Source organism: Ralstonia pickettii, from assembly GCF_000607165.1.
GTDB classification, from domain to species: Bacteria; Pseudomonadota; Gammaproteobacteria; order Burkholderiales; family Burkholderiaceae; genus Ralstonia; species Ralstonia holmesii.
On record NZ_JFZG01000025.1, the window covers coordinates 56,810 to 114,480 of the forward strand.

The 57,671-nt window shown below is 61.9% G+C and carries 47 protein-coding genes, 1 pseudogene and 1 riboswitch (2 of these 49 running past the window's edge); of the genes and pseudogenes, 28 read left to right on the forward strand and 20 right to left on the reverse strand.

The window, feature by feature from the left end; genetic code table 11:
* From BG83_RS0122410 to BG83_RS0122445, 7 genes are all read right to left on the reverse strand, one after another.
* Positions 1-962: the 5' portion of a thymidine phosphorylase family protein gene (locus BG83_RS0122410; RefSeq protein WP_037032340.1), read on the reverse strand. The gene continues 550 nt to the left of window position 1, outside the view; only the first 962 of its 1,512 coding nucleotides appear in the window; its start codon is at positions 960-962; the stop codon falls past the left edge of the window.
* A complete protein-coding gene (locus BG83_RS0122415) occupies positions 959-2,323 on the reverse strand; it encodes an MBL fold metallo-hydrolase (RefSeq protein ID WP_024978837.1) in 1,365 nt (454 codons plus the stop codon). Before BG83_RS0122415 ends, BG83_RS0122410 begins: the two co-directional genes overlap by 4 nt.
* Positions 2,324-2,336: 13 nt before the next feature.
* Entirely contained in the window at positions 2,337-3,005 is a 669-nt protein-coding gene (locus BG83_RS0122420; protein WP_024978838.1) for a methyltransferase family protein, read from the reverse strand.
* 21 nt (positions 3,006-3,026) lie between these two features.
* Positions 3,027-3,326, reverse strand: coding sequence for a DUF2933 domain-containing protein (locus tag BG83_RS0122425; protein WP_024978839.1), 300 nt, complete (start codon positions 3,324-3,326; stop codon positions 3,027-3,029).
* Between the two features lie 272 nt (positions 3,327-3,598).
* Complete coding sequence (locus BG83_RS0122435; RefSeq protein WP_024978841.1) at positions 3,599-5,194, reverse strand: oleate hydratase; 1,596 nt, start codon at positions 5,192-5,194, stop codon at positions 3,599-3,601.
* Positions 5,195-5,671: 477 nt separating this feature from the next.
* Complete coding sequence (locus BG83_RS0122440) at positions 5,672-7,069, reverse strand: heavy metal sensor histidine kinase (RefSeq protein ID WP_024978842.1); 1,398 nt, start codon at positions 7,067-7,069, stop codon at positions 5,672-5,674.
* Entirely contained in the window at positions 7,069-7,755 is a 687-nt protein-coding gene (locus BG83_RS0122445) for a heavy metal response regulator transcription factor (protein ID WP_024978843.1), read from the reverse strand. The genes BG83_RS0122440 and BG83_RS0122445 overlap by 1 nt, the downstream gene beginning before the upstream one ends.
* Before the next feature lie 174 nt (positions 7,756-7,929).
* Here BG83_RS0122445 and BG83_RS0122450 point away from each other — a divergent pair, with 174 nt between their 5' ends.
* From BG83_RS0122450 to BG83_RS29435, 6 genes are all read left to right on the forward strand, one after another.
* The gene (locus BG83_RS0122450; RefSeq protein ID WP_024978844.1) at positions 7,930-9,762 is read left to right on the forward strand and encodes a copper resistance system multicopper oxidase; all 1,833 of its coding nucleotides are present in this window, start codon (positions 7,930-7,932) and stop codon (positions 9,760-9,762) included.
* Positions 9,762-10,739, forward strand: coding sequence for a copper resistance protein B (locus BG83_RS0122455; protein WP_024978845.1), 978 nt, complete (start codon positions 9,762-9,764; stop codon positions 10,737-10,739). The genes BG83_RS0122450 and BG83_RS0122455 overlap by 1 nt, the downstream gene beginning before the upstream one ends.
* A 38-nt stretch (positions 10,740-10,777) precedes the next feature.
* A complete protein-coding gene (gene copC, locus BG83_RS0122460) occupies positions 10,778-11,164 on the forward strand; it encodes a copper homeostasis periplasmic binding protein CopC (protein ID WP_024978846.1) in 387 nt (128 codons plus the stop codon).
* Positions 11,165-11,168: 4 nt separating this feature from the next.
* A complete protein-coding gene (gene copD, locus BG83_RS0122465) occupies positions 11,169-12,098 on the forward strand; it encodes a copper homeostasis membrane protein CopD (protein WP_024978847.1) in 930 nt (309 codons plus the stop codon).
* A 22-nt stretch (positions 12,099-12,120) separates the two neighbouring features.
* The gene (locus tag BG83_RS0122470; RefSeq protein ID WP_024978848.1) at positions 12,121-12,609 is read left to right on the forward strand and encodes a DUF411 domain-containing protein; all 489 of its coding nucleotides are present in this window, start codon (positions 12,121-12,123) and stop codon (positions 12,607-12,609) included.
* An 87-nt stretch (positions 12,610-12,696) separates the two neighbouring features.
* Entirely contained in the window at positions 12,697-12,882 is a 186-nt protein-coding gene (locus BG83_RS29435; protein WP_152543743.1) for a hypothetical protein, read from the forward strand.
* Positions 12,883-13,437: 555 nt separating this feature from the next.
* On the opposite strand, the gene BG83_RS0122480 is transcribed toward BG83_RS29435, so the two are convergent.
* The 5 genes from BG83_RS0122480 to BG83_RS0122500 all read right to left on the reverse strand — a co-directional run bounded on the left by BG83_RS0122480 (position 13,438) and on the right by BG83_RS0122500 (position 17,963).
* A complete protein-coding gene (locus BG83_RS0122480) occupies positions 13,438-13,914 on the reverse strand; it encodes a hypothetical protein (RefSeq protein ID WP_024978849.1) in 477 nt (158 codons plus the stop codon).
* Between the two features lie 18 nt (positions 13,915-13,932).
* A complete protein-coding gene (locus BG83_RS0122485; protein ID WP_235193246.1) occupies positions 13,933-14,628 on the reverse strand; it encodes an FAD:protein FMN transferase in 696 nt (231 codons plus the stop codon).
* A gap of 83 nt (positions 14,629-14,711) precedes the next feature.
* Positions 14,712-15,272: an FMN-binding protein gene (locus BG83_RS0122490; protein WP_024978851.1), complete on the reverse strand. Its 561-nt coding sequence runs from the start codon at positions 15,270-15,272 to the stop codon at positions 14,712-14,714.
* 35 nt (positions 15,273-15,307) lie between these two features.
* On the reverse strand, positions 15,308-16,684 hold the full coding sequence (locus BG83_RS0122495; RefSeq protein ID WP_024978852.1) for a porin: 1,377 nt from the start codon (positions 16,682-16,684) through the stop codon (positions 15,308-15,310).
* 37 nt (positions 16,685-16,721) lie between these two features.
* Positions 16,722-17,963, reverse strand: coding sequence for a cytochrome-c peroxidase (locus tag BG83_RS0122500; protein ID WP_024978853.1), 1,242 nt, complete (start codon positions 17,961-17,963; stop codon positions 16,722-16,724).
* Between the two features lie 815 nt (positions 17,964-18,778).
* On the opposite strand from BG83_RS0122500, the gene BG83_RS0122505 reads away from it, so the two are divergent.
* Positions 18,779-20,479 carry a phage integrase family protein gene (locus tag BG83_RS0122505; protein WP_024978854.1) on the forward strand — a complete coding sequence of 567 codons (1,701 nt, stop codon included), beginning with the start codon at positions 18,779-18,781 and terminating at the stop codon, positions 20,477-20,479.
* A gap of 34 nt (positions 20,480-20,513) precedes the next feature.
* Here the strand turns inward: BG83_RS0122505 and BG83_RS0122510 are convergent, their stop codons facing one another.
* Entirely contained in the window at positions 20,514-21,362 is an 849-nt protein-coding gene (locus BG83_RS0122510) for a hypothetical protein (protein ID WP_024978855.1), read from the reverse strand.
* Entirely contained in the window at positions 21,359-22,864 is a 1,506-nt protein-coding gene (locus BG83_RS0122515) for an AAA family ATPase (protein WP_200869061.1), read from the reverse strand. The genes BG83_RS0122510 and BG83_RS0122515 overlap by 4 nt, the downstream gene beginning before the upstream one ends.
* Positions 22,865-23,440: 576 nt before the next feature.
* On the opposite strand from BG83_RS0122515, the gene BG83_RS0122520 reads away from it, so the two are divergent.
* The 21 genes and pseudogenes from BG83_RS0122520 to bluB all read left to right on the forward strand — a co-directional run bounded on the left by BG83_RS0122520 (position 23,441) and on the right by bluB (position 51,886).
* Entirely contained in the window at positions 23,441-27,343 is a 3,903-nt protein-coding gene (locus tag BG83_RS0122520) for an ATP-binding protein (RefSeq protein ID WP_024978857.1), read from the forward strand.
* A gap of 266 nt (positions 27,344-27,609) precedes the next feature.
* Positions 27,610-29,622, forward strand: coding sequence for an ATP-binding protein (locus BG83_RS28965; RefSeq protein WP_080693731.1), 2,013 nt, complete (start codon positions 27,610-27,612; stop codon positions 29,620-29,622).
* 57 nt (positions 29,623-29,679) lie between these two features.
* Positions 29,680-30,621, forward strand: a pseudogene (locus BG83_RS28000) (IS481 family transposase).
* Between the two features lie 114 nt (positions 30,622-30,735).
* A complete protein-coding gene (locus BG83_RS0122540; protein WP_024978859.1) occupies positions 30,736-31,203 on the forward strand; it encodes a hypothetical protein in 468 nt (155 codons plus the stop codon).
* 741 nt (positions 31,204-31,944) lie between these two features.
* A complete protein-coding gene (locus BG83_RS28005) occupies positions 31,945-32,235 on the forward strand; it encodes a helix-turn-helix domain-containing protein (protein WP_051541577.1) in 291 nt (96 codons plus the stop codon).
* A gap of 172 nt (positions 32,236-32,407) precedes the next feature.
* A riboswitch (cobalamin riboswitch) is annotated at positions 32,408-32,587 on the forward strand.
* Between the two features lie 95 nt (positions 32,588-32,682).
* Positions 32,683-33,747 carry a HoxN/HupN/NixA family nickel/cobalt transporter gene (locus BG83_RS0122550; protein WP_024978860.1) on the forward strand — a complete coding sequence of 355 codons (1,065 nt, stop codon included), beginning with the start codon at positions 32,683-32,685 and terminating at the stop codon, positions 33,745-33,747.
* Positions 33,744-34,073, forward strand: coding sequence for a (2Fe-2S) ferredoxin domain-containing protein (locus BG83_RS0122555; RefSeq protein WP_024978861.1), 330 nt, complete (start codon positions 33,744-33,746; stop codon positions 34,071-34,073). Before BG83_RS0122550 ends, BG83_RS0122555 begins: the two co-directional genes overlap by 4 nt.
* Positions 34,070-38,179 (forward strand): cobaltochelatase subunit CobN, encoded by a 4,110-nt coding sequence (locus tag BG83_RS0122560; protein ID WP_024978862.1) that lies wholly within the window; start codon positions 34,070-34,072, stop codon positions 38,177-38,179. Before BG83_RS0122555 ends, BG83_RS0122560 begins: the two co-directional genes overlap by 4 nt.
* Complete coding sequence (locus BG83_RS0122565; RefSeq protein ID WP_024978863.1) at positions 38,176-40,119, forward strand: putative cobaltochelatase; 1,944 nt, start codon at positions 38,176-38,178, stop codon at positions 40,117-40,119. Before BG83_RS0122560 ends, BG83_RS0122565 begins: the two co-directional genes overlap by 4 nt.
* The gene (cobA, locus tag BG83_RS0122570; protein WP_024978864.1) at positions 40,116-40,877 is read left to right on the forward strand and encodes a uroporphyrinogen-III C-methyltransferase; all 762 of its coding nucleotides are present in this window, start codon (positions 40,116-40,118) and stop codon (positions 40,875-40,877) included. The genes BG83_RS0122565 and cobA overlap by 4 nt, the downstream gene beginning before the upstream one ends.
* Positions 40,874-41,581, forward strand: coding sequence for a cobalt-precorrin-7 (C(5))-methyltransferase (locus tag BG83_RS0122575; protein ID WP_024978865.1), 708 nt, complete (start codon positions 40,874-40,876; stop codon positions 41,579-41,581). The genes cobA and BG83_RS0122575 overlap by 4 nt, the downstream gene beginning before the upstream one ends.
* A complete protein-coding gene (locus tag BG83_RS0122580) occupies positions 41,578-43,164 on the forward strand; it encodes a precorrin-8X methylmutase (RefSeq protein WP_024978866.1) in 1,587 nt (528 codons plus the stop codon). The genes BG83_RS0122575 and BG83_RS0122580 overlap by 4 nt, the downstream gene beginning before the upstream one ends.
* Positions 43,161-44,312, forward strand: a complete 1,152-nt coding sequence (cbiD, locus tag BG83_RS0122585) for a cobalt-precorrin-5B (C(1))-methyltransferase CbiD (protein ID WP_024978867.1) — start codon at positions 43,161-43,163, stop codon at positions 44,310-44,312. Before BG83_RS0122580 ends, cbiD begins: the two co-directional genes overlap by 4 nt.
* Positions 44,309-45,040 (forward strand): precorrin-2 C(20)-methyltransferase, encoded by a 732-nt coding sequence (gene cobI, locus BG83_RS0122590; protein WP_024978868.1) that lies wholly within the window; start codon positions 44,309-44,311, stop codon positions 45,038-45,040. Before cbiD ends, cobI begins: the two co-directional genes overlap by 4 nt.
* On the forward strand, positions 45,037-45,864 hold the full coding sequence (gene cobM, locus BG83_RS0122595; protein WP_024978869.1) for a precorrin-4 C(11)-methyltransferase: 828 nt from the start codon (positions 45,037-45,039) through the stop codon (positions 45,862-45,864). The genes cobI and cobM overlap by 4 nt, the downstream gene beginning before the upstream one ends.
* Positions 45,861-46,622 (forward strand): cobalamin biosynthesis protein, encoded by a 762-nt coding sequence (locus BG83_RS0122600; protein ID WP_024978870.1) that lies wholly within the window; start codon positions 45,861-45,863, stop codon positions 46,620-46,622. The genes cobM and BG83_RS0122600 overlap by 4 nt, the downstream gene beginning before the upstream one ends.
* A gap of 7 nt (positions 46,623-46,629) precedes the next feature.
* Positions 46,630-48,171 carry a precorrin-3B C(17)-methyltransferase gene (gene cobJ, locus BG83_RS0122605; protein ID WP_024978871.1) on the forward strand — a complete coding sequence of 514 codons (1,542 nt, stop codon included), beginning with the start codon at positions 46,630-46,632 and terminating at the stop codon, positions 48,169-48,171.
* A complete protein-coding gene (locus tag BG83_RS0122610) occupies positions 48,168-49,298 on the forward strand; it encodes a CobW family GTP-binding protein (RefSeq protein ID WP_024978872.1) in 1,131 nt (376 codons plus the stop codon). The genes cobJ and BG83_RS0122610 overlap by 4 nt, the downstream gene beginning before the upstream one ends.
* A 27-nt stretch (positions 49,299-49,325) precedes the next feature.
* Entirely contained in the window at positions 49,326-49,928 is a 603-nt protein-coding gene (gene cobO / locus BG83_RS0122615; protein ID WP_024978873.1) for a cob(I)yrinic acid a,c-diamide adenosyltransferase, read from the forward strand.
* A gap of 9 nt (positions 49,929-49,937) precedes the next feature.
* Positions 49,938-51,242, forward strand: a complete 1,305-nt coding sequence (locus tag BG83_RS0122620; protein WP_024978874.1) for a cobyrinate a,c-diamide synthase — start codon at positions 49,938-49,940, stop codon at positions 51,240-51,242.
* The gene (gene bluB, locus BG83_RS0122625; protein ID WP_024978875.1) at positions 51,239-51,886 is read left to right on the forward strand and encodes a 5,6-dimethylbenzimidazole synthase; all 648 of its coding nucleotides are present in this window, start codon (positions 51,239-51,241) and stop codon (positions 51,884-51,886) included. Before BG83_RS0122620 ends, bluB begins: the two co-directional genes overlap by 4 nt.
* A 613-nt stretch (positions 51,887-52,499) precedes the next feature.
* Here the strand turns inward: bluB and BG83_RS0122630 are convergent.
* The 6 genes from BG83_RS0122630 to BG83_RS0122650 all read right to left on the reverse strand — a co-directional run.
* Complete coding sequence (locus tag BG83_RS0122630; protein WP_024978876.1) at positions 52,500-53,669, reverse strand: efflux RND transporter periplasmic adaptor subunit; 1,170 nt, start codon at positions 53,667-53,669, stop codon at positions 52,500-52,502.
* Positions 53,666-56,035: an ABC transporter permease gene (locus BG83_RS0122635; protein WP_024978877.1), complete on the reverse strand. Its 2,370-nt coding sequence runs from the start codon at positions 56,033-56,035 to the stop codon at positions 53,666-53,668. The genes BG83_RS0122630 and BG83_RS0122635 overlap by 4 nt, the downstream gene beginning before the upstream one ends.
* Positions 56,029-56,733 (reverse strand): ABC transporter ATP-binding protein, encoded by a 705-nt coding sequence (locus BG83_RS0122640; RefSeq protein ID WP_024978878.1) that lies wholly within the window; start codon positions 56,731-56,733, stop codon positions 56,029-56,031. The genes BG83_RS0122635 and BG83_RS0122640 overlap by 7 nt, the downstream gene beginning before the upstream one ends.
* 14 nt (positions 56,734-56,747) lie before the next feature.
* Positions 56,748-57,038 carry a hypothetical protein gene (locus BG83_RS0122645; protein ID WP_024978879.1) on the reverse strand — a complete coding sequence of 97 codons (291 nt, stop codon included), beginning with the start codon at positions 57,036-57,038 and terminating at the stop codon, positions 56,748-56,750.
* Positions 57,039-57,199: 161 nt separating this feature from the next.
* On the reverse strand, positions 57,200-57,367 hold the full coding sequence (locus tag BG83_RS29575) for a hypothetical protein (RefSeq protein ID WP_160169399.1): 168 nt from the start codon (positions 57,365-57,367) through the stop codon (positions 57,200-57,202).
* Positions 57,364-57,671 carry the final stretch of a hypothetical protein gene (locus BG83_RS0122650; RefSeq protein ID WP_024978880.1) on the reverse strand. It continues 337 nt past the right edge of the window, so 308 of the gene's 645 nt are visible here — the last part of the coding sequence; the start codon falls outside the window, past its right edge; its stop codon occupies positions 57,364-57,366. Before BG83_RS0122650 ends, BG83_RS29575 begins: the two co-directional genes overlap by 4 nt.

Below are 57,671 nucleotides of genomic sequence, written 5' to 3' on the forward strand. Positions count from 1 at the left end.
CCGCACGCCTGCGCGACCTGCTCCAGCAGCAATTTCAGGCACTGGTAGTCCGCGTCGCTGCGCACCTTGGCCGTCGGGCCAACCGGCACGTCGATGACCGCGTGGGTGGCGCCGGCCGCGATCTTCTTCGACAGTACCGACGCGACGAGCTGTGCATCGCTGTCCAGATCGAGCGGTCGCTCGACCCGGATTAGGATGTCGTCAGCCGGACTGAGCGCCAAGGCGCCACCCCACACGACGCATCCGCCTTCGCGCTCGACGACGCGGCGCATGCGCGCGACGTCCAGTGCTACAGGTGTCATCGTCTCCATCACGTCGGCGGTGCCGGCAGGCGAGGTGATCGCCCGCGACGAGGTCTTGGGCATCGTGAGCCCGGCCGCCGCGACGATCGCGACAACGATGGGCGTCGTGCGATTGCCCGGCAACCCACCAACACAGTGCTTGTCGGCAATCGGCGAGCGCCCCCAGTCAATGTGCTCGCCGGCGGCGACCATCGCCCGTGTCAGGTCGATGGTTTCTTGCAGGCTCATCCGGCCGCCGGCGCACGCGCTCAGGAACGCTGCGATGTGGGTGTCCGGGTAGCGGCCGGCGGCTACGTCCTCGACAATCGAGTCCAGCGCGGGTCCGTCGAGTTGGTGCCCATAGACCTTCGCGCGTACGTGGCTCATCGAATCCAGTACCGGCGCGTGCAAGACTTCAACGCGGTCACCCGGCACGGGCGCAAGCGCGCGCCAAGCGCTCTTGGACAGACCCGCCTCGCCCAGCACAAGCAGCGGCGGGTCGACAACGTTCAGCGTTGCGATGATTGAGCGGCCGTTAACCCGCAGCAGGACGCGCGCCTGCGCTTCGAAGCCTTCGGAGCGGCAGACATGGCAGTCGCGGTGCATATAGACAACATATTCCTGCTGCGTCTCAATGCCCATGGGTCGTACTGTGAGGGAGGTGTCGAGGTGCGCCCTCATGTGGTGATCTCCACGTGCTGGCCCAGCATGGGTACGCTGGCGGACCACCTCAATTCCCGCTCGATGCGCTGACGCATCGCGTCGGCCGGTCCAGGTTCTCCGTGAGTCACAAACACCGAGCGTGGTGCAACCGGTGCGCTGCGCAGCCACTCGATGATCTGCCGTGCATCGGCGTGCGCCGACATGCCTTGCAGCGAGATGACTTCGGCCCGCACGGCGACGTCTTCCCCGTGAATGCGCAGGCTGCGCTCCCCGGCCTGCAGACGGGCACCGCGTGTGCCGCCAGCCTGGTACCCGACGAGGATGATCGCGTTGCGCCTGTCCGGCGCCAGATTCTTCAGGTGGTGCAGCACCCGCCCGCCAGTGGCCATGCCGCTTGCGGAGATGATGACCGCTGGGAACGTCAGGCGGGCCAGCGCGCGCGACTCCTCAGGAGTACGGACCATGCGCGCGGCCTTGTACATGCCCATGCAGTCTTCGAGCGACAGCTTGTGCTCCGCGTGGTGGCGATGGTAGATCTCAGTGGCGTCGACCGCCATTGGACTGTCGAGAAACACGGGCAGGTCCGGGATCGCACCTTGCCGCTTGAGCCGGTGGATCAGGTACAAGAGTAGCTGCGCCCGGCCGACCGCGAAGGCAGGAATGACGACCATGCCACCGCGTGCCGCCGTCCGCGTGATCGCCTCGCCGAGCGCGGCTTCGGCCTGCGCTTCGGGTTCGTGCAGGCGGTCGCCGTAGGTCGATTCGACAACGATGTGATCGGCCTTGTGGATCGGGGTAGCTGGGCGCATCACCAAGTCATCCGAGCGCCCGATGTCGCCCGAGAAGAGCACGGTGGTGCTGCCTGCGGTGAGCTCGACCGATGCAGCGCCCAGGATGTGACCGGCGGGCCGCAGGTTCACCGACAGGCCCTCAGCGATCTCCACGCTGTCATCGAAGCGCACCGGCTTCAGATGTTCCAGCGCCTGGCGTGCGTCGTCCTCTGTGTACAGCGGCAGCGCTGGAGCATGCTTGGACGTGTGATGCCGGTTAGCGTAGGCCGCGTCCTCCTCCTGAATGCGGCCGCTGTCTGGTAGCAGCAACTGGCACAGCTCGATTGAGGAGCGCGTTGCCAGAATCGGCCCACGGAATCCCTCTCTGACCAGCAGCGGTAGCGCACCCGAATGATCCAGGTGCGCATGCGTGAGCACCACCGCGTCGATGCCGGCAGGATCGAATGGCAGCGGCTCCCAGTTCATCAGCCGCAATTGCTTGTATCCCTGGAAGAGGCCGCAATCCACCAGCAGACGCTTCCCCTGGTGTTCCACCAGGTACTTCGAACCGGTCACCGTGCCGGCCGCACCGAGGAAACTGAGCTTCATCGGCCTCACCTTGTCATGCGTGATATTGGCGGTCGGTCTGGGTGCCGCCGAAGTGCGGAATGAAGCGCGGCGTGCGGGCCGCGTAGGCCTTCCATTCGTCACCGAAATCACGCTCCGCCCACTTCTCCTCGTTGATCGACAGGCGCACGTACATGAATACCAGGATCGGGAACATGACCACCGTGAGGATCGTTGGCCACTGCAGCAGGAAACCGAACATGATCAGTACGAAGCCCACATACTGCGGGTGCCGGATGCGCGCGTAGGCGCCGGCCGTGGCCAGCGTGTGGCGGCGCTGGCAGTGGTACAGCACGCGCCAAGCCGCGGAGAGCAGCCAGAATCCGCCCCCGATGAACAGGGCGCTTAGCAGGTGGAACGGCCCGAAGTGCGGGTTGGCGCGCCAGCCGAACATCAGCTCCAGTAAGTGTCCAGCGTCGTGCGACATGAAGTTCACGCCCGGGAACTTCGAGCTCAGCCAACCCGACAGCAGGTAGATCGTCAGCGGAAACCCGTACATCTCAGTGAACAGCGCCACCAGGAAGGCCGAGAAGGCGCCGAACGAGCGCCAGTCGCGCGAGCTTTGCGGCTTGGCAAAACTGAATGCAAAGATGATGAAGACCAGGGAATTGATGACCACCAGCGACCACAGGCCGTAGGCAGGGGTGGATGTGGACTGATCCATGGAGTGCTCCTCGGGAAGTCCTTAGTGGTGATGATGCGAGACGTTCTGGGTCGGCGACTGAGGGGCCTTCACCGTGGATGAGGCGCGGCCCTCCTCGGAATCGTGCGCATCCTCCTCGTGTCCGACGTGGTTCCCGTGTCCGTGGAACAGATGTAGCAATGGGCACGCGAGCAGTAGCAGGAAGGGCAGCCACCCGAACAGGTGCGCTCGGTGCTCGGTGAACAGGAAGAACAGCGCGATCAGGGCAAAGCCCACAAAAACCGGGCCGGAACCGACGCGACCGGCCTGCCTGCGCCGCGTGGCGATATGACCGTTGGTCATGAGGACTCCTTTGGCAAGTTGGGATGATGGGCGAAGCGGCTCTGCTCGCCATGTCTCAAGATTGGCACCGGCAAGCAGGGGAGAGCGATGAGCAGTGGCAGCAACTGCGGCAAGCGCGCCGGCTGCACTCGGGTTGTCCAGCGATGAAGGGGGCGGCGGTGGAGGGGCATGGCATCCGCTTGCGCAATTCGATTGTGATGAATTCAGCCTAGGCCCGGGCACCGACGCCTAATTGATGTGGGTCAAGCGCTGACGCTGCGTTGCCCCGTATTTCAAGTCATCAGGGTTTTCAGGCCCGCCAGCGCGGCTACCGGATCAGCGACGCCGTGATAGATCGCCGGAATCTGCTTCTCCAGGCCGAGCAGTCCGTAGACGGCGTGCATTGCGCCGCGCACCGAATACTCCACGGTGAACACCACGTCCTGCGGAATCTCAACGTACTGTCCCAGCAAGGCGAAATTAGTCGCGCCATGCGGGATGACCAGCGGCCGATCGGACGGCTCGCGGCGCTCGAACTCGCTCGTGATGTACGGCATCATCACCGGGATCACGGTGGTCGTTTTCCGCACCTCGTCTAGGATGTCCTCGAAGCGCAGGTGGTGCATCAACTCGGTCAGGATCTCTTGGCCGGTCGCCTGCGCCATGGTCTTGTCGATGTAGTCGCCCTTGTTGTCCACGAAGAGGCCATAGCCCCAGAGTGTGTAGACGTCCTCGGGCTGTCCGATGAAGTGCGGTGCGTGGGGCACGACGATCGACATCAGCCAGCTCGAATCCTTGAAAGTCATCAGCCCGCCCGTGCCGGGGGCGTTGCCGGTGAAATCCTCGATTCGCCGCACCAGCAAAGGGCTGCGCATCGTCAGCGTGAACGACTCCCACTTACTTTCGTCCACGTTGCCGCAGAATGCGTTGGGCCGGCCGAGACCCGGTACCTTGCGCGCCATCGCCTCCCACAAGGTCCAGGCACCGTCTCGCTTGTCGCGAATGAGCTTGGGCGCGTTGTGGTCGTCGCCGTAGGTCGCATCGGCGGTCATGGAGCCGATCGTGAAAAGGGTGAGATCGTCATCGCCTACGCTGTAGGTCTCAGGCAGCCCGTCACGCACCGCGTGCAGCCGCTCCACGCGCCGGTTGTCGCCGCTCTGAATGAAGTCGACGTCGACGATTCTGGTGCCGTACTCGAACACGACACCGTGCTGCTTGAGCCACTGCTCCATCGGCCGAACGATGGCGTCGTACTGGTTCAGCGGCGTGCGCCGCACGCCGGCAAGTGTGTGGATACGCGGAAATTCCTGGAGGAAGCGCAGCATATAGCGCTTGAGTTCGATCGCGCTGTGCCAGTTCTGAAACGCAAAAGTTGTACGCCACATCGCCCAGAAGTTGGTCTCGAAGAAGTGCGGTGAGAAGCAGTCCTCGATACGCAGGGTATGCAGCAGTCGCTCGGGCGTGACGAGCAGGCGCATGATTTCCAGGCGGTCCTGCAGGTCGAAGCCCAGGTTGCTGGCGTCGAGGATGCGCCGCTCTCTATCGATTAGCCTGGCACGTGCGTCCGAGCGCCACTCGGCGTTGAATGCCCAGGCTTGTTGCTTGACGCTGGTTTGCGGATCATCAAGCGTCGGAATGCTGTCCAGCACGTCCCAAAGACAGACGTACGTCTCCTCGGTAAACATGCGTCCACCGCGGGTCACATAACCCTTGTCAGGGTCGCCTGACCCATCGAGCGCTCCGCCTGCAACCCGCTGCTCTTCAACGATGCGGATGTTCGAGCCTTTGAAGCCGCCGTCACGGATCAGCAGCACGGCCGCCGACAGTGACCCGATGCCGCCGCCGACCAGGTAGGCCTTCCGGCTTTCATTATTCGCTGCTTGGCTCATGGACTTGTCACGTGATTAGTGTTGGTGTTTGACGGAATGCGCATACGACGTATCGCGGCACCAGCCAAGCCCTACGCGTTCAAAGCCGCGATGCTGGCGTGTCGGTCTTGCGCGGAAGCTTCTTCAATGTTGACGACAGCGACGGTGGCCGTTCATCAGACCCATTCTAGGTACGCTCCAGGCCGGCCTTTTGCGCTAGCTCAAGGGGCTGGCCTATGTAATCGACATGTAATGAGGGCGCGAGGAAATCGCGATGGCATTCGCCATGCACGGGACACTGGCGCTTTGGACAGCGGACAGCTCGGGGAGGCGTAATCGTGGGACCGAGATCCAAGCAGAAGCTACAGGAGGCTGCAATTGCGCCTGACTCGGGCCTCGTTTTGGATGGCGCGCAGTACAAGTGGCTGCGCTGTTTGCCCGAAAGGCGTACACCTTGGGTACGCTAGTGTGAATGCGCGCTCGTCGGCCGGCGTTCGATCAAGCCAGGGCTTCAGCGTTTTCGGCGGGGTGGGGCAATCGGATGGAGAAACGAGTGCGTCCGTCGACGCGGGCCACGGCAATGGTGCCGCCGTGTGCCACAACAATCGCCTTGGTGATGGCCAGTCCGAGGCCGGAGCTTTCAGACTCAGGTCGTGCGCGCGACTTATCCGCCCGGAAGAAGCGCTCAAAGATGAGCGGTAGGAGATGCGGGGCAATCTCGTTACCGTCGTTGTCTACCGAGATCACGACGCCTTCGCGCTCAGCGCTGACCGAGACGGTCACGTGGCCGCGTCGCGGTGTATAGCGAATCGCGTTGGATAGCAAATTGCTCAACGCGCGGCGCAGCATAAGACGGTCACCCATGACGTGGCCATCCCCACGTAATTCGAGCTGAACGCCCTTGTCTTCGGCGAGCGCGTCATAGAACTCAAACAACGCGCGGATCTCGTCGGCGACGCGAATGTTCTCAGCGCTCGGCAAGGTCAGGCTGTGCTCCATCTTGGCGAGATACAGCATGTCGGACACCATGCGTGCCAGGCGTTGGAGTTCTTCGGCATTGGACGTCAGCACATCCCGGTACTTGGTGCCTTCGCGGGGCTGCGAGAGCACAACTTCCGTCTGTGTGAGCAGGTTGGTGATGGGCGTGCGCAGTTCGTGTGCAATGTCGGTCGAGAAGTCCGAAAGCCGGCGGAAGTCGTTCTGTAGCCGCTCCAGCATGGCGTTCAGGGTGGCGGCCAGATCGGCCACTTCTTCTGGAACGGTTTCAACCGGCATGCGCTCGTCAAGCTTGTCGGCCGTCACTATGCGCGCTCGCGAAGCCATCGTGCGCAGTGGCGCCAGTCCTCGGCGTGCAGCCCACCATCCGAACAAGCCAGAGGCCAGTACTGCTACCGCGATGTAGAAGGTCAACGTACCGCGGAACGTATGGAGAAAATGGGCATGGATGTCGGTGTTGATGCCCAACAGGATGTCCAGGACGCCCGATGAACCATCATGCAGCGGGATGACCGCGTGCATGCCCCGATACTGCTGGCCGCCTTGCTCCCAGACTAGGGCGTCGGCGTTACGACGTCGCTGCGCCAAAGCTTGCGCCGCAGCCTGGAAATCAAAGTCCTGAGTCTCATACAGGATGTGTCGATCCGGACCTTGGATGCGGGCAACGAGATCGGTGCGATGTTGCAGCGCTTCACGGATGCGTTCTGGCACCTGCGGGGCCGGGCTCGACTCGACGATCTTCTGGATGACGCTGACGTTCTCACGCAGCGCGGTGTAGTCCTCAACCGCGAAGTGCTGATCCATCGCCAGCGCAATCACAATGCCCAGTCCCAGCAGGACGGCGGCTGAGCACAGCGAGAAGTACGCGGTCAGCCGTGTAGTCAGCGAGAATTGCCCCATCAAGCCGCTTCCTCGGGGTCTTCGAGCACATAGCCCATGCCGCGCACCGTGTGGATCAGCTTGGGCTCGAAGTCGTCGTCGATCTTCGCGCGCAGGCGCCGAATGGCGACGTCGATCACGTTGGTATCGCTATCGAAGTTCATGTCCCAGACTTGGGAGGCGATCAGCGAGCGCGGCAGAACCTCGCCACTGCGGCGCGCGAGCAGCTCAAGCAGGGAGAACTCCTTGCTTGTGAGCGGAATTTTTTGTCCACCTCGTGACGCACGGCGACGGGCCAGATCCAAGACGAGATCGGCCACCTGGATGCGATCGGCCGCGACGGCGCCGGTTCCGCGGCGCAACAGCGTGCGTACCCGAGCCAACAGCTCGGCAAACGCGAATGGCTTGACGAGATAGTCATCGGCGCCCATCTCCAGCCCCTTGACGCGATCCGCGACGCTATCGCGCGCTGTCAGAAACAGCACCGGCACTGTCTGTTCTGATGCCCGCAAGGACTGGACGATCTGCCAGCCATCGACATCGGGCAGCATCACGTCGAGCACCAGGAGGTCGTAGTCGCCGGTCATGGCCAGGTGCAGGCCGTCGATGCCGCTGCGGGCCAGATCCACCACGAAGCCGGCTTCCGTGAGGCCTTGTTGAAGGTATTCCCCCGTTTTGGGTTCGTCCTCGACGACTAATAGCTTCATAGCGCGCCCAAATCACTTTTTGTTGCGGATACGTGGGCTGTAGAGTACCGCGCTGCAGGCAAGATCACACGAACATGACCGATTTGTAATGTTTCGGTCAGGTGCGGGTAGCCTAGTGCTGGGTAGTCTGCACGCAGCTTTCAGCGTCGAACATTACGTAAGGAACATTCGATCATGCGCAGCAATCGTGCATCCGGCCTCCTACTACCGAACCTGCCACGTCGCCGGTTTGTGCAAGGTTTGGCCGCCGGCGGAGTGATTGCCGGTCTGGGGCTGGGTGGCTTCACTTCATCGCTGGCGGCACAGGCCTCGTCCACCGCGTTGGGTACCGCTCCGGTGCTGCGCGGCACCGAATTCGACCTGGTGATCGACGAGACGCCGGTCAACTACACCGGCAAGCCAGCAATGGCGACCACGATCAATGGCATGCTGCCTGGCCCCACGCTACGCTGGCGCGAGGGCGACACTGTCACCCTGCGTGTTACCAATCGCCTGCGGGCGCCGACATCGATCCACTGGCACGGCATCATCCTGCCGTTCGAGATGGACGGCGTGCCCGGTATCAGTTTCCATGGCATCCCGCCCGGTGAGACCTTCACGTATCGGTTCAAGGTCCAGCAAAGCGGCAGTTACTGGTATCACTCGCACTCGGGCTTCCAGGAGATGACCGGCGTGTACGGCGGCCTCATCATCGACGCTGCCGATGGAGACCCAATCCGCGCCGATCGCGACCATACCGTCCTGCTGTCGGACTGGACCGACGAAGACCCCATGCGGGTCCTCTCCAAGCTCAAAACGCAGAGCGATTACTACAACTACCATCGGCCCACGGTGGTGGACTTCTTCCGTGACGTCTCCAACGACGGCTGGAAGGCGGCCATGGACAAGCGCTCCATGTGGAACCAGATGCGCATGAGCCCGACGGATCTGGCAGACCTCTCCGCTGCTACGCTCACGTATCTGACCAATGGCGTTACCCCTGCCGGTAACTGGACGGGGTTGTTCTCGCCGGGCGAGACGGTGCGGTTGCGCTTTATCAACGGGTCAGGCAACACCTTCTACGACGTCCGCATTCCCGGGTTGAAGCTCAAGGTTGTGCAGGTCGACGGACAAAACATCGAACCGGTCACGGTGGACGAGTTTCGCTTCGGCCCCGGCGAAACGTGCGATGTGCTCGTGTCACCTAAGGACGACGCCTACACCATCTTCTCGCAGTCGATGGACCGGTCCGGATACGCACGCGGCACGCTGGCAGTTCGCCAAGGTTTGCAGGCGGCAGTTCCCGCGCTCGACAAGGTCGAGTGGCTGTCCATGGCGGACATGATGGGAGACATGGGCGGCATGGGCGGCATGGACCATGGCGGCATGCAGATGATGGGCGACAGCGGCGGCATGACCATGATGGACTCCGGTGAGATGACCATGATGGACCATGGTCAGCACGCGGAGGCTGCTGGCGCAGCGGACAGCTTGAAGGTGCCAAGCAAGAAAGCCCGGCACGCACGTACGGAATACGGCCCGAGTACGGACATGCGTGTTGACACGGCCCGTACCAATCTTGATGACCCGGGGATTGGGCTGCGCAACAACGGGCGACGCGTTCTCGTGCTCGCCGACATGCACACCATCGGCGGCCCCATGGACAAGCGCGGCCCGCAACGCGAAGTGGAACTGCACCTCACGGGCAACATGGAACGCTACACGTGGTCATTTGACGGCGTGGAGTTCGGCAAGTCGACGCCGGTGCATTTCCGCTACGGCGAACGGCTGCGTGTCATCCTTCACAACGACACGATGATGACGCACCCGATGCACCTGCACGGCATGTGGAGTGAGTTGGAAGCGCCAGACGGCACGTTCCAGGCGCGTCGACACACAATCCCGGTCCAGCCTGCCCAACGGATCAGCTTTCTTGTCACGGCGGATGCACTCGGCCGCTGGGCGTGGCACTGCCATTTGATGCTGCACATGGATGCGGGCATGTTCCGCGAAGTGGTGGTGGCCTGATGCTCGACTTTCACAACAGACCGATCATGCGCAAGCACGCAAAGGCACTATTGACGGTAGCGCTGGCCATCGCCGGTATCGGTGCCGCGTCGGCCCAGGACATCCAACTGATGAATGGGGAGACCGCGCCAGCATCGCAATCCGAACATCAGGGCATGGACCACGGCTCGATGCAGGGGATGGATCACGGTTCCGCGCAAGGCATGGACCATGGCAGTATGAAGATGCAAGGCGGCTCGGCACCGGCGGACGCCCGCGACCCTGACGCCTATTCGGGCGGCTACCAACTGGGCAGCGGCAAGTACGCGCTGGGTGACCCCCGCCACGCCATGATGATGGCGGACGAACACAACTTCGGATCGGTGCTGGTGGACCGGTTGGAGTGGGTGCACGGCAGCGATGCCAATGCAACGGCCTACGAGCTGCAGGCCCGTTTCGGCAGCGTGTATAACAAGGCTGTCCTCAAAGCTGAGGGCGACGTCTCGAAAGGACGCTTCGAGGAAGCACGCACCGAGCTTCTTTGGAGCCATGCCGTGGCAACATTCTGGGATACCCAACTCGGGATTCGGAATGACACAGGCTTCGGCCGCCCTGCGCGCAACTGGGCGGCATTCGGGGTGCAAGGCTTGGCCCCGTACTGGTTTGATGTCGAAGCGACGGCCTATGTCGGAAACAGCGGCCGCACGGCATTGCGCCTGTCCGGTGATTACGAACTGCTGCTGACGCAGCGGCTGATTCTGCAGCCGCGCATCGAAGCCAACTTCTACGGCAAGCGGGACCCAGATCTCGCCATTGGTAGCGGGCTGTCCAACGCGACGGTCGGCGTGCGCCTGCGCTATGAGTTCAGCCGTCAGTTTGCCCCCTATATCGGTATTGAGCGCAGCCAAGCATTTGGCAGTACAGCCAACATGATTGAGGCAGCCGGTGGGCGCCGTGGCGACACGCGCTTTGTGGCCGGTGTGCGCCTCTGGTTCTAATTTTCTCCTCCCAACCTCCCCAACAAAAAAGGCGCCCTATGTTCACCTCTCGTTTTGCTACCAAGGCCATCATCGGCACCTCCATGGCACTTCTGGCATCGGCCGCGTTCGCGCATCCGAAGCTTGTCTCCTCGACGCCAGCAGACAAAGCGGAAGTTGCCGCGCCTGCCAAGATCGAACTGCATTTCTCCGAAACGCTTATGCCGCAATTTTCGGGCGCGAACCTTGTGATGACGGGCATGCCTGGCATGACCGACCATGCTCCGATGAAGGTGGCCACCAAAGTCTCGGGCGGCGAAGATGGCAAGACCATGGTCATTACGCCCACGCAGCCGTTGTCGGCAGGAACGTACCGCGTCGATTGGCGTGCCGTGTCGTCGGACACACACAACGTGAACGGCAACTTCTCGTTCCAAGTGAAGTAAGCCGATGCCAGATGATTGGCTGGTAGTCGCGCTGCGGTTTGCGCTCTACCTCGATTTGATGGTGTTGTTCGGGGTGCCGCTGTTCAGCTTACACGCCATGCGGCCGGATGACCGGACTTCGGCGCTGGCGTGGAAGTACGTCCGCATTGTGGGCTTGGCCGCCGTGCTCGGTATCGGTCTGTCGCTTGTCAGCATGGTGATGATGGCCAAGACGATGACCGGGGCCAGCGAATATGCCGAGCTGACTGCCCACGTCTTCGGCATGATCATGACGGGCACATCGGTCGGTTTGGCATGGACGGCGCGCATCGTGGTCCTATTGGCTGCGCTTGCCCTGATTGCCGCGCTGCGCACACGTCCCGCGCTGCGGTTCGGCGCGTTGGCAGCGCTCGGCGCCGTTGCGCTGGCGACGGTCGCTTGGGCCGGTCACGGTGCGATGGACGACGGTACGCGAGGCGGGCTGCATCTCGCCTCGGACATCGCGCATTTGCTGGCAGCCGGCGCATGGGTCGGAGCATTGTTTGCCTTCGTCGTTCTCTCGAACGGCGCGCGCGGTGCCTCATCCGAAGTCGCCGATTTGCTGGGTCGCGCTTCGAACGGCTTTGCCCACATTGGCACGGTGATCGTCGCCACCCTGGTGCTGACCGGGGCGATCAATTACCTGCTGATCGTCGGCCCCACGGCAGACGGCTTACTGACCACGGCCTACGGTGGCCTATTGGTCGCGAAGCTGGCGTTGTTCGCACTGATGTTGGTTCTAGCTGCGGCCAACCGGTATCGGTTAAGTCCGCGTCTTGCAGGAGCGCTGAAGGATGGCAATCACGCTGAAGCTGTGGCAGCCCTGCGCCAGAGCCTGCTCACTGAGACCTGCCTGGCCATATTGATTCTTGCTCTGGTAGCCTGGCTGGGAGTGCTGTCTCCCGCGGGAACCTGACACCTTCTTGTTCTATGACGCTATGACCACGACCTCGCAAGCCAAACCGCTGTCCCGAACGAGGCGGACTTTTGCACTCGGCCTGGCGCTCCTGCCGGCCATCGCTTTCGCGCAGAAGTCGGCATCGAAACCTGTTGTGGAGGTTTGGAAGACGCCGACCTGCGGCTGCTGCAAAGATTGGCTCACGCATTTGCGCGACAACGGTTTCGATGTTGCCGCGCATGATGTCGAAGACACCGTTGCGGCCAGGAAAAGGGCGCAGATGCCCGAACGCTACGCCTCTTGCCACACGGGCATGGTTCAAGGGTATGCCTTGGAAGGCCATGTTCCAGCGCGTGAGATCAAACGGCTGCTGCGCGAGCGGCCGAAGGCGGTCGGCCTCGCGGTGCCGAGCATGCCGCTTGGCGCACCAGGAATGGATGGGCCTACCTATGGCGGACGGCGCATGGCGTACAACGTGCTGCTCATCGGCGCCGATGGCCAATCTACCGTGTATCAGGCATACGACTGATCGACGGGACACTCAACGGAACCTGCGATGAGTGAGCCAGCAGAAGCGTTCGCACGCGTGGTGAAGTGAGGGGATTCGATGAGAGGAATGTCTCCCACCGATCTGCCGGCCAGTATTCAAACGGCTATGGCGCTGGTTCTCATTGCCTGGATCGGCGTCTTGATCGGCTTTGCGTGGTATTTGCGCCGCAAACACGGTGCTGAGCGACGGTCGGCCGAGCGCAAGAGCCTGCGTGGACATCGGCCGTCAAATAAGCCACGCCGCCGCAAGTGACCTTCGCGATTCAGCTCCTTGGTCGCGCACCATTTCGAGGTTGATTGATTGGCCTTGCTTCGCCATTTTTCAGACGGGGTATGCGCTGATTGCACTTGCTGTGCGCGAGTTTGAAGCGCATGGGATCAAGTCGGAATATTTCCGTCGACCTTCGTGCAAGAAGCACGCCATCTTCCAAACTAGACGACCCGGATGACGTTCTCTGTGCTTAGTTTTTCCGAACCGTTCGGTGATTGGATCCAGTACCGCGTCATAGATCGCAATGAGGTCAGCCTTCGTCACGCGTTCCCAGTCTTCACTCATGGTCTGCCCTATACAGTGCGGTGCGGTACCTAGGCCAAGTAGTAGAGCGGCGACGCTAACAAACCTTGGCAAGATGGTATCGGACTCTCGACTGGGGCAGAAGGCGCAAAGCGGTATCTGGACCCGAAAAGAGCTAGCGCGGATCGCGCTGTGTCGCGTTATGTAGAGAAGTGGAGCTCGTTTCGGCGGTGCGTCAGCTCACTTGAGCGCGGACAACGGGGAATGCCGTTGCTCGGCCGAGCGATACGCCGCTCATATTTGAAAAGGGGGCGTCTTGCGCTTGCGCCGTCCGATTGAGATGTGGATCCACAGGGCGATGCACACCACCATGCCCGCTGACCAGTGCAACACTTCTGCACTTTGACGCACCAGTTCGCCATTGACGTAGTACAACGCATAACCTGTCAGTACCAACGCGATCGTCAGGATGACCAGCATTGCGCCAGCTGTGCGATTGCGCTGTCGCACCCACGCGTTGCGGATGTGCGGGCCCCACAGCATGCCGAACAGATACAAGCTCATCATGGCGGCAGCGCCATGCAGCTTCATGCTCCACGCCAGCGCTAGCGTGCCGGTGTCGCTGCCTTCGTCGAGGAAATGCAGTGCGAGCCAGGCCAAGCCGGTGATGAAGAGCACAGCAAACACGCCATACACCATCCACCGCCGTCGGCGGCTCAGGCGAAACGCGCTCTCGCGCACATGGAGGGGAAAACGCGGAGAAACAGACATGGTCTACGAGGCAGCGAATTAACCGGGCGAGTATACGGTGAACGCCGCACCGTACTGGGCAAGGAGCGGACTCGCGGCGTCGCCGGTGGCCAGCACGATTTTGGTCAGCGCATCGGCCAGCACGCAGGTGGGTGCCCGCACGGTTGCCCCCGCGAGAGCCGGAAGCGCGAGCCGGTCCGCGTTATGAATTCGGGATGGGCTATCGGGGCCTGCGCCAAGCCCGCCAGCACTGGAGGTGGCGAGCGCCGTATTGTCGAGGCGCACGGTTGCAGCGATCCGCGCCGCACTGCGTGGGTCACGTACCTGCACGGTGATCGGGCGGGCACCGTGGTGCCGCAGATCGCCACCTGCGTTGACGACTGCACTGTCTACCGCCAAGCCTCGCATCTTTTCAATTGCGCGATCGACGGCATATCCCTTGGCGATACCGCCCAGGTCCATCCGTGCGAACGTCTGCTTGCAAACGACATCGCCAGCAAAGGCGACAGGAAAACGCGTATCGGCCAGTTGCTCAGGTGTGCCAACCCGGCAATCGAATGCGCGCGCGGATGCGTCGTGCAAGGTGCAGGCCAAGCGCAGTACGGTCAACGTTCTTGGATCAACGCGCAGTCGTGTGCCCGGCACCGCGAGGTTGATCGCTTGCAGCTCGCTGTCTGCAGCATGAAAGCTCAGCAGCGCGTGAACGGCGGCAATCTCGTCGAACGCTGCCGCCACGGCGGCTTCGGCCTCCGGCCCTTCAGCCTGCACGTCGACCAGTGTGCCGAGCAACGGCCGCGCGCGCCTGCAAGTTGCGAGCATCAGCGTTGGACGAGCGCCAGTTGTGCCATCACCGCAATGCGCCGAATGCTGTCGGTCAGGTGCGTGCACGACAGCGTTGCGCCGCTGATGTTGTTGATGTCGTCGCCCACACGCAGCGGCGATTTGGCGGACTTGCCGAGAAACTGGGTCCGCCACGGCTTGTTGCGGACTTCGTACCCGTGGCTTTCGCGGTAGGTGAGGATTTCAACGCCGCTGATCTCGCCGGCTGTGTTCAGGGCCACGGCGTAATTGATGAGCTCGAATTTACCGATGACGGCGTCGGTCACGAAGTAGCCGAGCGTCTTATCTCCTTGTTTGGCTTGCCATGCGCGCCACGCACCCGGCTTGGCCGGGCCGCCCGCACGTTCGGCCAACTGCCTGAGTTGGTCGGCTGAGAGCGTGAGCGGTACCGGTTCAAAGCCCGTTGCGTCGGGAAACATTGCTTTCTGGGCCTCGGCAGCGGACAGGTAATCCGCCGCAAACGCCTTAGTGACAACGATGCCCGGCGCCCCCACGGCGGCGGCACAGACAAGAACAATGGGCACTGGCTGGTAACGCATGACTTGCACCTCCTTGGATTTGCCGCTCCCGCAGCTTAGAACGACACGCCCAGGCCCAGATCCACACGCGAGAAATCGCGGTTCTGCTTGAAGCGCTGGTAGTCCACTTTGAAGACAACGTTCGGGTTCAGATAGAAGTTCGCGCCGATGGTGTACACGGTGTCGGACAGCGAAGGCCAACCGGCGGGGAAGGTGAAGCCCGGTGCAAGACCTGCGTACTTTTCACCCATGTTGTAGCGCTCGTAGCGGACGAACGGAGCGAAACGATAGTCGCCCTTTTGCCACATGTTGTACGCCGCTTGCATGAACCAGCCGTAGAACGCCGAGGGCATCGGATTGGCTGCGCCCGGGTTGGCCTGATTGACTGTCTCGGTGTTGCTGAGCGTGCCGCGTGCGTACAGCGCTGACAGGTCCCACTTGCCGGGCGTCCAGCGAGCGTGCGCCTCATACAGCGTGGCGCGCTGCTCCGGTAGCGGTGCGTCGGTACTCGAGCGGCTGCTCTTGCCCGTAAAGATAGAGCCGCCGAGCGTAAGGCCGGAAATGCCCGTGTAGTTCAGCGCGACGTATTGCGACAGGTTCTTCGCACTGGCCAGCCCCAGCTCCTGGTGCGTCTGCTGCAGCGGACCGGCACCGTTGTTTTGCATCTCCAGGGCGGAGTTGAACAGCGGGTTTTCCGGGTTGAAATTCCACTTGGCGAGGTTCAGACCGGTGGTCAGGCCAACGTTCCAGTTCAGACCGAAATCGGTATCGCCATACAGCGAGAGACCGCCCTCGCGCCACGTGCTCGGAATGATCAGCGTCTCGACAAAGTTGCGATGAACGCCGTAGTAGTTGGTCGGCTCGTGGTTGCGGTTGATAAAGCCGGTCGGGATCAGGAACAGGCCCGCATTCAGGCCGATCTTGTCGGTCAGCTTGTGATCGATGTAGAACTGCTCGACCTCGAATTCTCCCGAGTCAGACGAGGAGGCGATGGCATGCTCGATCTCGAACTCGGAGTTGAAGCGCGTCTTGTCGTTGAACTTGTAACCAATGCCGAACACTGCGCGCGCGAGGTCCATCTTGGTGTCTTCGGCGCGGCGCGTCGGGCGGCTGTAGTTGACTTCGCCGTAGCCCCACAGCGTGAGGTTGTCGAGCGGCGACGGCCGGCTCGAGGCGAGCTGTGCCGTCTGCACAGTCTGCTGCACGTCTTGCAGGGCAGCGCTTTGCTGTGCCTGTGCCTTCGCCTGCGTCTGCTGCTGGGTTGCGAGCGTCGCGTTCTGCGCCTTCACCTCCTTCAGCTCCGCCTTGAGCGCTTCAATCTGCGCGGCCATGGCGTCGAGTTTCTGTTCGAGTTGCGCGGTGGTGGCGGCATTGGCTGCGCCGGCCCCCATCACCGCAATAGCGGCGGCTACCGACAAGGCGGTTCGTTTCATGCTGTGACGCTCCCTGGTCTTGGAATTTTGAATTGGCTTATTTGCGTGCTGCCGTCTTGCTCAGCGTGGCCCCGCTGGCAGAGACAGTCTGTATACGGGCGGCACCCACGCTGGCTGCGGTAGAACCGCATTGCGCCGGTACGCGATAGGCCGACGGGTTGGCCGGATCGAATCCATCGGTGAGCGTGCACAGGAAGTGCACGAGATCGCTCATTTCCTGGTTCGTCAGCGAAGGCGCGGTGCCTGGGTTGTATGGCACTTCGGCCACGTTCACATTGGCATCGAAGCCAACCGGCAAATCGTTGTACGGCACATCGGGCGTGCCATCGGCCTTGACGTACCAGCGGCCCGGGTCGGTATCTCGCGTGATGTACCACGCCACCACCTGATCAAGTGTCTGGAACACGCCGTTGTGGAAATACGGTGACGTAAGCGCGATGTTGCGTAGCGTCGGCACTTTGAACTTGCCGCACGTCGAGCCACCCACGCGAAAGTCCGTACGCAGCGGTCCGCAAATGCCGAGGTCGTAGTAGCTGTAGTTTGGACTGCCTAGCGCCAGGCCGTTCTTCGGCACGTACGGCAGCGTGGTGCCTTCCTGATTGGCGGTGATGCTCCAGTTGCGTGGAATACCGACGTTGTCGTACGTGAAATCGGTAAACAACGCCGGCGTGCTGCCCTTGCCTGTCGAGATATGGCAAGCGTTGCAGTTACCCTTGGTCGGGTTGTTGAACAGCAGCAAACCGCGCGTCTCGGCATCCGTCAGCGTTGTCTTGCCGGCGAGGTAGGCGTCGAATTTGCTGTCGAAAGTGTGGAAGCTCGGGTCTTCGGATTGGAAGGCCGCCAGCGCGCGGCCGATGCTTTGCATGGCCGCCGCACTGTCCTGGATGCCGGTTTTGGTGAACACCGCCGTGAACTGGTCGAGATACGGGCGCGTCAGCAACGTCTTGAACACGTCATCTGCCGAGGCGTTGGCCATCTCGAATTCATTGGTAAACGGCTGCTGCGCCTGATCCGCCAAGGATGCCGAACGGCCATCGCGGAAAAAACCGCCGGAAGCCTTGCCAGCACTGTCGATTTTGAAGTTCGGCGTGAACGAAGCGTAATTTAGCGACGGCGTGTTTCGCAGGCCGGGCAAATCGGAATTCGGCCCCCCAATCGATACAGACAGATTGTTCGGATCCGTGAAAGCGCGCGATGGGTCGTGGCATGACGCGCAGGACTGCTTGCCCGAGGCGGAGAGCGTCTGGTCAAAGAAGATTTGCTTGCCGACCTGTGCCATCGCCGACAGCGTGTCAGTCGATATCGAAGCCGTCGACGTCGTATTGCCGCCGCCATCCCCGCCGCCGCATGCGCTCAGCAATGTCGCCGCAAGCAGCCAAGCCGCGCCCGATCCCACCCGCGTCACCTTGCTGGCGCCACGGGTTCCTCCTCCACGTTGTCTTTCTTTCATTTCCCTGGCGCGGTGGGCTCTCGGGCCCGCTCAAGCGACTCGATTAATGGTAATAGGAACAATTCGCGTTCGCATTCTAAGCGAATCGTCAGGGGAAATCACGCGTTTTGTGACGGGCGGCGCCCGGCATTGATGAATGCCAAGGTCGGCGTTGCCAATCCGTTGTCGCCGACCGGTGTAAGGTCGTGGCATCGGGCCAATTCCCTCGGGCGCTGGGCTTGTGCCGGTTGGTAGTGCGAACGCTTAAGTGACTGGAATGTTGGGTTTACATTCGAAGGTGCGTGCGTCGCAACTCTGAGAGTTCCAAATTGAGTGACCAAAGTTCCAGATTCAATGAGTCTCGACAGTGGACGACGGCGTCGATGGACGACACCACCCACGACGACAGGGGAATAGTTTTGCGGAAGGAGCACGGTCGACCCATATCTCAGCCATGTGGACACCCCTTTCAGAAACCAACCTGCCGCCCAGTTTCGTACGGGAAGCTAGAGCGACCGACCATCAAGATAAATCGCGAGCGTCGTTAGATTTTCTTGAGTCGGACAGCTCATGCACGTCAGGACGTATTGTGTCGCTCGGCTACCAAGCTATTGCGATAACTATTCTTATCGCAATAGCGACATGGTGGCGCTAAACTGCTTTCCATGAAAACGCGTCTGCTCCCCGTCGATCTCTCCGTCGGCACCCCGTCTGATTTGCCCGATGCCGTCGAACTGGCGGCGCTGCGCGCCTGGCATGCCGGCTTGTCGACCCGTGAGGCCGTCGAGCGCTACCTGGGCGAAAGCCTGACGCCTGGACAGTCTTCGCGCGGCGTGCTTGGCCGCATCCGGCGCCAGCTCGCGGCGTTTGCGCGGCGGCGGCAGCGCGAAGATCTGGCGATGCTGTTCGAGATACAAGCGGCCGAGCGCGCAAGACAGGGGAGGGCGGCTAACCAGGCGATCGAACTGCTCCGCACGCTGCCGCTACCAGCCCCGCTTATCAGCGATGACGTGGAGTTGTGGCTGGACGCACGCGCCGTCGCCGCACTGCGTGCCGCGGGTATCGACACCTTGGCCGACCTGACCGTGCGCGTGCCGCGCAGACGCCGGTGGTGGGCCGTCATCCCGGGGTTAGGGAAGGCCAGCGCGCGGCGCATCGAGGCGTTCTTTGCGGAACACCCGCGTTTGACCGAGCGTGCCCGGGCATTGATCGCCGAACAGGTCCGCGGCGTGGTGATGCCGTGGGAGCAGTTGCGCCTGCCAGCCGAGGTCGACGGCTCGCAGGGGCAATTCCGCGCGCCGCGCGAGACCTGTGTGCTCACCGCTGACAACGACTACGAGGCCGTGCAGGCGTGGCTTTCCCTGCACGAATCGCCCGCCACCCAACGGTCCTACCGCAAAGAGGCAGAGCGCCTGATCTTGTGGGCGATCGTTGAACGCGACCGGCCGTTGTCGTCGCTCACCACCGAGGATGCGATTGCTTACCGGGGTTTCTTGCGCCGGCCGACACCGCGGGAACGCTGGGTTGGGCCGGCACGCCCACGCACGTCTGTCGAATGGCGGCCGTTCACCGATGGGCTGTCGGCGCGCTCGATCGCCTACGCGTTGTCCGTGTTGGGGGCTATGTTCCGTTGGTTAATTCAGCAGCGCTACGTGCTGGCCAACCCGTTCGCGGGTGTCAAGGTACGAGGCACCGGGCGGACCGCCGCTGTCGATGCCTCTCGCGCATTTACCGATGGCGAATGGTCGCTGGTGCGTACGATTGCGGACGGTTTGGAGTGGTCCTACGGCTGGGAAGCACCCGCCGCGCAGCGGTTGCGCTTTGTATTGGATTTCGGCTATAGCTGCGGTTTGCGTGCGAACGAGCTCGTTTCAGCGAAGCTTGGTGATATCGAAACAGATAGGCAGGCCGACCATTGGATCCATTTGGTGGGGAAGGGCGGTCGCGTCGGTAAGGTTGCGCTGCCGTCGCTGGCGCGAGCAGCGCTGGATCGCTATCTGGTAGAGCGTGGATTGCCAGTGACGCCGACGCGTTGGGATCCGCGAATCTCACTGATCGGCACGCTAGGGCTGGCCCCCAACGGCGGGGTGACCGGGACGCGCCTGTGGAACGTGGCCAAACGGTTCTTCCTAACGGCGGCCAACGTGATTGAAGGCGATCACCCTGTGCTGGCTGAGAAGCTACGAAAGGCCAGTCCACATTGGATGCGGCATACGCACGCCACCCATGCCCTGGAGCGCGGCGCAGAGCTGACTACCGTGCGGGACAACCTGCGGCACGCGTCCATCTCGACGACATCGATCTATCTGCACGGTGATGACGTGAAGCGGGCTAGGCAGATCAATGCGGCTTTTGCAGCGGATTGATCGGGCGCCAGCAAACAGCCGACCGCCATCGCTCTCATGCGGCGTCGACCCAAGCCGCAAGATTGGGATGGTCTGCCATAGACTTCATCAGGACGGCGATCCAATGGTTCCTGCCGTAGACCGTAGCCCGGTCTACCGCGCAGCCTTCCAGAAAGGACTGAATGTTCGGGCCACCAGTATCGCGATACTGCCGGCAGTCCGCCAGAATCTCGGCGACTTCGTCATTACCCTGCTCGTCATATCGATCGATCAGCTTGAGACGTCGAAAATGAGAGTCGATGAGCCCCCAAAGTTCGTCGGAGACCCCATTGGGTCTCTCCAAGGAAAAGGTCGCACCTACGCCCGCGAGAGCGGCGTTTTCATGCAGCGTCACCTTGACAAACTGCAGGTCAGGGACCTCGTCAATGTAAGCATGCAAGAACAGGCGACCTCCCGCAGCCGAAAGCCAGTCGTCGTCCTTCGTGGAGTTGCACGTCGAGCAGCACGGGACCAAGTTCAGCGGATGTACCGCGAATTCTGGGAACCTGACTGCGGGCATATAGTGATCGAACGTACGAGGTAGTGTCGTTCCACACATCGGGCAATACTTCAGCAACCGTTTGGGTTGCACATCCTGGATTGCGCGTTTGAGTCGCGCTAACGGTTGCGTGGAGCCGTTGTAGCAGGATCGCAGGGTATCGCTGAGTAGAAGGGCCTGAGCGTGACTCTGGAGGCTGGCCAATGAATTGTTGTTGACGGCGGCAGCGTGGGCCTCATACCGCTCTTCGATCAGATCATGAGCGACGGTAAGCGATGCACGCGTGGCTCTATGCTTTTTGTCTCGGATAGCAACATACCAGTCAAGGTAGGTTGGATCGTCTGGCAGGGCGGTCAGGCTTCTCACTTGGTCCTGTCCCCCTTCTTACCGTACTGCGCCAGGAGATAGGCTTGGGCATTTAGGCTCAGACCGCGCTCGAAGCGGGCCATCACCGCCGCGCTCGTTTCGGCATGTGCGAGTTGCTTGAGGGTTCGGCGGTAGACGCTCTCGACTTCGATGGTCTCGAACACATGCTTGGTCAGTTCCGTGACGCTTTCACCGAAGCTTTCGAGCGCTAAAGGATTGGCCACGGTCACGTTTTGTTCGCGCTCGAACACCAGAACTCGCTTCGCAGGAATTTCCTGAATCACAACGGGCGAGTGGGTCGCAACCACCGCGTAGGAATCGAACTCCTCCAGAATTTTCGACAGCACCAAAAACAGGCTGGCCACGGCGTTCGGGTGCAGGTGGGTTTCCGGCTCGTCGAATAGAACCATCGAGTTTGGCTGAATCCATGCGAGCAGGGCTGTAACGAAGTGAGCCAAAATAGATTGCCCGGAGCTCAAAAGGGACAACGCCCCGTCCTCAGTGGCGCTACTACTAATCTCGGCTTTCAGACTTTCCGTCAATTGATCACCAAGGTTCCCCAAGATAATCTGCATGTAGCTGGCCCAGTCGGCTTCGCCGTCGCGATCGCGGATGCGCTTCTGGTTCCCACGGTACGCTTCGATAAGGGACGCACGGGATAGACCGCCCTTGTCGTTCCGGATGCCGCAATAAACGTAGCTGCTAGAGTTGTCGGGTGGCGGACGCTTAAAGCGATCAAACGCACTATATGAGATGGCGATAATGCGTGTGAACAGCGGGCGGCCGCCGGGAAAGCGTTGCTCGCGCTCAGCCAGTTTCTCCGCCGAGGTTCGCGAGATTTGAGCGAGATCGGCGCCCAAGCTGGCAAGAAATCGGGTCTTGCCCACGGCATTACGGCCAATGATTCCGACGATGCGGCCAGGGACGGGATCCCCAGGGTTGAAGGCGAATGCAGCTTCAACTTCGGCGTCAGCACCCTCGATCATCCCGAGATACGTGAAAGCAGGGTTTTCATTGATCGGCTCGCCAGCGGCCCAACTCGCACCGAATCTGCGGGCACGGTGCGCGCCGTTCTCCCGCATCATGGCGTTGCGGAAGGCCGTACTTGGTTCGAAGTCAGTAGCGAATGTTGGCCGCCAAGCAATGTCACTCAGGGAATCGAGTATGTCTCCTGTCTCGCTGCCGAAGAGCGCGTGAAGGTTCTTGTAGTAGTCCTCTTCTTGGCCTAGCGACACGAACTCCTTACCCAACTCTGAGAATGCTTCCGGCAATTTGGTGGTCTTTGCAACCTCAATGGGTTGACCATCAACATTCGTCCTCTGAAGAATTTTGACCGGACCAAGGCGCGTGGTGCTTCCTGCAGCATCGACATAACTCAAATAGAACTGTACTTTGTGACCATAGTCATCCCAATTATCTGCCGTTAAAACGAAAGCTGGTCGTGGCGCTGAAGGGATGGACTGCCTCCGTTCACGAAGCAGAAAATTGAATTTTTCGGACACCCCGTTCTCCTTGTATTGAATCAGAATCAAGCGACGCCGACGCCGACGCCGACGCCGACGCCGACGCCGATGTCGATGTCGACTAGCCAATACGCTCGAGGTGCGAGCGCAGCTTATTGCCGAGTCGCCCATGTGAAGCGGCCATTTTCCCGGCCGCCTCTGGTTTTCCCCTGACGCAGTCGCGCCCTCGCTTGACACTGCAGCGACACGTGTCCTTTTCGGCGTGCCGCAAGTAGTGGAACCGCAAATACCATCCACGGCATTTTATGGAAACATTTGAGGGGGCCGCTCCCCCAGAAAGGGGGGGCACCAGTTATCGTCCTATGACACTGGTATAGACTCTTGCGAAAAATCAATATCAGCGGAGCTACGGCCTTGATATTGAAGAGGCTGCGGATTTTCGCGCCTGCAGATCGCTTTGAGGCTTTTGCTTCCATCCTCCGAGCGCAGGGACGCTGATGCGCATTGGTCGAGCGTGGCTTATGAGGCTGCGCGAGCTATTATTTGATCGCACCGGCAACCCTGTCCATCAGTTGCGCCGAATACAACTGCCGCCCATAAACGGAGGAGGCTGGCATGGAAACAACGTTTCGCCCGTTGCATTTGCACACCCTCGATAGCCTGTGCGCTGATCTCATTGGTGGCCGGTCGATCGGGGTTGGTGAGAACAACTCGCCTTTTTTGCTGGGGTCTGATGCTGCCCGCTCCGTGCTGTACTGGTACTTCGGTCACAAGGGCAAGTGGGCTGGCAATGTCTTGACCCCGGATGTTGAAGCAATTGTCGACTCCGCTGCCAGCCAACCGGAAGCATTGCCCGCAGCCGCTTCCAACACTGGAGGTCCTGCGCAGCGCTACACCCTCGTATCAGTGCGAGCGCATCAGTTTGGTGGCCTCCACCAAGCGGGGAGCTCCACGAGCAAACCTGACGACTTTTATTTCGAATTCTCGCCACAAGCAAACTTGTTCGAAGGATTCAACGGCTCAGGCAAGACGTCACTTATCAATGCGATCGTCTGGGCGCTAACTGGCGAGATTCTCCGACCACAGCGCTCGCCAGAGTCTGGTAACAAGGAGTTCACAGTCGAGATAGACGACTCTGCTCAACACACCCTGCCTCCGGTCACCCCTTTGCCCGATCCCTCAGTTGATCGGCCTGCAGTGACGGCCCTGCCGGTGGAAACGTGGGTGGAGTTGATCTTCGAGGGGGACGACAAGACTCGTCACGCTGTTCGCAGGTCTTTGAGTCGCGGACAACGTGGTGCTCTTAAAGATGAGGAATCTGGCTTGTCGGCGCTGGGGTTGGATCCTGTCGGAGCACAAGTTGGCACAGTCATGCCTGGTCTCCTACCGTTCATTCAGGTGGGTGCAGAGTCAAAGCTTGGGAAAGCAGTTGCTGAATTGACCGGCATGGCTCCACTGGTAAAACTTGCTTCGCATGCAGGCAAGGCCAAGAAGAAAATTGACGGAGACCTGACCAAGGACCGCAATCGCGAAATCGCAGATATCGATGCCGCCTACCTACGGTCCCATACCGATCTGGCAACGCTCTTTGCAGAACATCCGGGAGTTAAGTGGAGCAAGGATGTCCCTAGACCATCTGCCGATCCTGAGATTGAAGCCACCCTACAAGAGCTACAGGATCACCTCGAGTCCCTCAAAGCCAACGGCCTGAAAGACGCAAAAGACGTGCTCGGTGAAACATTTGATGCAAGTGACGCGGTACAGCGGTCTAATTTAGTCCAGAGCATCCAGCCTGCTTTGTTGGCCGTCAAGAATCTGCGCACGCTGCCGTCGGCCGAGCGGCTCAGCGGCTTGTCCAAGCTGACTGATGGCGAGGTCAGCGCGACCAGAGTTCGGATTGCCGCGATCATCGAGGAGGCCGACGCACTACACGACATAGCCGCGCAACCGGGAAAGGCTGCACGAATCCGCTTGTATGCCCGGGTGGCAACATGGATGAGCGAACATGAGCCGCATGGGATCGATACCGATCTGTGTGCAGTCTGCGGTCAAGATATTCACGCAGCGGTCGATCCGGTAACCGGTATCGCCGTAAAAACCCATATTCAAGAAGCCGCTCAGTCAAAATCCGATCTCTTGGGCAAGACCTTTTCCACGTGGGCGCAGCACGTACTCGGCGAGCTTAGTCGCGACTTGCCCGATATGCTGGCGCGGGAGATGAGGTCTGATCTGCCCGACCACCCCGGCACCCTGATTCGGCAAGCACTCATCGAAGAGTTGTTCAAAGACGATGCCTTTGGCGGATCGCTCCGCTTGCTTCGTCCTGGGGTTGAGGCCGCATGCGATGAAGTGCTGAAGTCATTCAGCACCTGCGATATACCAAGTACCTACCAATTGGCCGATGGCCGTAAGGAGCTCGGAGACCTGAATAGGGCATTGTCCCGCCTGGAGAGGGCACTCGCATTTGCGGCATGGAGAATCGCCAACCAGCCAGCCCTTGCGAACTTCATGCAAACTGTCGTGGGGCAGTCGCCAACAGCTGATCGACCAACCCATCCCAATTCCTTGCTCGGTAGCCTTCTTCGACTGCAATCGATGGTGAACGCTATCGAGCCGGTAAACGAGGCTACGAAGCTGTGCAATCGATTGGCGGAAGATATAGGTAAGCGGCGCGCTAAGGAGAGGCGCCTTGCTGCGTATCACGTGGCCAGCGGGGCACTAGAAGAATGTGCGAAGGTGGGATTACTCGCAGAACAGCAAGTGGGGCAGCTCCAGAAACATCTACATAAGAGTGCAGTAGGCTGGCGCAACCGCATTTACTCGAGCGCATTTCCTTCTACCAGCCTCGATCTCGTCGCCACGAAGATGGATGGCGACGGAGAGCTCCAGTTGCTTGTGGGAAGTGCAGGACTGGCCGCTCCAGCCCAACACGTTGCCAACGCCTCCGCACTACGTGCAAGCTTGGTAGGGTTCTATCTCGCCTACTGGCAACACATCCTGAAAACGCGTGGTGGTTTGCGGCTTCTTCTGCTGGATGACCCGCAAGAACTCCTCGATGGTGACAATCGTGATCGACTTGCGGAATCCATTGAAGACCTAGTGCAGGCGAAAGCGCAGGTAATCATGACGACGCATGACCGCCGGTTCGCGGCTGCAACTGCTCGGCGTGCGCAGGGTGTCGGGATTGCATTGAACTACCGATATGTACATCCTGCCACGAAGATGCGTGGGACGTTGTTTCTGTCCCCGAGCGTCGCCAAGGTACAGAGCGCCTGCGACGCTTACAAAGCTGACCCGGACGACCCAGTAAAGGCGCAAGAATACGTCGCGGAATGTCGAGTCTTTATCGAAGGCCGGTTGGGCGACTTCTTTGACGAGACGGCGTTTCCCTCCACCGCCACACTCAATTTCGCTCCGACCCTATCAGACCACTTGCAGCGCTTGCGCGGATTGGTCAACGGAGGATCGAACGAACTCTTCAGGAGCCCGGTGCTTCGTGGCTTCTGCGACGATGCCGCTCTGCGGGACAAAGCTCCTGCTCTCGTGCTGTTGAACAAGGCCCATCACCAAGACAAGGCCAGTATTCGACCAACCGACGTCAACAAGGCAGTGGTTGACGATCTAGAGCGCCTTCGCCGTACTGCGGAGCGGATCCATGAAGAATTTCGGCTTTTTAGGCGGAGAGCTCCCTTGGCAGTTCCACCCAATGCGCTGGCACCGCTTGAGCTGCAAGAAGTCCCTTCGTTCCAGGTGTTAGTTCAGCCCAGTTTGACGGCATTTGTCAGAGACGCTGCGATCGGTGACTCACAGGAAACGGAGTTTGAAGAGCTAAGCTCTACTTGGTTTGACGAGAAAGCCTTCTTCTACGTACGCGCCGACAATTTCGGCTTTGCTGGGCCGGCGTCAAGCATAGCTGTTGTAGAAGCGATTCCGTCCGCTGTTGAGGACCGAATGTTGGTCGTCGCGCGCAAGGACAAAGATATCTTTGCTCGCCGGATCTTGCGCCCGTCCGATTCCGAGATGATCGCGCTGGCGGCTGAAACGCCCGATCCGCGGAAGGGGCCGCAAACGCTCCTGGTTCATCAGAATAGTGTTTCGCTACACAAAGTGGTCGGTATGCTTCTCGACCGTGATGTTCCGCCACCAGCCTCCAAGAAGGAGGCGGTGCAAATTGATGCGACGGGTATTCTTCCTCGAATTCGGGCCGCTTATCGCATCAAAGAAGATAGCGCGGTTCCACTCGCGCTACCTGGGCAGATCGCATTGGGCGGGACACCAATTGCGCTCGACCGATTTGATGCCCACATCGACTCATATGTGGCCCTGCATCTAGATGATGGATCCAGCATCTTCAAGCGTGTGGGCGAAAGGCTACCCGGAGCACTGTCGCATCTCCGGAGATTCGAGACAATCGGCGGACTTGGGGTGGCCGACGTGCTCGCTGTTGATGCCCCTCAAGCGGGCTTCAGAAGCGTTGTTCAAGCAGTACCAGTAATTGGTGTGCTGTACCACCTTTAGCCTTGTTGCTGGACCACTGATATCGAGCAATGGCGTCGTGGTGGCTCAACGCCACTAGCTCAACTGGGTTTTGGGTGCAGCGTTTCTCCGCAGTTAAGGCATCTCTGGATATGCGCTAGTACCCGTCAAAATGGGGGCCGAAACAGCATTGGATTACCACAAGGCCTCGGAACAGTAGGGCAAGCGCAAGCAGCGACGGTGATGCTGGGGAGCACTTTATCTGGCGCGAGCCCGGCTGAAGGGAAATGAGGACAGGGGGAATACAGATGGCAAAGCCGCGCAAAAAGACGGACAACGTCACGGAATCGATCTTTGAAGATGACTACCTGGTGCGGACGCTTGGGTCCATCGCTCACGATTCGGAAGTCGCACTCACAGAGCTCGTTGCCAACGCTTGGGATGCAGGTGCGTCGCTGGTGGATCTGACCATCCCTCCGTTACGCGAATTGGTCTTGACCGTCGAGGACGATGGGCACGGCATGAGTGCAGCCCAGTTCAGGGGCCGCTGGATGAGACTAGGCTACAACCGCGTCAAGCACCAGGGGCCGAACGTTGAGTTTCCTGCTGAGCGAAAGGGCTGGCGCCGCCGAGCTTATGGCCACAACGGGGTCGGCCGGCATGGGTTGCTGTGCTTCGCAAGTCAATATTCGGTGGAGACTTGGCGTGATAGCAAGGGCGCGAGCTTCGCGATTGGAACCCAGAGCCAAGATTCTCCATTCCGCATAGAGAAGGAAACATCATTCTCGCGCCAGGGGCACGGGACCAAGCTGTCCGTATTGGTGGAGCGCCACTTGCCTAATGCGGACAGGATTCGCGAAATCCTCTCGGCGAGGTTCCTACATGACCCGCAGTTTGTTGTGCGAGTTAATGGTCAGTCGGTGTCGCTGGCCGATCAGACAGGGCTAATCGAGAGGGCGAATCTGGCAATCGAAGGTTGCCCGTCCGCAGAGGCTTATGTCGTGGACTCGACGCGAACGGCCAAGTCAACGCTCTATCAAGGTATTGCATTCTGGGTGAACGGTCGGCTAGTGGGTACCCCGGGGTGGATCATAGGGGCTGAGGCCGTGATTGACGGCCGCGCACGTTTTGCCAAGCGCTACTCGATCGTGGTTAAGGCCGATGATGGTTGGATGGCAGAGGTCGAGTCTGACTGGTCCCGTTTCAAAACAGGCCCCAAAGCGGCTGCCTTGTTTCAAGCCGCACGCCAGTATGCGCTACGCGTTTTTGCTTCCCTCTCGTCAACGTTCGTGGAGGAGAGTTCAGAGGAGGCGCTCGTCCGCAACAAGGAACAGTTCAAGGAGCTATCACAGCTTGGTAGGGCCGAGGTGGCCACTTTCGCTCGCGAACTGGTGGCGTCGACACCGACGGTTTCACAGGATGTCCTTTCCGCAGCGGTGCAAGCGCTGATCAATTTAGAGAAGGCCAGAGGCGGGGCGGCTTTGCTTGAAAAGCTTACACAGCTCGACGAGTCGGACATCGAAGGTCTTGATCGTTTGCTCGGTCAATGGACGGTGCGTGATGCCCTTTCCGTCCTCGATGAGATCGACCATCGGCTAGCAGTACTTGCTGCAATCGAGAAGCTTTCCGGCGACGACACGACCGACGAGTTGCACACCCTACATCCGTTAGTGACGCAGGCGAGGTGGCTCTTTGGCCCAGAGTTCGATAGCAGCGAATACGCCTCAAATGTGAGCCTGAGGACAGCAGCAGAGAAAGTATTCAAAAAACGCGTGTCCGCGGATGCCTTCGCTAATCACAAGCAGCGGCCAGACATCATGGTGTTGGCCGACGCGACTTGTTCGATTGTGGGCACTGAGGGCTTTGATCCCACGGATGCCAGCCTCACTCGCATACAGAACGTCCTGATCATCGAACTCAAGAAGGGAAAGTCAGCGATCGGCCGTGAGGAGATGACGCAAGCCGATGGCTATGTGCAGGATTTCCTGTCCAGTGGGGCACTGGATGGGACGCCAATGTTTCGTGCATTCGTCATTGGGCACGAGATAGCGCCGAAGACCACGAAGGAGAAAGAGCTTAGGGAGGATGGCATGCTTCGGGGGCGCGTGGTTGCGGCCACCTATGGTCAGCTCATGAGGACTGCCCATCAACGGCTCTTTCGGCTCAAGGAGCGAATTCCCGCGCGATATGAAGATGTGTCGGGCGCGGACCTTTCGGCGAAGGTCATGCAGACTGCCACCCAGGCCCCGCTCGCATTGCCTGCGCCAAAGCAAGATGAATATGTGACTGAACCGAAATTCGCAGGCTCGTTACTGCGCTAGGTGTTTGGTCCCATGTTTTGATGGTGCAATCTCTTCTCTGCAATGGAAGGAAGCACTATGGGCCAGGTTCTCCACGGGAGCGCCACGGCGACAGAGGCAGTCCGTCGAGCAATACAAAATAGTCAAGAGAGCCTGAGCGCGCTGTCCGGGCGTTACGGGATCAATCAGAAGACGGTTGCAAAGTGGAAGAAGCGAGCTTCGGTCACCGATTTGCCGACCGGGCCGAAGCAGCCTTGCTCTACCGTTTTATCGGTCGAGGACGAGGCAACGGTCGTTGCCTTTCGCAAGAACACGCTGCTGCCGCTGGACGATTGCCTCTATGCGCTGCAGCCGACGATCCCGCACCTGACGCGATCATCATTGCACCGATGCCACGGCATCTCGCGCTTGCCTGACGTCGAGGGCGATAAGCCAATCAAGAAGAGGTTCAAGGGCTACCCGATCGGCTATTTCCACGTCGATATCGCAGAGGTGCAAACGGCCGAGGGCAAGCTCTATCTCTTCGTGGCCATCGACAGGACCTCAAAGTTCGCTTTCACTGAACTGCATCCCAAAGCCGGCAAGATGATTGCGGCACAGTTCCTGCGTAACTTGGTCGATGCCGTGCCGTACACCATCCATACGGTGCTGATCGACAACGGCATCCAGTTCACCAACCGAACCTGTGATCGATACGCCTTCGACCATATCTTTGACCGGGTCTGCGTCGAGCATGCCATCGAGCAACGCCTGACCAAGGTCAGACACCCCTGAACCAATGGGCAGGTCGAGCGGATGAATCGGACCATCACGGAGGCCACCGTTAAACGTTTCCATTACGACGATCACGCTCAACTGCGCCGGCACCTGGCTGACTTCATCGACGCCTACAATTTCGGGCGAAGACTCAAGACCCTCAAGGGTCTAACCCCGTACGAATTCATCTGCTAACAGTGGACAGCCGAGCCAGATCGATTCAGGATTGATCCGATCCATCAAATGCCGGGACTGAACACCTAGATGAGGACGTCGACGACAAATGCGTCGCTTGCCGGCTTAACGAGCTTGACCTCTATGGCGATAAGACGTGCTGAACACTCGGAAAGCGCCGGCTGTGCTGGCAGAGGGAAAAACATGAAATTCAAGACGGGGCCGTGGCTCGATATCGGTGTGTTGCCGGTTCAGGAGGGAACCTATGAAGTCAAGTTGCCCTCAGGCGAGAAGGCAAAGGCAATTTTTCAATCCGGCACGTGGAGGAAGCATCCTGCCGATTTCACAGAATGGCGGGGAAGGGTGCTCAAGGGAATGTCCAGTGCTCGCCAGCACAGGGAGAGCGTGGATAGTTTCCGTACAGCGTTACCCAGAACATATCCAACTGCCGTAGAGAGCGCCGTCTTTCTCGCGCGACACGCGGTTTCGCTGAACTACAAGAAGGACGCATATCGCTACTACCTAATTGCAAACGCAATTGACCGAACCAGGCTGAAGCGAGTCGACAAACAGTGGCTGAAACGGTTCGCCATGAATTCAGATGTCCGGGACGAGCAGCGCAAGGCTGACAAGTTTTTCGAGCGGTGCGGTGGTAGACCTCGTCAAGCTTAAGAAAAATCTATGATCGAGGTGCTTCCGCATCAACGGGGCTGACCCGCGCGGGCCCAGCTGCTGCAAACTGCCGAACAAGCCAAGAACACCAAATCCTCAGCCTCCGGCGCCGTGGCAGCCATTCCAAGCCGTCCGATAAGGAACAAAATTCTGAAAACGAACGCATGCCGAACACGCACTCGTCGTTGTTGTCGATGGGTACCACTGACCGGGCCGATAAGGAGCGTTAGTCAGTTGTCGGCCAGCGCGTAGCAAACTCGATCAGTTGTTCCCCACGCAGTAGGTGTGGCCGACAAGTGAACAGGGGTACCTCGCGAAAGTGAATAGATTTGCTTCCGTCCGCCACAGGTCGAGACTAACCACGTTGCCGTCACCAAAGACAGAATTGACGCCGCAGGAGTGGTCAAGCGATAGTCGCTCTTGCAACTCACCAGGCTCCTCAGGGGTCAGCCGACGCTGGCACCGATCACAGGTGCATGCGGTCAGCTCTTGGGCAGTATTTGGCCGACGAGTGAATAGGGCTACCTCACGAAAGTGAACAAAATTGCTTCCGTCCGCCAGGAGCACTGCAGCGTCTGCATGTCGCCGCTGCGTTATCTGCAAGCCTCCTTTATTTTACATAACACAAATTATGCGTAATTTAGGTGCTAGAGCCAGGTTGTGATATCCGGTTATAGCCAAGTCCAAATGTCGAGTGACTGGCCGTAGTCCGGATGGCTCCTCCCTTTGCAGGAGCCTGCCATGCTCCCCCACAAGGTTACCTTGACGATGCGGCAGCTCGACCGACCGAAGAACCTCCAGGCGCTCACCGATGGGCACCTCAAGACTGGAATTGCTGCAGCCCGGCTTGGTGTGAGCGCCCGTCAAGCGTTGCGCTTGTTGCGACGCTATCAGGTTCAAGGTGCAGCGGGTCTGCAGAACCGACATCAAGGCCGACCGGCCAACAACCAACTGCCGCCCGGTCTGGAGTTACGCATGCGCGGGCTGATTCGGGACAGCTATGCGGATTTCGGCCTGAAGCTGGCGGCCTAGAAGCTGCGTGAGCGCTGGCCACCGAGACGGTGCGCCGGATCATGATTGACGCCGGTTTCTGGGTGCCAAGGAAGCGACGGCCGGCCAAGGTGCACCAGCCGCGGATGTACGGAAGATTCACGCGCATGACTACGCGCTGCGCGATGTTCACATGCCCAGCCTCATCGCGTATGATCCGGCGACGAATGATGGTGCCCTTGAAGGGTGAAACGGGAACACGGTGTGAAGCCGTGGCTGCCCCCGCAACTGTAAGTGACGAGCCCGCATCAAAGTGCCACCGGAGGGTTCCGGGAAGGCGATGCGCGGTGATGACGCACAAGCCAGGAGACCGGCCATCATCTCTTGTCGACGTGGGGTCAATCCGGGCGGGGTGTACTGGGGGATACGAAAAGCGGCCAAGCCGTTTTGTCCTGTCTCGCGGCGATGCATCTCGCAAAGAGGCCTTCCGTGGCATCGCCGCTCTCGCGCCGTTTAACCTCTCCGTCTCGTACGCCAGTCAGCCTGCTGGCAGTACTCATTGGACTGAACCTACTGGCCTGGGCATGGGCGCTCACCGCCTTTGCCGGACAACCCGGCTTGCTTGGTACTGCACTACTGGCCTACCTGTTCGGGCTGCGCCATGCAGTCGATGCCGATCACATCGCCGCGATCGACAACGTGGTGCGCAAGCTGGTGCAGCAGGGCCAACGCCCCTTCGCAGTGGGTTTCTTCTTCTCCACCGGCCATTCGACGTTGATCGTGCTGGCGGTGTTCGTCGTTGTTACCGCGAGTTCCGCCATGGGTGCACGTCTTGGCGCATTCAGGGAAAGCGGCGGTGGCATTTCGACGGCCATCTCCGCCCTCTTCCTGCTTGTCATTGCGGCAACCAACCTCTTCATTCTTTGTGCGGTGTGGAAACAGTTCGTCCGTTTCAGGAAGGGAGAAGCGATCCGTGACGAAGACATCGACACGCTGACGTCCGGCAATGGCGTCATGGCGCGGCTGTTTCGCCCGATGTTCCGGCTGGTCACCAAGAGCTGGCATATGTTTCCGCTCGGTTTCCTGTTCGGCCTCGGATTCGACACGGCCACGGAGATCGGGCTGTTTTCAATCTCAGCGGCCCAGACGCCCAAGGGCGTCCCATTCCTGTCGGTCATGGTCTTCCCCGTTCTGTTCACCGCAGGCATGGCCCTGATCGACACGCTCGACAGCATCCTGATGGTCGGCGCCTATGGCTGGGCCTTTGTCAACCCGATGCGCAAGCTCTGGTACAACATCACGATCACGTTGACCTCGGTGCTGATGGCGTTCGTCATCGGCTCCATCGAGGCGCTCGGTCTGCTGGCCAACCGCCTGAGCCTGCACGACGGGCCGTGGGCATGGGTTTCCCTACTCAATGAAAGACTGGCGGAGTTCGGCTATCTGGCCATCGGTCTCTTGATCCTGAGCTGGGCCATTTCAGCAGGCATCTATCAGTGGAAAGGCTACGACCGTCTACCCTCCCCTGCACTGATGAAAGGTGGCCCGCAATGAGAACGCACGATCGGCATGTATTGATGTGTACAGGCCCGCGCTGTACGGACAACGGTGCCTCAGCAGAAGACATGTTCAAGGTGCTTGGCCAAGCAATCGACGCGTGCGACGGTTTGCGCGTCAAGCGGACCCGCACCCATTGCTTCGCGGTCTGCAAGCAGGGACCGATCATGGCGGTGTATCCGGACGGCATCTGGTATCGCAATGTGGACGCCGCCGCCATCGGCCGCATTGTCAGTGAGCACCTTGCGGGCGACTGCCCGGTCGAGCCGCTCATCTTTCACCGTCTAGGTGTTGGCGACGTGGAACCGGAGGCCGAAGCATGACAGGCAACATCTCGCCCCGTGTCGTGTTGCTCAGTCACGCCGGCACTGACCTGACCGCGCTGGTCCGTGCGCGTGTCGCCCTCCCCGGTGATTTCGCTGCGGTCGAAGCGGTGAACCTGCAGACCATCGACAGCGCTGACCGCATGAACATGCTGCTTGCGACCACATTGCTTGAAGCGCGCGTGGTCGTTGTGCGATTGCTCGGCCGCGCGCATGACGTGCCGGGCTTCGATGCGCTGCTCAAAGCCGCATCGACGCACCACCAGGCGCTGATTGTCGTCAGCGGCACCGGTGAGCCAGACCCCGAGCTGGCAGCGCTGTGCAATGTCCCTCCAGCCTTGCAGCATGAGGTGACGGCCTACCTCCAGGCTGGCGGCGTAGGCAACATGGCGCAATTGCTGCGTTGCTTGTCCGACCGCCTGTTGATGACCGGCTTCGGTTACCAGCCGCCGGCGGCACTCCCCGAGCACGGTATCTACCACCCCGCGCTGCCGCTGCAGACCACGCTGGCCGATTGGGCCGCCGATACCGCGGCCTGCAACCCCCAGTGGCCGACGGTCGGCATTACGTTCTACCGGGCTCACTGGCTTAGCGGCAATACCCGCTTTATCGACATGCTCGTCGATATGCTGGCCGAACGTGGCCTCAACGCGCTGCCGGTCTACACCGCGTCGCTACGCGCGCTGGATGCTTCCGGCCAACCCGCCGCACTGGGGCTGTTTGTTGCCGATGCAGCCTGCCGCATCGACGCACTGATCAACACTACCTCGTTCGCGATGGGCGACGTCAGCGCGGATGGCCCGACCCTGCCTGGCTGGTCGGTGGCAGCACTCGGACAGTTTGGCGTCCCAGTGATCCAGGCCATTGCCAGCAGCATGACGCAGGCCCAGTGGGAAGCGTCCGAACGTGGCCTCAACCCCCTCGATACCGCGATGAACGTCGCACTGCCAGAGTTCGATGGCCGCATCGTGGGCGTACCGGTCTCATTCAAGGACAGTCAGGGCGACATGCGGGGCGAGACCCACTACGTGCCATTGGCTGACCGGATGCGCCGGCTGGCCGGCGTAGTGGCACGCCAGGTCGCGCTACGCCGCACGCTGCCGGAACACAAGCGTGTCGCCTTCATCTTCACCAACAGCAGCAGCAAGGCGTCGCAGATCGGCAATGCGGTGGGCCTGGATGCGCCGGCCTCGCTGTTTGCCCTGCTGCACGCCATGCGGGCCCAGGGCTACCGCATTGAAGGCCTGCCCGAGTCGGGCGATGCGCTCATCCACGACCTCATCGACCGCGGCGCCTACGACGAGGCCTACCTGAGCGCCGATCAACTCCGGCACGCCATTGCCACCGTTCCCACAGCGCGTTACGCCGAATGGTTCGGCCAACTGCCGCACGTACTACAGCAACGAATGCGCGAGCGCTGGGGTGAGCCGCCGGGTGGCGCCTACGTTCATGAGGGCAAACTCGTGTTTGCCGGCATCGAATACGGCAACGCCTTCGTCGCACTGCAACCGCCGCGCGGCTACGGCATGGATCCGGATGCGATCTACCACACGCCCGACCTGCCGCCCACACATCACTACTACGCCCTGTATTGCTGGTTGCGTGATGACTGGCAGGCAGACGCCATTGTTCACGTTGGCAAGCACGGTACGCTGGAGTGGCTACCAGGCAAGGGCGTGGGCATGTCGCAGGACTGCTTCCCGGATGCGCTGCTGGGCGACATGCCGATGCTCTACCCGTTCATCCTGAACGACCCGGGAGAAGGGTCGCAGGCCAAGCGCCGCGCGCATTCGGTGATCGTCGACCACCTCACTCCACCGATGACCACCGCCGACACGTATGGTCCGCTGGCGCAACTGACGCAACTGGTGGACGAGTACTACCAGGTCGAAATGCTGGACCCTGCCAAGCTGCCCCTGCTGCAGCAGCAGATCTGGGACCTGATCAAGGAAGCTCAGCTCGACACCGATCTGGCCGCAATGTGCGGCCACGAGAACGGTCACCATGACCATCCCGCGCACGCCAGTGCACAAGCGGCCACCGCCGGCAAGTACCGACCGATGCCAACCGCAGGCAAAAAGACAGCCGTGCCGAAGCACCGGCTGATGCCCACCGGTAAGAAACATCACCCCCATGGCGGCCACGGTCATCACCACCATCATCACGATGACGGCCACGGTCATGACCATGATGATCACCACCACGACCACAGCCACACGTGGGATGCAACGCTGAACAAAGACGGCGTACCGCTGACGTTGGCCCAGATGGAGGGCGTTGACGTCGCGCACCTGATCGAGGACATCGATGGCTACCTGTGTGAACTGGGCGCGGCACAGATACGCGACGGCCTGCACGTGCTGGGCAAGGTTCCGGCCGGGGATGCACTGATCGACATGGTCTGTGCGCTGGTGCGCCTGCCCAACCTCTCGGTTCCAGGGCTGCCGGTCGGCGTGGCCGCCGCGCTCGACATCGATTGGGCAGCATTGCAGCACGACAAGGGCCACCGGCTGGATAGCATTCCGCCCACGCTCGCCCGACTCGCCGCGCGTACGCTCGTCACCCGCGCCGATGCATTCGACGCGATCACCGCTCTCGGCCGGCAGTTGGTGGCCAGGCTGGCCGCATGCCATTTCGATGCCAACGCGATCGACGCGACGCTGGCCGATGTGCTGCCGGGCACGGTGGGCATCGAAGCCCTCCGGCAGACCCTGGCCTATGTCTGCCGCGAACTGGTGCCCAATCTCGCACGCACCTCGGAAGAGATCGACAACCTGCTCAAGGGCCTTGCGGGGGGCTACGTACCCGCCGGGCCGAGTGGCGCACCGACTCGCGGCATGGCGCACGTGCTGCCAACCGGCCGCAACTTCTACTCGGTGGACCCGCGCAGCCTGCCGTCGCAGGCAGCATGGCGTGTCGGCTCGGAGTTGGCCAACGAAGTCCTGGCGCGTCATCGCAGGGAGACCGGCCGGTTGCCTGAGTCAGTCAGCATCAGCGTATGGGGCACCAGCGCCATGCGCACCCACGGTGATGACATCGCCCAAATCTTCGCCCTGCTGGGCGTGCGCCCCCGCTGGCAAGCAGAGAGCCGGCGCGTGACCGGTGTCGAGGCGATTCCGTTGTCCGAACTGGGCCGCCCGCGCATCGACGTGACGGTACGCATCAGCGGCTTCTTCCGTGACGCGTTCCCGCACCTGATCCACCTGGTGGACGAAGCCGTGCACATGGTCGCCAGGCTCGATGAGCCGGCTGAACAGAACTTCCTGCGCAAGCACTACCTGGCTGACCTCAAGCACGACTTGTTCCGCCAACTGCAGGGCGATAGTGCCGAGCAGCGTGCGCTCTATCGCGTCTTTGGCTCGAAGCCCGGCACGTACGGCGCGGGCATCCTGCCCTTGATCCAGGAACAGAACTGGCAGGAAGACGCCGATTTCGCCACGGCCTACATCAACTGGGGCGGCTATGCCTACGGTCGCGCAGACGATGGCACCGATGCGCGTGCCGATTTCCGGCACCGTCTGTCGGGTGTCGAGGTGGCCCTGCACAATCAGGACAACCGCGAGCACGACATTTTCGACAGCGACGATTATCTGCAGTACCACGGCGGCATGATCGCCACCATCCGCAGCCTGACCGGACGCCAGCCGCGCCACTACTTTGGAGACAGCCATCAGCCGGACAACCCCGCCGTACGCGGGCTGAAGGAAGAAGTCCTGCGCGTCTTCCGCGCGCGGGTGGCCAATCCGAAGTGGATCTCCAGCATCATGAAACACGGCTACAAGGGCGGCCTTGAGCTGGCGGCCACAGTCGACTACCTGTTCGGCTACGACGCCACCGCCCATGTCGTGGATGACTGGGTGTACGAGCAGGTGGCCGAAACCTATGCCTTTGCACCGCAAATGCAGCAGTTCTTTGCCCAAAGCAATCCCTGGGCACTCACCGCCATTACCGACCGGCTTCTTGAGGCCGCACAGCGCCAGTTGTGGGCCCAACCCAAACCGGAAACCCTTGCTGCGTTGCGAGCGCTGCATCTGCACGGTGAAGCCATGCTCGAAGCGCGCGGAGAGGTTCGCACACTAGGCCACGCAACAGCCCGCAAACCATGAGACACCACTACCCGTTCACCGCCATCGTCGGCCAGGCGCAGCTCAAGCGTGCGCTCCTGCTGTGCGCGGTCGACCCGACCTTGGGCGGCGTGCTGATCCGGGGCGACAAGGGCACCGCCAAGAGCACGGCCGCGCGCGGTCTGGCCGATGTCCTGCCGCCGATCCAGCGCGTGGCCGGCTGCACGTTCAACTGCGAGCCGGATGCCCCGCTGGCCGAATGCAGCGTATGCCAGGACAGCACGCGCGACATCGCCAGTGCACCCGTGCCGTTCGTCAACCTGCCGCTCGGTGCAACGGAAGACCGTGTGCTCGGCAGCCTCGACTTCGAACGCGCCCTGAAAGACGGCAGGAAAGCCTTCCAGCCCGGCCTGCTTGCCGCTGCCCATCGCGGGCTGTTGTATGTGGATGAGGTCAACCTGCTGGCCGACCACCTGGTCGACGTGCTCCTCGACGTTTCTGCCATGGGCCGCAACACGGTGGAGCGCGAGGGTCTGGCGATCAGCCATCCGGCGCGCATCACGCTGCTCGGCACCATGAATCTGGAGGAAGGGGACCTGCGCCCGCAATTACTGGATCGCTTTGGCCTGATGGTGGAGGTAAGCGCGCCGCGCGACCCAGCCGTACGCGCCGAGGTGGTGCGTCGACGGCTCGCGTTCGAGGCCGATCCGAAGTCATTCATCGCCGCGTGGCAACCGGAAACCGATACCTTGCGCGCGGCCATTCGCACCGCGCAACAGCAGGTGGCCAGCGTGCGGCTTCCCGACTCGCTGCTCGCCTTTATCAGCCAGGTGTGCTGCGAATTCGAGGTCGCGAGCCTGCGCGCGGATATCGTGATCCACAAGGCAGCGCGCGCGCTTGCCGTGCTGAACGGCCGCGACGTGGTCACTGCCGAAGACGTGCGCGAAGCCGCCGAGCTGGCGCTGCCGCACCGCCGCCGGCGCAAGCCCTTCGAGCAGAGCGGCCTGGACAGCGAGCGCCTGGATGCGTTGACGCAGCAACAGCAGCAGCTTGCCCAACCGCCCGCCCCGGCAGATGACACCCGCGCAACGGGTGACGGCGAAACAGCCGAGTCAGAACTTGCGGACAACCGCACCGATGACGTTGACAACGCACCGCAATCCAATAGCGCAGCCGAGCGGTTGTTTATGGCCGCCGCAGCGGATGCGATCGGGCGCATCGACGTGGTTGCAATGCAGGCGCATGAGGCCAGTGGCCGGCGCAGCCGTATCGTGGGTGCCCGCCGCGGCCAAGCCATCAGCGCCGTGCCAAGCCAAGCCCCGAACCAGCTTGCGGTAGACGCCACGCTGCGTCACGCGCTGATGCGCAACCCAACCGAGTTTGAGGTGACCCGCGCCGATCTGCATGACAAGGTGCACGTGGGTCAGCAGTCCAACCTGATCCTGCTGGTGGTGGATGCCTCCGGCTCAATGGCGGCACGCCGGCGCATGGAGACGGTCAAGTCCTGCGTGCTCGGCCTGCTGCAAGACGCTTACCAGCGCCGCGACCAGGTTGCCGTGATCTGCTTTCGCGGCGAGCGTGCCGAGCTGGTGCTGCCGCCCACCCGCCAGGTCGAGTTGGCCGAACTGGCCCTGCGCGAGCTGCCGACCGGCGGCAGGACGCCGCTGGCGCATGCGCTGCATCTGGCCGCGTCCACGCTGGCGCAGCACGATGGCGCCACACCGCTCCTGGTGGTGCTCAGCGACGGACGCGCCAACATCGCTCTGAACGAGAGCGCCGATCCGTGGCAGGAATCGCTCGATGCGGCCCAGAGTCTGGCAGCGCGGGGCACACCAGCCCTGGTTCTGGACACTGAGCAGGATTTCGTGCGCCTGGGCCGCGCCCACGAGCTCGCGCAAGCGCTGCATGCAGATTGCCTACCCCTGGACCAGATCAGCGGTGAGCAACTGCGGCTGACCATCCGCGAAAGGCTGCCGCGATGAACCCGCGTGGCAAGGTGTACCTGATCGGCGCCGGTCCTGGCGATGTCGAGCTGCTGACGCTCAAGGCGGTGCGCCGCCTGGCGCTTGCCGACGTCGTGCTGATCGACGATCTGGCCAACCCGGAGGTGCTGCAATTCGCGCCAAAAACAGCCGAAGTGATCCACGTCGGCAAGCGCGGCGGCGGTGCCTCCACCCCGCAAGCCGACATTGAACGCCGCATGCTGGACGAAGCGCTGGCAGGGCGATGCGTTGCCCGCGTCAAAGGAGGCGACCCGTTCGTCTTCGGGCGCGGGGGCGAAGAGATGCAAGCCCTGCTTGCCGCCGGGATCGAAGTGGAGGCGGTCAACGGCATTACGGCCGGCCTCGCGGTGCCGTCCACACTCGGCATCCCGCTCACGCATCGTGATCATGTGCACGGTGCCATCTTCGTCTCCGGCCACAGCCTCCAGAATGACGAACCCGATTGGCCGTTGCTCGGCCGCAGCGGCATGACGCTGGTGATCTACATGGGCATCGCAAACCTCTCGCACATCAGCGCACAACTGCAACAAGCCATGCCGCCCGACACACCGGCCGCCGCGATCCAGCACGGCACCCGGCCAGAGCAGCGGCAGGTCTTGAGCACGCTGGCGCGCCTGGCCGACGATGTTGCGGCGGCCGGCCTGGGCAGCCCGGCGCTGCTTGTGATCGGCTCGACCGTCGGGCTGGCCAGGGACGTGCCACGCCTTACGGCGACACAACATAAGGAAACGCAATGATCATCTGCATCGGTGCCGGCCCCGGCGATATCGGTTACCTGCCGCAACGCTCCGCCGAATTGATTCGCAACGCCGACGTCGTTGCCGGATTCAATGCCGTCGTCAACGTTGTGCAGGCGCTGATTCCTCAAAGCGCTGAAGTCGTGCTGATGGGCTACCGCGATCAGGTCGCCCAGCTCGACAAGGTGGCGCAGCTGCACCACGCCGGGAAGAAATGCGTGGTCGTGTTCATGGGCGACATCCACTTCAGCGGCTTCCAATATCTGGAGCGGGTCGAGCGGGCGTGCGGCCATCCGGTCGATACCATCCCCGGCATCTCGTCGGCGCAAATCCTGGCGTCGCGCGCCAAGGTGTGCTTTGACGAGACAACCTTCATCACCTTCCACCGCCGTGGTGATCTGACACCGTTCAAACGCCATCTGGTGCATGTGCTTGAAGACCAGCGCAACGCCATCGTGATCCCCTGCCCCTGGGACGAGGCACGTTCGTTCATGCCCTGGCACATCGCCGCGTACCTGCTCGAAAACGGCATCCCCGCGCAGCAGCCGGTGGAGGTATGGGAGCATCTCACGCAAGCCGAGGCCCAATGGCGCGGCACCTTGGCCGAGTGCGCGCATCAGCGCTTCTCCGACATGAGCATCATGCTGATCCGCACCATGAACCCCATCCCCAGTCAGATCGAGCCGCCGCCGGAGGCGCAATGAGCGCGACCACTGACACGGCCACTGACTACGCCATCGTCCTGGCTGGACACGGCAGCCGCGACCCCGACGGCGTGGGCGAATTCGAGGCGCTGGTCGCGCTCCTGCGCGAGCGTGCCGGTGGCCGCACGGTCGCGCATGGCTTTCTGGAATTCGCTACGCCAACCATCGACCAAGCAGTCAACGCCGTCATCGCCAATGGCGCACAGCGCGTGGTGATGGTGCCCGGCGTGCTGCTTGCGGCCACGCACGCCAAGAACGACATGCCTAGCGAACTGCTCGCACTCAAGCAGGCGCACCCCGGTGTCGACTTCCATTTCGGGGCAGCGATGGACCTGCACCCCAAACTGCTGCAGCTCTGCCGGGAGCGCATCATCCAGGCCGAAGCGCTCTCGGGGCACACCGTGGCGCGCGCCGATACCTGTCTGGTTGTTGTCGGACGCGGCACCTCGGACCCCGATGCGAATTCGGAGATATCCAAGGTTGCGCGCATGCTCGAGGAAGGGCTCGGCTTCGGTACGTCGTTCGTCTGCTATTCAGGCACTGCCCGGCCGCTGGTGGCCGATGGCCTCAAAGCAGCCGCGCTGCTTGGGCACAAGCGCGTCGTGGTACTGCCCTACTTTCTGTTTGATGGCGTACTGGTCAAGCGCATCTACGCCGCGGCCGACGATCTGGCAACCCGCCACCCGGAACTCGAGGTGGTCAAGGCGGGCTATCTCGGTGCGCACCCGCATGTGGCCGATGTGTTTCTGGAGCGCGCAGCAGAGGGCATCGAAGGCCGGGCCACGATGAACTGCGCGCTCTGCAAATACCGTGTGCAGATCGTCGGCTTTGAAGAGCAGGTCGGCACGCCGCAGCAGGCTCACCACGGCCTAGTACGCGGACTGCTCGGGCGGGACGAAACAGCGGGCGCCCCCGCTCCCGCTGCGGAATGGCCGCCCTACGTACCGCACCCGATCGAAGCCGAGAGCATGCGCATTATCGACCAGGGACGCGACTGGTCCGACGTGCCGGACGATCACCAGATCGTGCTCAAGCGCCTGGTGCATACCAGCGGCGATTTCGACATCGTCGATGACCTGTATTTCTCCCCCGGCGCCGTGACGACCGGCATCCGGGCGCTGCTGCGCTGCCGCCGCATCGTCGCCGACGTGACCATGGTGCAGACGGGGCTCAAACGTGCGGTGCTCGACCAACTTGGCATGCAGACATGGTGCGGCGTGCACGACGAGGAAACCCGGTTGCTGGCCGAGGCGCATGGCATTACGCGGTCCGCAGCGGGCATTCGGCGTGCCTGGCAGAAGTTCGGCAACGATGTCGTCGTGGCGATCGGCGATGCGCCCACGGCGATCATGGAACTGGTGCGGCTGGTGCGCGAGCACGGCTGGCGCCCGCAGCTTGTGGTCGGACTGCCGGTGGGCTTTGTCGGCACGCGCGAATGCAAGGACGAGTTACGCCGCCTGCTGCAGGTGCCGCGCATCACCAACCGTGGCACGCGCGGCGGATCGCCGTGGGCAGCGTCGGCCATCAACGCACTGATGATCGCGGCAATCGATCAGGTCCACCGCCAGAATCAGATGCCGTGACCAGCGAAGCGCACCGCCGCCCCTTCGATCTCGCCACGCTGGCCCCCAATGGCCTGCGCCGCGGCCGCACGACCGGCAGTTGCGCCACGGCCGCGGTCAAGGCTGCGCTGTTGATGCTGTTGCGCGGCGAGGTCGCCAGCGAAGTCGAGGTCAGCCTGCCCGACCCCGACTACTACCTGCTGGTGCCGGTGGAGAACGTGGAGCGGCTGGCAGACGGCTCGGTGCGCGCAGACGTGAAGAAGTACGGCGGCGATGATCCCGACAACACCGACGGCGCAACAATCTTCGCCAGGGTGACGGTCAATCACCAAGGCGCGGTGCGCTTTCTTGCGGCCGAGGGCGTCGGCATGGTCACCCAGCCGGGCCTGCGCGTGCCGCCGGGGGAGGCGGCCATCAACCCCGTGCCACGCCAAATGATGCAGATGGCGGTTGACGAGGTGCTCAACGGCGCAGCCAACCCAGGCTTTGATCTAGCCATCGGCTGCGTCGACGGAGAGAAGATCGCCAAGCGTACGTTCAACCCCATGCTCGGGATCGTGGGCGGTATCTCGATCCTCGGCACCAGCGGCATCGTTGAGCCGATGTCGCTCGCTGCGTGGATGGCGTCGATCGAGGTGTACATCCGCGTCGCCCTGGGTGAGCAGCCAGAGGCCATCGCGTTCACCCCCGGCAAGATCGGCCGGCGATTTGCGACCGACACGCTGGCCCTGCAAAAGAAGCAGGTGGTGCAGATCGCCAACTTCGTCGGCGCGTCCCTCGACTATGCCCAGCAAGCGCTGGAAGAGTCGCAGGCGCGTCTGGGAACGCTGTGGGTGCTCGGGCATCCGGGCAAGCTTGCCAAGCTGCTTGATGAGCGAATGGGGGACGCGTGGGACACGCATTCGAGCAAGAGCCGCATGGCCATGCATTCCGTGGCGGCCGTGGCGGCCGACCTGGGCTTTGCCAGCGGACTCACCCAACAGATAGAGAAAGCCAACACCGTGGAAAACATCGTGGAAATCATGCGAAATGAACCGGGCGCGCAAGCGTTCTGGACCGACATCGAACGGCGGCTGGCCGCCCTGATGCAGCCCCGGGTCCCGAGGGTCGACCGCGTGGCGGTCCGCCTGTTTGCCATGGACGGCACACCGCTCGGAGCGGCCGCGTGAGCGCGCTCGGTCATTTCGTTGGCGTGGGCGTCGGGCCGGGCCCGGCAGGGCTGATTCCGGTCGCGGCCCTGGCCGCATTGCAGGATGCCGAGCGCATCTATCTGCCGCGCGCGCGCGGCAGTGAAACCTCGGTCGCGCGCCAGTGCCTGGCAGGCCTGCCCATTCCGGAAGCCAAATTTTGCGAGATCGAGTTCCAGATGGACCCCGACCGCAGCGTGCTGTCGGAGCACTATGGCGAATTCGCAGACGCGATTGCCGGCGAGCTGCGCCGGGGGCGCAACGTCGCCTACCTGACCATCGGCGACTCGATGACATATTCGACCTACGGCTACCTGCTGGCCGCGCTGCGCGACAAGGTACCCGGCTTGCGCCACACCACCTTTCCGGGGGTCACGAGCTTTGCGGCCACCGCATCGGCGCTGTCCTGGCCACTTGGCGAGGGCAAGGAACGGATCCTGATCCTGCCGTGCCCCGACGACATGGCGGCCTTGCGCACGGACATCGAAAGCCATGACATCGTCGTGCTGATGAAGATCGGCGCACGCCTGCCGGCCGTACTGCAACTGCTGAACGCGCTCGGCATTGCCGGGCACTGCGCATTCGCGCGCCGCATCGGGCTGCCCGGCGAGGTGCTGTGTGAGAACGTATCGCGCTTGGATTCCAGCGCCAGCGGCTACCTCGCAACAATGCTGATCCGCAGTACCGCCAGAGAGAAACGTCACGCATGAAAGTCTATTTCATCGGCGCCGGCCCTGGCGCTGCCGACCTGATTACGCTGCGCGGAAGCCGCATCCTCGGCAACGTGCCGATGGTGTTGTATGCCGGCTCGCTCGTGCCGACCGAGATGCTGCAGCACTGCCGACCGGACGCCGAAAAATTCGATACCGCCGAGTTGTCGCTCGACGCACAGGAAGCGCTTTATCGGCGCGCCCAACTCGAAGGCAAGGACGTGGCGCGGCTGCATTCGGGCGACCCGTCCATCTACGGCGCCACGGCAGAGCAGATGCGCCGCCTGGAGAAGCTCGGCATCGCCTACGAGATCATCCCTGGCGTCTCGTCGTTCACTGCTGCTGCGGCGGCGCTCGGCAGTGAACTGACCCGCCCCCTGGTATCGCAGTCGGTCATTCTGACGCGGGTGTCGGGTCGCGCATCGGCCGTGCCGGAACTGGAGTCCGTCCTCCGCTTCGCGGAGCACCAGGCGACGATGTGCATCTTCCTCTCCGGCCAGCGCTTGAAGCAAACCGTGGCCGACCTGCTGGTGCACTACCCGGCCGACACGCCAGCCGCGCTGGTGCGGCGTGCAAGCTGGCCAGACCAGGCGATTCATCGCAGCACGCTTGGCACGCTGATGAGCGAGGTGCAAAACAAGGATTGGCTGCTCACCACGCTTCTGCTGGTCGGCCGCGCACTTGCACACGAGGACGGCGTTGAATCCAGTCTCTACGCTGCGGGATTCACCCATATCTTCCGCGACGGCACCGACCGCAAGACGCGGCGCCCGCGCAAGGCTCGTGTAGCCCCAGTCACGCAAGCCGCCGGAGATCCGACATGAAGCCGGTCGCCGTCTGGTTGACGCGCAGCGACGCCCTCCCGCTCGGACACCGGCTGTCGGCCGGGTTGGATGCAGACGTGTATCAGCCCTGGCTGCATGCCGATGAAAGTCCGCGCGAGCACTTCCGTCGGCACTTCCGCCTGCACCGGCAGTGGGTCATGGTGAGCGCAAGCGGCATTGTCGTGCGCTACCTCGACGGCCTGCCGCAAAACAAGTACGAAGACCCCGCCGTGGTGGTGCTCGACGAAGCCGCACGCTTTGCGATCCCCCTACTGAGCGGGCACGAGGGCGGCGCGAATGCACTCGCCTACGCAGTCGCCAGGCTCACCGGTGCGAGCCCGGCCGTGACCACGGCAACCGAGGCGCTCAAACCGCTCACGCTCGGCATCGGCTGCCGGCGCGGCAAATCGGCCGAGGCGATCGAGCAGGCGGTCGTGCACGCGTTGGGCGGCAGGAGCCTGACTGAAGTACGGGAGATCGCAACGATCGACCTGAAGGCCGACGAGGTCGGGCTGCTGGCGTTCTGCATGCACCACCAATTGCCCTTGCGCGTGATTGCGCGCGCCGACGTGGCCGCGCGCGCGTGGGTGGGACATTCGTCCGACTGGGTGCAGCAGCAAATTGGCGTGGACGGTGTATGCGAGCCGTGCGCGCTCATCGCCAGCCCGCGTGGCCAACTGATCGTGCCCAAGACCGCACTCGATGGCGTTACCGTCGCCATCGTCGAAGACCACATACTGCCCATTGAACACAACTGACCCATCCATGACCGGCAAACTTTATTTGGTGTCCGTCGGCCCAGGAACGCGCGAGCTGATTCCCCCGATGGTTGAAGCCGCGCTGCAGGCCAGCGAGGTGATCGTCGCCTACGACCTTTACCTCACCTGGATCCAACCCTGGATTGCGGGCAAGACCATCCACACCTTGCCGCTGACTCAGGAGCGCGACCGCGCACAACTTGCCATCGCGCAGGCACGCGCAGGCAAGACCGTGGCCCTGATCTCCAGCGGCGATATCGGCATCTACGCCATGGCGGCATTGGCATTCGAAGAGATGGCGGAGGACGACCGCTATGACGTGCAACTGATCCCCGGCATCACCTCGGCCAACGCCTGTGCATCGCTGCTCGGTTCTCCGCTGTCGCATGACTTCGCCACCCTGAGCCTGTCCGACCTGCTCTGTCCGTGGGCATGGATCGAAACACGCGCCCGCCACATCGCCCAGGCCGACCTCGCTGCAGTGTTCTACAACGTGCAGAGCAAGCAGCGCCAGGAGGGGGTCTACCGCATCCTCGACATCATGCTCGAACATAAGCGTGCGGAGACCCTGTGCGGTATCGTGCGCAATGCTTACCGCCAAGACCAGACCGTAGAAATCCTCACGCTGGCCGAGCTGCGCACGCGGCGCTTCGACATGCTCACCACCCTGGTGATCGGCAACCGTTTCACCAAACGCAAGCGCGGCTGGATCTATACCCCGCGCGGTTACGGCAACTGGGACGACACACCGGACACGGTTACCGCTGCCAACCTGCCTGTCGGCGCGACCTGGGTCTTCTCCGGCACCAGCGACGGCAACGCGCTGGCGCGGGAGATCGTTGCGGCGGGCCACAGCACCGTGGTCTCGAGCGCCAGCGAATACGGCGCCGAACTGGCCGGACAAGCGTGCCCAGGGGCCACCCCGATCGCGGGCCGGCTAGGCATCGAGCGCCGGCGCGAACTGCTGCGGGAAAGCCGTGCGCGCGCGATTGTCGATGCCACGCACCCCTACTCCACGGAGATCTCGCAGCAATTGATCGCGCTCGCCAAGGAGCTCGATCTGCCCTACCTGCGTTACGAACGGCCGCGCGCCATGAGCCTGCACAGTGCGCAGCGCGCAGCGTCGATCGAAGACGCCGCGCAACTGGCCATGCAACACGGAAAACGCATCTTCCTTGCCACCGGCTCCAAGGACGTCGCGCGCTTCGTGCAGGCGCCAGGCGCGGTGGACCACCAATGGTTCGTGCGCCTGGCGCCGGACCCGCAGCACCTTCAGCGTGCAATCGATGCCGGTATTCCGCGTTCTCACATCGTCGCCATGCAGGGCCCCTTCTCCCAAACGGCCAACGAAACGCTGTGGCGCGACTGGGCGATCGACTGCGTGGTTACCAAAGACTCCGGAGACGCCGGCGGGGTCCGCACCAAGGCGGCAGCGGCGGCAGCGCTCGGTATTGCGCTGATCGTCGTCGACCGGCCCAGCCTCGACACTCCGGCCACGGCCTCTGACTTTGCGTCGGTGCTGGCCATGCTGCGAGGGCTGCACGCATGAGCCAGCCACGCATTCCCGTGACCGTCATCACCGGCTTTCTTGGCGCCGGCAAGACCACGCTGCTGTCAAATCTGATGCGCGACTGCAAGCAGCGCCGCCTCGCGATCCTGGTCAATGAATTTGGCGAAGTATCCATCGACGGTGCGCTTCTTCGCGGTGAGGGCGGCGAGGGCAAGGAAGGCAGTGGGGTTGAAATCCACGACCTGTCCAATGGCCTGGTGGCCTACGACGACGACGCGGATTTCATGCCGACCATGCTGGCGCTCTGGCAACGCCGCAGCCTGATCGACCACGTGCTGATCGAAACCTCGGGACTCGCCCTGCCGACCGCGGTGATGGAGCAACTGCAGAGCGAAGCGCTGGCCCCCTACTTTGTTCTCGACGCCACGCTGGCAGTGGTCGACACACCGTTGCTGCTGGCGGGCGAATTCCGTCAGGCCACCGCCGGTGCGAACCAGGACCTCGATCAATCCGTGGCCGGTCTGTTCGACATGCAATTGGCCAACGCCGATATCGTGGTCTTGAACAAGATCGACGCGCTGGGCGAGCCAGCCTTGCTCGATGCCGAGGCACGCGTGCGTGCGCTTGCGCCGTCCATCCGCTTCATTGAATTGGCCCAGAAGGCGAAACTCGATACTCGCTTGACGCTGGGCCTGCATCTGCACGAGCCGGCCAACACAGAGCATCGGCACTATGGGCCGATGGCCAGCATACCCGGCCTGAAAATGCGCCCCCTTGCAAACCAGCGCCTGCTCGACGGCCACAGCCACGGCAGCCTCGGCGCACACAGCCACGGCCTCAGCACGCACAAGCATTTTCACGAGCAGGACCCGGGGTGGCTGTCATTCCTGCTTCGCAGCACCCAGGCGCAGGACGCCGACACGCTGCGTGAGGCCATCGCCGCCATTGCGCGCAGCGAACCCCTGCTGCGCATCAAGGGCTTCGCGCCCACGACCAGCGGTGAAGGCCGATTGCTTGTCCAAGGCGTACGCAGCCGGATTGAACTGCGGCACGAAGCCGATGCGGCACCGGCGCGGCACGCACAATTGGTCTTCATCGGCTATCACCCAAGCCGCGCGCGCGTCATGGAAAAACTGAACGCGTTGACAGGCACCACGTGGCGGTAGGCGGACGAACCCAAGGAAGATCGCACCATGCAGACAGACCCGACCGCTCACCAGCGCATGACCGAACGGCGAAAGGCCGGCTTCGAAAAAAAGAAGGCCGCGGCAACGCATGAAAAGGGATTACTGATCGTCAATACCGGCACTGGCAAGGGCAAGAGCAGCGCCGCCTTCGGCATGGGGCTGCGCGTGGTCGGCCACGGCATGCGCCTAGGTGTTGTGCAATTCATCAAGGGCGCGCTGCATACCGCCGAGCGTGACCTCTTGGGCGGCTTTCCCAACTGTGATTTTCTGACGAGCGGCGACGGCTACACCTGGAACACGCAGGACCGCGACGCGGATATCGCAACCGCCCGCAAGGGCTGGGCAGAGGCGTGCCGCATGATCCAAAGCGGCGAGTACGACATGGTGATCCTGGACGAGCTGAACATCGTGCTCAAGTACGACTATCTGCCGTTGGCAGAGGTGCTGGCCGTCTTCGCAGCGCGCCCGCCCGCGCTGCACGTGGTCGTGACCGGTCGGCACGCGCCCGAGGCCCTGATCGAGGCGGCCGACCTCGTCACCGAGATGCGCCTGGTCAAGCACCCTTATCGCGAGCAGGGTGTGAAGGCACAGCAAGGGGTTGAATACTAGAACCGAGCCATGCCTACGCAAACCGCACCCCGCTCCTGTCCCGCGTTGTTCCTGACGGCGCCGGCCTCTCACCAGGGCAAGACCACGCTCACGGCCGGTCTCGCGCGCCATCACCGTAACCTCGGTCGCTCCGTCCATGTGTTCAAGACGGGGCCTGACTTTCTTGATCCCTTCATCCTGGAACGCGCATCGGGCAATCCGGTGTATTCGCTCGACCTGTGGATGACCGGCGAAGCCGAGTGCCGCCGCCGGCTCTACGATGCCGCCGCCAGCGCAGACCTGATCCTCATCGAGGGCAGCATGGGGCTGTTCGACGGTGCGCCATCGAGCGCTGACCTGGCGGCGGTGTTCAACGTGCCCGTTCTCCCGATCATTGATGTCAGCGGCATGGCACAGACGTTTGCCGCGGTAGCGCACGGCTTGGCGACGTTTCGGCCCGGCCTGCCGTTTCACGGCGTCGTGGCCAATGGTGTCGCCAGCGCCCGCCATGCCGAGATGCTGCTTGAGATGCTGCCGCCATCGCTACCCTGCGCCGGTGCGGTGATGCGCGACCCGGCGATGGCGCTGCCCGAGCGTCATCTCGGCCTCGTGCAGGCGCAGGAGATCGACGATCTCGAATCGCGCATAGCCACCGCGGCAGCACGCATTGCCGAGACCGGGCTGGCCGAACTGCCCCCGCCCGTGGCGTTTGCGCCGGCAGCGGCTGTGGCAGTGCCACAACTGCTGGCCGGCGTGCGCATTGCCGTGGCCCGAGACCTGGCGTTTTCGTTCCTCTACCCGGCCAACCTGGAATTGCTCAGCGCGTTGGGTGCAGAAGTCGCGTATTTCTCGCCACTGGCCGATGAACCGCTACCTGCCGCCGATGCGGTCTACCTGCCCGGTGGATACCCCGAACTGCACCTGGAAGCGCTCGGTGCCCACGGGGCCACCCGGGCTACGCTGCGCGCACACGTCGCTGCCGGCAAGCCCCTGTTTGCCGAGTGCGGGGGCATGCTTTACCTGCTTGACGCGCTTACTGAGCGAACCGGCACCACGGGCCCGATGCTCGGGCTCCTGCCGGGCCACGCCACACTGCACAACCGGCTTTCCGCGCTCGGCCTGCAATCGGTCGAGCTCGGTGGCGAGACGCTGCGTGGTCATGCCTTCCACTATTCAAGCGTGCAGACTCCGCTTGCACCCTATACCCATGCGCGCCGGGCCAATGGGGCAGCGCCTGGCGAGGCCATCTATCGCCACGGCAGCATCCTGGCGAGCTATCTGCACTGCTACTTCCCCTCCAGCCCGAGTGCCACCGCCGCGCTCTTCAAGCCATGAACCGACATCGTTATAGCGACAGTGAAATCGATGCCGTCTATCGGGTCATCCGCGAGCGTCGTGATATGCGGCATTTCCGGCCGGACCCGATTGATCCCGATGTGCTGCGGCGCTTGCTGCATGCTGCACATCTCGCCCCCAGTGTGGAGTTCATGCAGCCGTGGCGCTTCATCCGCATTACCGACCGGCAACTGAGAACGCAAATGCATGCTCAGGTTGATGCCGAGCGCAGACGCACGGCTAGCGCGCTGGGCGAGCGCGAAGACGAGTTCATGCGGCTGAAAGTCGAGGGCATTCTGGACTGCGGCGAAGTTCTGATCGCCGCCCTTATGGACGGACGCGAGCGACATATCTTCGGCCGTCGCACCATGCCCGAGATGGATCTCGCCTCGGTCGCCTGTGCAATCCAGAACCTGTGGCTGGCTTCCCGCGCCGAAGGAATCGGCATGGGCTGGGTGTCGCTGTTCGATCCACAACTGCTTGGCCGATTGCTGAAGTTGCCAGCCGGTGCCCGGCCCGTTGCCATCCTCTGTCTAGGCCATGTCGACAGTTTCTACGACAAGCCGATGCTCGAACAGGAAGGCTGGGCAGAACGGCAATCACTGTCCGACATGCTGCTCGAAAACTACTGGAGCACGGATTGAAGGGACCGGCATCGACGCATGGCCTGATCCTCCGGGATGCCTTCTCTGAGCGCATAACCGGCCAAGCGGGCGAGAAAATCGCTCTCGAATTCCGCCCGGACCCAGCACAGACACGGCTCGTCGCATGTCTCTGGTCACACTGGGCGAAGCCAGGCGAACCGGATCTGCTACTGGGACTGCATCGCTGGTGAGGCGTGGCTAGCCGTCACGCTAGGCCGATCCAAAGAGGGGTTTCCATAGGAAGAGTGGCAGATAACCGCTGCCGGCAAAGACGAATAGGCCGTCTTAACAGCAGTCAGTGCCTGCGTATATCAAGCTAAGCGCCACGTGCCCACTTCGCCCGTCTCGTGGCCGCACCTCAATCAATGGGGATTAACGTTGCGTCAAAGCGCGGCCGCCCGACCTGCCCGCTCTTGCGATGCTGAAACGGCCGTGCGTGGCGTCGGCCACTGGCGACGGCACGGTACTGGCAGAAGCATCCGCCCAATGGCCGGGTATCACCGAAATTTGACACTCACGATGAGCCTGAGCTCGGCTTCGGTGGTATCCAACGCGCCGCGTCGCTTCGGGGCCGAGCAAGTATCCCCCCGGTACGCAGCGGGCGTTCAGAGGCTTATTTCAGGGGGCGCACGCTCATGCCGTTACTTAGTGTCGTTGGGGGATACGTGACCACAGTGTCGTGGTCCTGAAGCCCATCGAGTATCTGGGCCTCTTCCGCGTTGCGCTGCCCGATCTGAATGATTCGCTGGACAGCTTTTCCATTCTTGACGATGAACGTGCACCAGTGGTCACCGCAGCGGAATAACGCGCCGATTGGCAGCTTGAGCACATCAGGCTGGTCCGAGATGATGATGCGGCCTTGTACGCGGTAGCCATCATTCAATCTTCCCGGTGGGTCCACAAGGTCCGCGACAACATGGACGCGCTGCTCTTCGACCCCCAGCGCCGACACCTTGGTAAACGCCCCCGGGCCGACTGTCCGTACCGTGGCGTTGACCGCCAATGGGCCACCCCACTCCACGACCGATACACGCATGCCGGCGCTGATCTTGACAGCATCGGTCGACAGCACGTCGACCACCAGTTCATAGCGCGAAGGGTCAGCTAAGACCATGAGGACCGTACCTGCGAGCACGACGCGCTCACTTTGCTGTTCGATGCGTAGCAGCACTGAGTTGGCCGGTGCCCGGACTTCAACAGGCTGCCCTGCTTCCAACGCCTTCAGATTTGCCATCGCGACACGAACGTCGGCTGCGGCCGACGTCTCCCTCGCGCGTGCTGCGGACAGATCGCTGGCACTGGAGGCAGACATGGTCCGCATCTGCTCCACTTCCTGCCTTGACATGGCACCGCTGCTCAGAAGCGTTTCGCCCCGGGCCAGGTCTCGGCGAGCCTGTTCGTAGTCCGCCCTGGCGTGAGCGGCCCGCGCCTGGGCCTCACGAAAAATTGCCTCTGCCGCATCAACACGCGCCCGTTGCGAAGCTCGCTCCCCCGGCGTCATCGGCACTGGCACCAGAGCGGCGATCACCTGCCCGCCTTTAATCTGATCGCCTTCATGCAGTTCAACGCGAAGCAGTCGGCCTGTGATCGGTGCCGTGATGACGTAACGGTCATGCGCACGAATTTCGCCGTCTTCGTCGATCGTGACTTGAAGCGGCCCACGTGTGACGCGCCCTGTGTCCACTGTCGCAGGCGTTGGCCAGAGCGCGTAAGCGAGCGTCAATGCCAACGCAAGCGCGGCACCAGCAAGAGCAAGGGACTTTCGCAGAGCGCCGCGCTTCATGATTCTCTGGCCTTAAGCACTGCGACGATATCCAGCCGTCTGATCTTGGCCGCCACCAGCAGCCCCGAACACACAACCGCCCCACCCGCTACAAGGAATGCGTAAGCGAAGGTCGCGGCATGAACCACGAGCGGAAGGCGGTATAAGTCAGTTGCCAGCCGAGTCGAGAGGAGCCCGCACACGCCATAGCCAAGCAGGAGTCCGGCTGGGAGCGCAATGGCGGTGAGCACAAACTGCTCCCCAAGCAGAATCCAAGCGACTTCGGCCTGCGTGAACCCGAGCACGCGCAGGGAAGCCAACTGCTGAACGCGTTCCGAGTAAGCGATTCGCATGCCATTGAACGCCACACCAAACGCAATCACACAGGCAAAGGCGAAGTTGATGGACGTGGACAGACGAACGCTTTCGTCCATGATCTTACGGAAGCTGGCGATGACGGACTGGCGAACGGCCACCGCATTCACCGTCGGCAGCCGCTTGAGCGTCGCATACAGATGCGCAGCCTCATGCTGATCGACTGACAGCCTTGCCCCTGACCAGTTTCCGCTCTCCCCCAGCAGTTTCGCCAGCGCTTTCTGGTCCATGTAGGCCGCGACGCCCACCAGATCGCCGGACAGCTGCATCAACGTGACCTGTCTGGTTTGACGCTCGCCTTCAAGCACTTCGATGGTGACCGGATCACCGGGTTTTATGCCAAGAACGGCGGCAAGTCTTGCCGAAACCACCAAGCCATCCGGGGGAATATGCAGCGGTCTGCCCTCATCATCAACCAGCCTGTGCAGATCTGCCTTCTGAGCGATTCCGCTCAGCGACACGCGCCGAGACCGATACCCAGCGGATAGCTTGACCGGTACATCGCGAAACCCTTCGACCTTCAGCACGCCGGGCAGACGCTCGATCGCGTAGACGGCGCGGTGAGATAACGGCTGAGAAAAGGCCACCGTCACTTCCTGGCGCTCGATTTGCTGAAATTGCGTATCGAACAAGAAATCGATTGAATCGAAGAAGAACCCGCCGACGACAAGAATCGCGCTCGCGCATGCAATGGCTAAGGAACCAAGGAGCGACTTGACGGGTTGGCGCGCGATATTGCGCGCAATCATTCGCCACACCACGCTGAGTTGCCGATAGATGCCCGCCCGCTCCACCCAGCCCACTGAAAACGCCGGAGGAACGACTGCGCGAAGCGCCTCGACGGGCATCAACCTCATGGCCTTCGCAGTGCTCATGATGGCACCGCCAAGTGCCGTTCCGAAGCTGATGAAGAACGCCCAGGCCATCGTCGAAAGATCGGCGCGAAATTCGAGGTGAGCCAGCCGATAGTACCGGGCGTAGAGATCGGTCAGATACGTCCCTAATGCCAATCCGCCACCAATACCGATAGCAGTACCCGCCGCAGCAACGACGCACCCGAGCTGCAGGTAATGCAAACCTACTGAAAGATCACCGTATCCAAACGCCTTCATCAGGCCGATCTGCGAGCGTTGTGTATCGATCAGCCGGGTCAGGACGTTCTGCAAGAGAAACATCGCGACGAGAAAAAAGATGGCCGGCACATAGGTAGCAGTCACGCGATTCTGTGCGATTTCGTCGGTAATGAACCGATTCGATATCTGGTCTTCACGGCTGATTGTTCCAAGTCCGCCGTACGGCAACAACATTCGATCGATCTGCGCCATGAGGTGCGGCGCGGGCACGCTTGCATCGAGAGACAACACGAGATCATTGAAAGCGCCGTCCATGCGGAACGCTGCCGAAACCGCATTCGTTCCCATCCACACCACGCCGTAGTGACGGTTGTCGGGGAAGATGGAGCCGGCGCCTGCCTCGTAGACATACTCCGGCGAGATTGCAAGGCCAACAATGTGCAGGCGCTTCCAGCGGCCGTTCAAGATGGCGCTGAAGTATTGACCGGGGCGCAGGCCATTGGCATCTGCAAAGGCCCCGCTGACCAGCACTTCGTCTTCGCGGCCCGGCGAAATGTATCGGCCGCTTTGAAGATGCAACAGGTTCAGCGCGGGCCAGCCGAGTTCCGGGATCGAAACAAGGCGCGCCGTGGCTGGCTCGGAAAGGCCGGGTATGTCGACCGTGACATCTGACACCACGCGTGCGTCCACATGTGACACCCCCGGTAATGCAGCAATGCGCGAAGCCGTCTCCAGTGGTGCGCGCTTCAGATGCACGAAAAGATCGGCAAAGCGGTATGACGCGTAGTAGTCCTGCTGGGCGTTCAACAAAGCCAGATAGGTGCTGCGCATCGCCACAAACGTAGCAACGCCGCATCCGACAACCAAGACCGCCGCCACCACCTGCGCCCGCATTTGCCAGAGGTCTCGCCAGAGTAGCCGGACAAGCATGGTCACCATGCCAGATCCCCCACGCGGGCACGCTGAGCGTTGCGGCGTTGCTCGACAATGGTGCCGCTGCTCATGCGAACGACACGATCCGCCATGTCGGCGATGACGGCGTTGTGCGTGACGATGACGATCAGGGTGCCGAACTCGCGGTTCACCTGTTCGAGCACCTCTAGCACCAGTTGCCCCGTCCGGAAATCCAATGCGCCTGTCGGCTCGTCGCACAGGAGGACATCTGGCCGCTTTGCGACAGCGCGGGCGATGGCAACACGTTGCTGCTCACCCCCCGACATCTGCGAGGGAAAGTGATCCGCCAGCGCCCCGATCCCGACCCTGTTCAGGGCCTCAGTGGGGTCCAGCGGGTGCTCTGCGATGTCCGTCACCAGTGCGACGTTCTCGCGAGCAGTCAGGCTTGGAATCAGGTTGTAGAACTGAAAGACGAATCCAACGTGTTCCCGGCGGAATCGCGTTAGACCTCGTTCCCCCGCGTGGGAAAGATCGTGGTCCCGATACACGATGGAACCGGTTGTTGGTGTATCCAGCCCGCCCATCAGGTTGAGTAACGTGGATTTGCCACTGCCCGATGCCCCGAGCAGCACAACGATCTCACCCGACCCGAGTTCCAGATCGACGTGTTCCAGGGCGCGCACGCTCACGCTTCCCATTGGATAGACCTTGCTGACGGCCTGAATATTGAACACCGTTTCCACGACACACCAGTCGGCTAAGGCGGCTGGCGAGTAAGCCGCTCAGATGTTCGGCGCTGCCCAGAAAGCGACGTCCAGCGTTCTGCGATTGCCCTTCCGACCTGCATGCCTGCCGCAATTGCAACATCCACAGAATCAAAGTCCGGAGAGACGTGGTGGAAGCGCTCCAATTTGGGATATTCCAGCGCGGCTGACTTGGGCGAGCAGACAAAGCCGGTGTAGGCGTACTTGAATTCATCGCACCGCCCAACGACCGCCAAGATATGAATAGAGCAGCCCCGGTACTGTTCAATTGCCCAGGCCGACATATCGATCTCCTGCAAAGCATACGGGGCTGTCATGCATGCCAGCCTCCTCAAGCTCTGCCCCCGCATGTCTGGGCAGGGTTTTCCGGGCGAAGAAGAGAGGGCCAGCGCACGGGTTCTTTCAGGCTACTTGTATTTGCCCGCCAGACGTTGACCTACCTCAATCAGTACAGATGCCAGCGCTGACGGGCCAACGTATCGGTAATCCGCCGCGTATTCAGTGAGTTGATATCCCACTCCAGATGCGCACTGTCGATGACATGCGCGACGACCGGTCCGGAACCAGGCGCTGCCCATTGCATTCCCGACTCAAAGCTTGTGGGTCTGCTCATCGCCCTGCCTTTGTCCGTGCGGCTTTGGCGGACGATGCGATTGAATCCGGTCGCCGCCAGCGCAGACGCTTCGCTTGCAGAAGGTACTGCCAATCCAGTTTGGCAAACCCATAAACGAGCGCCAGAAACACGACCTGCGACACGACGAAGTACACACCCATATACGCGCCGTCGATCTCCGTTTCCACATCCAGATAACGGGCACCAATCTGGGCAATGCGCGTCCAGGTCAGGTAGCTTATCCAGCGGCCAACGAAGAACGGAAGCCCGATCAACCAAAGCCGCATCCCAGTCAAGCCGTAGG

Coding starts and splice junctions, on each gene's coding strand:
- BG83_RS0122415 (WP_024978837.1), bottom strand. CDS start 2,323: ATGAAGCTCAGTTTCCTCGGTGCGGCCGGCACGGTGACCGGTTCGAAG.
- BG83_RS0122420 (WP_024978838.1), bottom strand. CDS start 3,005: ATGGATCAGTCCACATCCACCCCTGCCTACGGCCTGTGGTCGCTGGTG.
- BG83_RS0122425 (WP_024978839.1), bottom strand. CDS start 3,326: ATGACCAACGGTCATATCGCCACGCGGCGCAGGCAGGCCGGTCGCGTC.
- BG83_RS0122435 (WP_024978841.1), bottom strand. CDS start 5,194: ATGAGCCAAGCAGCGAATAATGAAAGCCGGAAGGCCTACCTGGTCGGC.
- BG83_RS0122440 (WP_024978842.1), bottom strand. CDS start 7,069: ATGGGGCAATTCTCGCTGACTACACGGCTGACCGCGTACTTCTCGCTG.
- BG83_RS0122445 (WP_024978843.1), bottom strand. CDS start 7,755: ATGAAGCTATTAGTCGTCGAGGACGAACCCAAAACGGGGGAATACCTT.
- BG83_RS0122450 (WP_024978844.1), top strand. CDS start 7,930: ATGCGCAGCAATCGTGCATCCGGCCTCCTACTACCGAACCTGCCACGT.
- BG83_RS0122455 (WP_024978845.1), top strand. CDS start 9,762: ATGCTCGACTTTCACAACAGACCGATCATGCGCAAGCACGCAAAGGCA.
- copC (WP_024978846.1), top strand. CDS start 10,778: ATGTTCACCTCTCGTTTTGCTACCAAGGCCATCATCGGCACCTCCATG.
- copD (WP_024978847.1), top strand. CDS start 11,169: ATGCCAGATGATTGGCTGGTAGTCGCGCTGCGGTTTGCGCTCTACCTC.
- BG83_RS0122470 (WP_024978848.1), top strand. CDS start 12,121: ATGACCACGACCTCGCAAGCCAAACCGCTGTCCCGAACGAGGCGGACT.
- BG83_RS29435 (WP_152543743.1), top strand. CDS start 12,697: ATGTCTCCCACCGATCTGCCGGCCAGTATTCAAACGGCTATGGCGCTG.
- BG83_RS0122480 (WP_024978849.1), bottom strand. CDS start 13,914: ATGTCTGTTTCTCCGCGTTTTCCCCTCCATGTGCGCGAGAGCGCGTTT.
- BG83_RS0122490 (WP_024978851.1), bottom strand. CDS start 15,272: ATGCGTTACCAGCCAGTGCCCATTGTTCTTGTCTGTGCCGCCGCCGTG.
- BG83_RS0122495 (WP_024978852.1), bottom strand. CDS start 16,684: ATGAAACGAACCGCCTTGTCGGTAGCCGCCGCTATTGCGGTGATGGGG.
- BG83_RS0122500 (WP_024978853.1), bottom strand. CDS start 17,963: ATGGCACAGGTCGGCAAGCAAATCTTCTTTGACCAGACGCTCTCCGCC.
- BG83_RS0122505 (WP_024978854.1), top strand. CDS start 18,779: ATGAAAACGCGTCTGCTCCCCGTCGATCTCTCCGTCGGCACCCCGTCT.
- BG83_RS0122520 (WP_024978857.1), top strand. CDS start 23,441: ATGGAAACAACGTTTCGCCCGTTGCATTTGCACACCCTCGATAGCCTG.
- BG83_RS28965 (WP_080693731.1), top strand. CDS start 27,610: ATGGCAAAGCCGCGCAAAAAGACGGACAACGTCACGGAATCGATCTTT.
- BG83_RS0122540 (WP_024978859.1), top strand. CDS start 30,736: ATGAAATTCAAGACGGGGCCGTGGCTCGATATCGGTGTGTTGCCGGTT.
- BG83_RS28005 (WP_051541577.1), top strand. CDS start 31,945: ATGCTCCCCCACAAGGTTACCTTGACGATGCGGCAGCTCGACCGACCG.
- BG83_RS0122555 (WP_024978861.1), top strand. CDS start 33,744: ATGAGAACGCACGATCGGCATGTATTGATGTGTACAGGCCCGCGCTGT.
- BG83_RS0122560 (WP_024978862.1), top strand. CDS start 34,070: ATGACAGGCAACATCTCGCCCCGTGTCGTGTTGCTCAGTCACGCCGGC.
- BG83_RS0122565 (WP_024978863.1), top strand. CDS start 38,176: ATGAGACACCACTACCCGTTCACCGCCATCGTCGGCCAGGCGCAGCTC.
- cobA (WP_024978864.1), top strand. CDS start 40,116: ATGAACCCGCGTGGCAAGGTGTACCTGATCGGCGCCGGTCCTGGCGAT.
- BG83_RS0122575 (WP_024978865.1), top strand. CDS start 40,874: ATGATCATCTGCATCGGTGCCGGCCCCGGCGATATCGGTTACCTGCCG.
- BG83_RS0122580 (WP_024978866.1), top strand. CDS start 41,578: ATGAGCGCGACCACTGACACGGCCACTGACTACGCCATCGTCCTGGCT.
- cobM (WP_024978869.1), top strand. CDS start 45,037: ATGAAAGTCTATTTCATCGGCGCCGGCCCTGGCGCTGCCGACCTGATT.
- BG83_RS0122600 (WP_024978870.1), top strand. CDS start 45,861: ATGAAGCCGGTCGCCGTCTGGTTGACGCGCAGCGACGCCCTCCCGCTC.
- cobJ (WP_024978871.1), top strand. CDS start 46,630: ATGACCGGCAAACTTTATTTGGTGTCCGTCGGCCCAGGAACGCGCGAG.
- BG83_RS0122610 (WP_024978872.1), top strand. CDS start 48,168: ATGAGCCAGCCACGCATTCCCGTGACCGTCATCACCGGCTTTCTTGGC.
- cobO (WP_024978873.1), top strand. CDS start 49,326: ATGCAGACAGACCCGACCGCTCACCAGCGCATGACCGAACGGCGAAAG.
- BG83_RS0122620 (WP_024978874.1), top strand. CDS start 49,938: ATGCCTACGCAAACCGCACCCCGCTCCTGTCCCGCGTTGTTCCTGACG.
- bluB (WP_024978875.1), top strand. CDS start 51,239: ATGAACCGACATCGTTATAGCGACAGTGAAATCGATGCCGTCTATCGG.
- BG83_RS0122630 (WP_024978876.1), bottom strand. CDS start 53,669: ATGAAGCGCGGCGCTCTGCGAAAGTCCCTTGCTCTTGCTGGTGCCGCG.
- BG83_RS0122635 (WP_024978877.1), bottom strand. CDS start 56,035: ATGGTGACCATGCTTGTCCGGCTACTCTGGCGAGACCTCTGGCAAATG.
- BG83_RS0122645 (WP_024978879.1), bottom strand. CDS start 57,038: ATGTCGGCCTGGGCAATTGAACAGTACCGGGGCTGCTCTATTCATATC.
- BG83_RS29575 (WP_160169399.1), bottom strand. CDS start 57,367: ATGAGCAGACCCACAAGCTTTGAGTCGGGAATGCAATGGGCAGCGCCT.